Origin of the sequence: Bradyrhizobium sp. CCGB01 (assembly GCF_024199795.1) — a bacterium.
Classification (GTDB): domain Bacteria; phylum Pseudomonadota; class Alphaproteobacteria; order Rhizobiales; family Xanthobacteraceae; genus Bradyrhizobium.
The window spans coordinates 8597466-8652129 of the sequence record NZ_JANADK010000001.1 but is presented as its reverse complement, the minus strand read 5'-3'; the positions used below and the strand labels follow the sequence as shown (position 1 = coordinate 8652129).

Annotated in this window: 59 protein-coding genes (2 of these 59 only partly in view); 40 read left to right on the top strand and 19 right to left on the bottom strand. The window is 64.9% G+C overall.

The annotated features are described in order from the left end of the window. A protein-coding gene (locus NLM25_RS40740; protein WP_254140662.1) for a sigma-70 family RNA polymerase sigma factor crosses the window boundary here: on the bottom strand, window positions 1-108 show its 5' end (the start). The gene continues 762 nt to the left of window position 1, outside the view; the window shows 108 of its 870 coding nt (coding positions 1-108); its start codon is at window positions 106-108; its stop codon lies off the left edge, out of view. Window positions 109-207: 99 nt separating this feature from the next. Here NLM25_RS40740 and NLM25_RS40735 point away from each other — a divergent pair, with 99 nt between their 5' ends. Continuing rightward, complete coding sequence (locus tag NLM25_RS40735) at window positions 208-663, top strand: carboxymuconolactone decarboxylase family protein (protein WP_254141351.1); 456 nt, start codon at window positions 208-210, stop codon at window positions 661-663. Between the two features lie 60 nt (window positions 664-723). On the opposite strand, the gene NLM25_RS40730 is transcribed toward NLM25_RS40735, so the two are convergent. Continuing rightward, on the bottom strand, window positions 724-1536 hold the full coding sequence (locus NLM25_RS40730; RefSeq protein WP_254140661.1) for an alpha/beta fold hydrolase: 813 nt from the start codon (window positions 1534-1536) through the stop codon (window positions 724-726). 2 nt (window positions 1537-1538) lie between these two features. Beyond that, a complete protein-coding gene (locus NLM25_RS40725; RefSeq protein WP_254140660.1) occupies window positions 1539-2357 on the bottom strand; it encodes an alpha/beta fold hydrolase in 819 nt (272 codons plus the stop codon). A 136-nt stretch (window positions 2358-2493) separates the two neighbouring features. On the opposite strand from NLM25_RS40725, the gene NLM25_RS40720 reads away from it, so the two are divergent. Then, window positions 2494-3036, top strand: coding sequence for a methylated-DNA--[protein]-cysteine S-methyltransferase (locus tag NLM25_RS40720; protein WP_254140659.1), 543 nt, complete (start codon window positions 2494-2496; stop codon window positions 3034-3036). A 130-nt stretch (window positions 3037-3166) separates the two neighbouring features. Here NLM25_RS40720 and NLM25_RS40715 read toward each other — a convergent pair whose 3' ends face one another. Together NLM25_RS40715 and NLM25_RS40710 are read right to left on the bottom strand one after the other, a co-directional pair. Further along, window positions 3167-4711 (bottom strand): acyl-CoA synthetase, encoded by a 1545-nt coding sequence (locus NLM25_RS40715; RefSeq protein ID WP_254140658.1) that lies wholly within the window; start codon window positions 4709-4711, stop codon window positions 3167-3169. Between the two features lie 174 nt (window positions 4712-4885). Beyond that, complete coding sequence (locus NLM25_RS40710; protein WP_254140657.1) at window positions 4886-6058, bottom strand: acetyl-CoA C-acetyltransferase; 1173 nt, start codon at window positions 6056-6058, stop codon at window positions 4886-4888. 232 nt (window positions 6059-6290) lie between these two features. On the opposite strand from NLM25_RS40710, the gene NLM25_RS40705 reads away from it, so the two are divergent. The 8 genes from NLM25_RS40705 (at window position 6291) to NLM25_RS40670 (ending at window position 15318) form a co-directional block, all read left to right on the top strand. Then, the gene (locus NLM25_RS40705; protein WP_254123505.1) at window positions 6291-6869 is read left to right on the top strand and encodes a TetR family transcriptional regulator; all 579 of its coding nucleotides are present in this window, start codon (window positions 6291-6293) and stop codon (window positions 6867-6869) included. A 54-nt stretch (window positions 6870-6923) separates the two neighbouring features. Next, window positions 6924-7682 carry an SDR family NAD(P)-dependent oxidoreductase gene (locus NLM25_RS40700; protein ID WP_254140656.1) on the top strand — a complete coding sequence of 253 codons (759 nt, stop codon included), beginning with the start codon at window positions 6924-6926 and terminating at the stop codon, window positions 7680-7682. Window positions 7683-7866: 184 nt separating this feature from the next. Then, on the top strand, window positions 7867-8673 hold the full coding sequence (locus NLM25_RS40695) for an enoyl-CoA hydratase/isomerase family protein (protein WP_254140655.1): 807 nt from the start codon (window positions 7867-7869) through the stop codon (window positions 8671-8673). 43 nt (window positions 8674-8716) lie between these two features. Then, window positions 8717-10588: an AMP-binding protein gene (locus NLM25_RS40690; protein ID WP_254140654.1), complete on the top strand. Its 1872-nt coding sequence runs from the start codon at window positions 8717-8719 to the stop codon at window positions 10586-10588. A gap of 27 nt (window positions 10589-10615) precedes the next feature. Next, a complete protein-coding gene (locus tag NLM25_RS40685) occupies window positions 10616-11743 on the top strand; it encodes an acyl-CoA dehydrogenase family protein (RefSeq protein WP_254140653.1) in 1128 nt (375 codons plus the stop codon). 115 nt (window positions 11744-11858) lie between these two features. Continuing rightward, window positions 11859-13106, top strand: a complete 1248-nt coding sequence (locus tag NLM25_RS40680) for an acyl-CoA dehydrogenase (protein ID WP_254140652.1) — start codon at window positions 11859-11861, stop codon at window positions 13104-13106. Window positions 13107-13243: 137 nt separating this feature from the next. Next, the gene (locus tag NLM25_RS40675) at window positions 13244-14488 is read left to right on the top strand and encodes an acyl-CoA dehydrogenase (RefSeq protein WP_254140651.1); all 1245 of its coding nucleotides are present in this window, start codon (window positions 13244-13246) and stop codon (window positions 14486-14488) included. Window positions 14489-14619: 131 nt separating this feature from the next. Next, window positions 14620-15318 carry a nitroreductase gene (locus NLM25_RS40670; protein WP_254140650.1) on the top strand — a complete coding sequence of 233 codons (699 nt, stop codon included), beginning with the start codon at window positions 14620-14622 and terminating at the stop codon, window positions 15316-15318. A 100-nt stretch (window positions 15319-15418) separates the two neighbouring features. Here the strand turns inward: NLM25_RS40670 and NLM25_RS40665 are convergent, their stop codons facing one another. Together NLM25_RS40665 and NLM25_RS40660 are read right to left on the bottom strand one after the other, a co-directional pair. Next, window positions 15419-15967, bottom strand: coding sequence for a sigma-70 family RNA polymerase sigma factor (locus tag NLM25_RS40665; protein WP_014491704.1), 549 nt, complete (start codon window positions 15965-15967; stop codon window positions 15419-15421). Next, window positions 15967-16200: a NepR family anti-sigma factor gene (locus NLM25_RS40660; protein ID WP_254123496.1), complete on the bottom strand. Its 234-nt coding sequence runs from the start codon at window positions 16198-16200 to the stop codon at window positions 15967-15969. Before NLM25_RS40660 ends, NLM25_RS40665 begins: the two co-directional genes overlap by 1 nt. 232 nt (window positions 16201-16432) lie before the next feature. Here NLM25_RS40660 and NLM25_RS40655 point away from each other — a divergent pair, with 232 nt between their 5' ends. The 4 genes from NLM25_RS40655 to htpG all read left to right on the top strand — a co-directional run bounded on the left by NLM25_RS40655 (window position 16433) and on the right by htpG (window position 20682). Next, window positions 16433-17239: a response regulator gene (locus NLM25_RS40655; protein WP_254123495.1), complete on the top strand. Its 807-nt coding sequence runs from the start codon at window positions 16433-16435 to the stop codon at window positions 17237-17239. A 138-nt stretch (window positions 17240-17377) separates the two neighbouring features. Then, on the top strand, window positions 17378-17977 hold the full coding sequence (locus NLM25_RS40650; RefSeq protein ID WP_254140649.1) for a nuclear transport factor 2 family protein: 600 nt from the start codon (window positions 17378-17380) through the stop codon (window positions 17975-17977). Between the two features lie 251 nt (window positions 17978-18228). Continuing rightward, on the top strand, window positions 18229-18672 hold the full coding sequence (locus tag NLM25_RS40645; protein WP_254140648.1) for a hypothetical protein: 444 nt from the start codon (window positions 18229-18231) through the stop codon (window positions 18670-18672). 135 nt (window positions 18673-18807) lie between these two features. Beyond that, on the top strand, window positions 18808-20682 hold the full coding sequence (gene htpG, locus NLM25_RS40640) for a molecular chaperone HtpG (RefSeq protein ID WP_254140647.1): 1875 nt from the start codon (window positions 18808-18810) through the stop codon (window positions 20680-20682). Between the two features lie 170 nt (window positions 20683-20852). Here the strand turns inward: htpG and NLM25_RS40635 are convergent, their stop codons facing one another. Further along, window positions 20853-23987 (bottom strand): multidrug efflux RND transporter permease subunit, encoded by a 3135-nt coding sequence (locus NLM25_RS40635; RefSeq protein ID WP_254140646.1) that lies wholly within the window; start codon window positions 23985-23987, stop codon window positions 20853-20855. Between the two features lie 426 nt (window positions 23988-24413). On the opposite strand from NLM25_RS40635, the gene NLM25_RS40630 reads away from it, so the two are divergent. Then, entirely contained in the window at window positions 24414-24692 is a 279-nt protein-coding gene (locus NLM25_RS40630; RefSeq protein WP_254140645.1) for a DUF3551 domain-containing protein, read from the top strand. Window positions 24693-24725: 33 nt separating this feature from the next. After that, window positions 24726-24995 carry a DUF3551 domain-containing protein gene (locus NLM25_RS40625; protein ID WP_254140644.1) on the top strand — a complete coding sequence of 90 codons (270 nt, stop codon included), beginning with the start codon at window positions 24726-24728 and terminating at the stop codon, window positions 24993-24995. 33 nt (window positions 24996-25028) lie between these two features. Here NLM25_RS40625 and NLM25_RS40620 read toward each other — a convergent pair whose 3' ends face one another. Then, on the bottom strand, window positions 25029-25733 hold the full coding sequence (locus NLM25_RS40620; RefSeq protein WP_254140643.1) for a GDSL-type esterase/lipase family protein: 705 nt from the start codon (window positions 25731-25733) through the stop codon (window positions 25029-25031). 300 nt (window positions 25734-26033) lie between these two features. On the opposite strand from NLM25_RS40620, the gene NLM25_RS40615 reads away from it, so the two are divergent. The 5 genes from NLM25_RS40615 to NLM25_RS40595 all read left to right on the top strand — a co-directional run bounded on the left by NLM25_RS40615 (window position 26034) and on the right by NLM25_RS40595 (window position 30659). Continuing rightward, window positions 26034-27848, top strand: coding sequence for a long-chain-acyl-CoA synthetase (locus NLM25_RS40615; protein ID WP_254140642.1), 1815 nt, complete (start codon window positions 26034-26036; stop codon window positions 27846-27848). 145 nt (window positions 27849-27993) lie between these two features. Then, window positions 27994-28239: an acyl carrier protein gene (locus tag NLM25_RS40610; protein ID WP_007597226.1), complete on the top strand. Its 246-nt coding sequence runs from the start codon at window positions 27994-27996 to the stop codon at window positions 28237-28239. Then, complete coding sequence (locus NLM25_RS40605) at window positions 28226-29608, top strand: class I adenylate-forming enzyme family protein (protein ID WP_254140641.1); 1383 nt, start codon at window positions 28226-28228, stop codon at window positions 29606-29608. Before NLM25_RS40610 ends, NLM25_RS40605 begins: the two co-directional genes overlap by 14 nt. Next, the gene (locus tag NLM25_RS40600) at window positions 29601-30323 is read left to right on the top strand and encodes an SDR family NAD(P)-dependent oxidoreductase (RefSeq protein WP_254140640.1); all 723 of its coding nucleotides are present in this window, start codon (window positions 29601-29603) and stop codon (window positions 30321-30323) included. Before NLM25_RS40605 ends, NLM25_RS40600 begins: the two co-directional genes overlap by 8 nt. 126 nt (window positions 30324-30449) lie before the next feature. Beyond that, window positions 30450-30659: a hypothetical protein gene (locus tag NLM25_RS40595; RefSeq protein WP_254140639.1), complete on the top strand. Its 210-nt coding sequence runs from the start codon at window positions 30450-30452 to the stop codon at window positions 30657-30659. A 4-nt stretch (window positions 30660-30663) separates the two neighbouring features. Here the strand turns inward: NLM25_RS40595 and NLM25_RS40590 are convergent, their stop codons facing one another. Continuing rightward, the gene (locus NLM25_RS40590; protein ID WP_254140638.1) at window positions 30664-31086 is read right to left on the bottom strand and encodes a hypothetical protein; all 423 of its coding nucleotides are present in this window, start codon (window positions 31084-31086) and stop codon (window positions 30664-30666) included. Between the two features lie 220 nt (window positions 31087-31306). Between NLM25_RS40590 and NLM25_RS40585 the strand changes: the two genes are divergently transcribed. Further along, window positions 31307-32452, top strand: a complete 1146-nt coding sequence (locus NLM25_RS40585) for a DUF3095 domain-containing protein (RefSeq protein WP_254140637.1) — start codon at window positions 31307-31309, stop codon at window positions 32450-32452. A 4-nt stretch (window positions 32453-32456) separates the two neighbouring features. On the opposite strand, the gene NLM25_RS40580 is transcribed toward NLM25_RS40585, so the two are convergent. From NLM25_RS40580 to NLM25_RS40570, 3 genes are all read right to left on the bottom strand, one after another. Further along, window positions 32457-32891, bottom strand: coding sequence for a DUF2147 domain-containing protein (locus tag NLM25_RS40580; RefSeq protein WP_254123481.1), 435 nt, complete (start codon window positions 32889-32891; stop codon window positions 32457-32459). Between the two features lie 109 nt (window positions 32892-33000). After that, entirely contained in the window at window positions 33001-34383 is a 1383-nt protein-coding gene (locus tag NLM25_RS40575) for an MATE family efflux transporter (protein ID WP_254140636.1), read from the bottom strand. A gap of 82 nt (window positions 34384-34465) precedes the next feature. After that, entirely contained in the window at window positions 34466-34993 is a 528-nt protein-coding gene (locus NLM25_RS40570) for a GNAT family N-acetyltransferase (protein WP_254123479.1), read from the bottom strand. A 234-nt stretch (window positions 34994-35227) separates the two neighbouring features. Between NLM25_RS40570 and NLM25_RS40565 the strand changes: the two genes are divergently transcribed. The 12 genes from NLM25_RS40565 (at window position 35228) to NLM25_RS40510 (ending at window position 44057) form a co-directional block, all read left to right on the top strand. Beyond that, the gene (locus NLM25_RS40565) at window positions 35228-35824 is read left to right on the top strand and encodes a superoxide dismutase (protein ID WP_254140635.1); all 597 of its coding nucleotides are present in this window, start codon (window positions 35228-35230) and stop codon (window positions 35822-35824) included. A 173-nt stretch (window positions 35825-35997) separates the two neighbouring features. Next, on the top strand, window positions 35998-36609 hold the full coding sequence (locus tag NLM25_RS40560) for a permease (RefSeq protein WP_254140634.1): 612 nt from the start codon (window positions 35998-36000) through the stop codon (window positions 36607-36609). Then, window positions 36606-37106, top strand: a complete 501-nt coding sequence (locus NLM25_RS40555; RefSeq protein WP_254140633.1) for a hypothetical protein — start codon at window positions 36606-36608, stop codon at window positions 37104-37106. Before NLM25_RS40560 ends, NLM25_RS40555 begins: the two co-directional genes overlap by 4 nt. Window positions 37107-37150: 44 nt before the next feature. Beyond that, the gene (locus NLM25_RS40550) at window positions 37151-37399 is read left to right on the top strand and encodes a hypothetical protein (RefSeq protein WP_254124667.1); all 249 of its coding nucleotides are present in this window, start codon (window positions 37151-37153) and stop codon (window positions 37397-37399) included. Between the two features lie 2 nt (window positions 37400-37401). Beyond that, complete coding sequence (locus NLM25_RS40545; RefSeq protein WP_254123476.1) at window positions 37402-38160, top strand: metal ABC transporter ATP-binding protein; 759 nt, start codon at window positions 37402-37404, stop codon at window positions 38158-38160. A 6-nt stretch (window positions 38161-38166) separates the two neighbouring features. After that, window positions 38167-39036 (top strand): metal ABC transporter permease, encoded by an 870-nt coding sequence (locus tag NLM25_RS40540; RefSeq protein WP_254140632.1) that lies wholly within the window; start codon window positions 38167-38169, stop codon window positions 39034-39036. 2 nt (window positions 39037-39038) lie between these two features. Beyond that, on the top strand, window positions 39039-39902 hold the full coding sequence (locus NLM25_RS40535) for a metal ABC transporter solute-binding protein, Zn/Mn family (protein ID WP_254140631.1): 864 nt from the start codon (window positions 39039-39041) through the stop codon (window positions 39900-39902). Window positions 39903-39957: 55 nt separating this feature from the next. Further along, the gene (locus NLM25_RS40530; RefSeq protein WP_254140630.1) at window positions 39958-41019 is read left to right on the top strand and encodes a GTP-binding protein; all 1062 of its coding nucleotides are present in this window, start codon (window positions 39958-39960) and stop codon (window positions 41017-41019) included. Further along, a complete protein-coding gene (locus NLM25_RS40525; RefSeq protein ID WP_254140629.1) occupies window positions 41019-42038 on the top strand; it encodes a WD40 repeat domain-containing protein in 1020 nt (339 codons plus the stop codon). Before NLM25_RS40530 ends, NLM25_RS40525 begins: the two co-directional genes overlap by 1 nt. Window positions 42039-42068: 30 nt before the next feature. After that, window positions 42069-42785, top strand: a complete 717-nt coding sequence (locus NLM25_RS40520) for an MgtC/SapB family protein (RefSeq protein ID WP_254140628.1) — start codon at window positions 42069-42071, stop codon at window positions 42783-42785. Window positions 42786-42886: 101 nt separating this feature from the next. Beyond that, window positions 42887-43222: a hypothetical protein gene (locus NLM25_RS40515; RefSeq protein WP_254140627.1), complete on the top strand. Its 336-nt coding sequence runs from the start codon at window positions 42887-42889 to the stop codon at window positions 43220-43222. Between the two features lie 94 nt (window positions 43223-43316). Continuing rightward, entirely contained in the window at window positions 43317-44057 is a 741-nt protein-coding gene (locus tag NLM25_RS40510) for an acetoacetate decarboxylase (RefSeq protein WP_254123470.1), read from the top strand. 64 nt (window positions 44058-44121) lie between these two features. On the opposite strand, the gene NLM25_RS40505 is transcribed toward NLM25_RS40510, so the two are convergent. The 4 genes from NLM25_RS40505 to NLM25_RS40490 all read right to left on the bottom strand — a co-directional run bounded on the left by NLM25_RS40505 (window position 44122) and on the right by NLM25_RS40490 (window position 48013). Further along, on the bottom strand, window positions 44122-45564 hold the full coding sequence (locus NLM25_RS40505; protein ID WP_254140626.1) for a homospermidine synthase: 1443 nt from the start codon (window positions 45562-45564) through the stop codon (window positions 44122-44124). A 48-nt stretch (window positions 45565-45612) separates the two neighbouring features. After that, the gene (locus NLM25_RS40500; RefSeq protein ID WP_254140625.1) at window positions 45613-46002 is read right to left on the bottom strand and encodes a RidA family protein; all 390 of its coding nucleotides are present in this window, start codon (window positions 46000-46002) and stop codon (window positions 45613-45615) included. Window positions 46003-46150: 148 nt separating this feature from the next. Then, on the bottom strand, window positions 46151-46738 hold the full coding sequence (locus NLM25_RS40495) for a GNAT family N-acetyltransferase (protein ID WP_254140624.1): 588 nt from the start codon (window positions 46736-46738) through the stop codon (window positions 46151-46153). A 132-nt stretch (window positions 46739-46870) separates the two neighbouring features. Further along, window positions 46871-48013 (bottom strand): type III PLP-dependent enzyme, encoded by a 1143-nt coding sequence (locus tag NLM25_RS40490; protein ID WP_254123466.1) that lies wholly within the window; start codon window positions 48011-48013, stop codon window positions 46871-46873. Between NLM25_RS40490 and NLM25_RS40485 the strand changes: the two genes are divergently transcribed. Beyond that, window positions 48000-48200, top strand: a complete 201-nt coding sequence (locus tag NLM25_RS40485) for a hypothetical protein (protein WP_254140623.1) — start codon at window positions 48000-48002, stop codon at window positions 48198-48200. The two genes, NLM25_RS40490 and NLM25_RS40485, sit on opposite strands and share 14 nt — an antisense overlap. A gap of 484 nt (window positions 48201-48684) precedes the next feature. On the opposite strand, the gene NLM25_RS40480 is transcribed toward NLM25_RS40485, so the two are convergent. Then, window positions 48685-48939, bottom strand: coding sequence for a hypothetical protein (locus NLM25_RS40480; RefSeq protein ID WP_254123465.1), 255 nt, complete (start codon window positions 48937-48939; stop codon window positions 48685-48687). A gap of 137 nt (window positions 48940-49076) precedes the next feature. Between NLM25_RS40480 and NLM25_RS40475 the strand changes: the two genes are divergently transcribed. The 3 genes from NLM25_RS40475 to NLM25_RS40465 are packed head-to-tail and all read left to right on the top strand — an operon-like array spanning window position 49077 to window position 52923. After that, complete coding sequence (locus tag NLM25_RS40475; protein WP_254140622.1) at window positions 49077-51158, top strand: M3 family metallopeptidase; 2082 nt, start codon at window positions 49077-49079, stop codon at window positions 51156-51158. After that, window positions 51158-51796: a DUF1007 family protein gene (locus tag NLM25_RS40470; protein WP_254140621.1), complete on the top strand. Its 639-nt coding sequence runs from the start codon at window positions 51158-51160 to the stop codon at window positions 51794-51796. Before NLM25_RS40475 ends, NLM25_RS40470 begins: the two co-directional genes overlap by 1 nt. Beyond that, on the top strand, window positions 51793-52923 hold the full coding sequence (locus NLM25_RS40465; RefSeq protein ID WP_254140620.1) for a nickel/cobalt transporter: 1131 nt from the start codon (window positions 51793-51795) through the stop codon (window positions 52921-52923). Before NLM25_RS40470 ends, NLM25_RS40465 begins: the two co-directional genes overlap by 4 nt. Before the next feature lie 58 nt (window positions 52924-52981). On the opposite strand, the gene NLM25_RS40460 is transcribed toward NLM25_RS40465, so the two are convergent. Then, complete coding sequence (locus tag NLM25_RS40460; protein WP_254140619.1) at window positions 52982-53380, bottom strand: MAPEG family protein; 399 nt, start codon at window positions 53378-53380, stop codon at window positions 52982-52984. Window positions 53381-53463: 83 nt separating this feature from the next. Here NLM25_RS40460 and hemH point away from each other — a divergent pair, with 83 nt between their 5' ends. Further along, complete coding sequence (gene hemH / locus NLM25_RS40455) at window positions 53464-54501, top strand: ferrochelatase (protein ID WP_254140618.1); 1038 nt, start codon at window positions 53464-53466, stop codon at window positions 54499-54501. 11 nt (window positions 54502-54512) lie between these two features. Continuing rightward, window positions 54513-54664: the beginning of an ABC transporter substrate-binding protein gene (locus NLM25_RS40450; RefSeq protein WP_254140617.1), read on the top strand. It continues 826 nt past the right edge of the window; 152 of the gene's 978 nt are visible here — the first part of the coding sequence; the start codon lies at window positions 54513-54515; its stop codon lies off the right edge, out of view.

Below are 54664 nucleotides of genomic sequence, written 5' to 3'. Positions count from 1 at the left end.
GACCTCAGCGCCGGAACCCAGCATCCGGTAGGCGACGGCGCGCAAATGGTCGCGGCTGGCCTCGAACTGTTGGCTGAGAAAATTTTCTTCGAAGCTTTTTTGGCTCATCGGTCACATTCCCTCGTCGCGATCCGTCATGCCCTTGACGAAGCCAATCCGGCCGATGTGACCGGAACCGTCGAAATTTTCAAACGGAGACGCAAGATGATGCACGCCCGCATGAATCACCCGGTCATGGTCCTGCCCGAGGCCATGAACCACCTTCAATCCCTCGGCAATCTGACCAAGCAGGGCCTGCCGGAGAAGCTCCTGGAACTGGTGCACCTGCGCGCCAGCCAGATCAATGGTTGCAGCGTCTGCGTCGACATGCATCCGAAGATCGCCCGCAAGGCTGGTGAGACCGACGAGCGGCTGTTCGCCGTGTCCGCCTGGCGCGATGCTCCGTATTTCACCGACGCCGAGCGCGCCGCGCTGGCACTGACCGAAGCCGTCACGCGCGTTGCCGATCGCGAAGACCCGGTGCCGGATGCGGTCTGGAACGAGGCCGCCAAGCATTTCGACGAGCGCGAGCTCGCAACCCTGATCCTTTCGATCGCGACGATCAACGTCTGGAACCGGCTCAACGCCACGATCAAGATGCCGGTCGGCGTGTGGAAGGTGTGAGGCGGGCAGCGGCCGTGCGATCCCTCTCCCCGCACGCGGGGAGAGGCGAAGGAAGCGCATCTACTCCGCCAGAAACCTGTTCACCACCTCGCCGAATTCCAGCGGGGCCTGCTCGAACATCCAGTGGCCGGCATTGGGGATCACCGCCGTCTTGGCTCCTGCGATATGCTCGGCCAGCACGCGCCACATCACCGACAGGCTGCCGGTAGTCGCGCCGCCGCCGATCAGCAGCGTCGGTGTGCTGATCGCCTGCGCGTCCGCGAGCGTGTAGGGCCTGCGCTGCTCGTTGATCTGGCCGAGGAAGGTGAGCGTGTTGTCGCGCAGCTGCTGCTTCGCCGCCGCCGGCACGCGCCGCCAGGAACCGTCGCCTTCGATGCCTTCGTAGAAATTCTGCAACGCGCCATCGAGATCGCCGGCGCGGATCATCTCGACCGAGCGTATCGTCTTCGCGGCGAGCGGCGGATGCGCGGGCGTTCCTTCAGGCACCGGCAGGCTGGCGTCGAGATCGCCGCCGGGCTCGGCCAGCACCAGTTTGCGCAAGAGATCAGGCCGCGCCTGCGCGACGCGAAAGGCGATGTGACCGCCGCGCGAATGGCCCATCAGGTCGACCGGCCCGGGCTTGACCTGCTCGATGAAGGCGATCGTGTCCGCGACGTGCTGGGCCATCTTGTAGTCGTCGCCGACGGCGTCCCAATGCTCCGGAAAGAAGTGCCGCAGGCTCACCGAGATCACGCGATGGGACTTCGATAGGGGACCGAGCACCGAATACCAGGTGCGGAAATCCCCGAGCGTGCCGTGCACGCAGACCAGCGGCGGGCCGTCTCCGACTTCGAGATAGGCCATGTCGTAACCATTGACGTGAAAGCTCTGCATGATCAGCTCGCCAGGAAATCCAGAACCACTTCGGAGTATTTTTGCGGCGCCTGCTCGAACATCGGATGCGTCGCGTTCGGGATGATCGCCGTCTTGGAGTAGGGCACATGGGCGGCCAGCGCATGCAGCACCTTTGGCAGCAGGCCCTTGGTCCGCGCGCCCAAAATGAAGAGCGTCGGCATCTGAATCGATTCCGCATCCGCCTTCGAGAACGGTGGGCGGTTGTCGCGGACCTGGCCGATCAGCGTCATGGCGTTGTCGCGAAGGTTCTGCTTCACCATCGCCGGCAGCCGCGGCCAGGTGCCGGCGCCCTCCAGCGTGTCGACGAAGACGGCGAGGCCGCCGTCGACGTCGCCGTCCCTGATCTTCTCGGCCGAGGCCGTGAACCTCGCCAGCAGCGGCGAGGGGCCGCCGATGTAATCGGGGTCGAGGCTCGCATCGAGCTCGCCGCCGGGTTCGGCGAGGACGAGCCGTCGCAGCAGATCCGGCCGCGCTTGCGCCACGCGAAAACAGATGTGCCCGCCGCGGGAATGGCCCATCAGATCGACCGGCCCAAGATCGAGCCTCTCGATGAACGCGATGACGTCCAGGACATGCTGGGCGATCGAATAGGTATCGCTGAGGCCATCCCAGCGCTCCGGGAAGAAGTGCCTCAAGCTGACAGCGATGACCCGGTGCCGCTGCGTCAGCGGCCCGAGCACGCAGCTCCAGACGCGGAAGTCGTTGAGCGAGCCGTGGACGCAGACCAGCGGTGGGCGGCCCCGGTCTTCGCCCACGTCGAGATAGGGCATGTCGTATCCGTTGACGTGGAGGCTTTGCATCAGGGACTCGCGATAGGGGGCGGAACTCCTGTGCAAGATTCCCGGAAACCGGGTGGATCGCAACTATTTCCAAGCCTAGATTGAGGCCGAGATCACAATGGGGGCATGCGACAAGGACGCAAGCAGGAACCTAGCCATGACCGACCAGCATTTTGCCCTGTTCGACACCAGGATCGGCCTCTGCGCCATCGCCTGGGGCCCGCGCGGCATCAACGGCACCCAGCTGCCGATGGGCGGCGAGGAGAAGATCCGCACCCGCATCAGCCAGCGACATGCCGACGCCAGCGAGACCGAGCCGACCGCCGAGGTGCAGCAGGCGATCGACCGCATCGTGAAATTGCTCGCGGGCGAGCCTGACGATCTCACCGACATCCCGCTCGATCTCGACGGCGTGCCCGAGTTCAACCGTGGCGTCTACGAGATCGCCCGCGCCATCCCGCCGGGCAAGACCGTCACCTATGGCGACATCGCCAAGCAGCTCGGCGGCGTCCAGCTGTCGCGCGATGTCGGCCAGGCGCTCGGCCGCAACCCGTGCCCGATCGTCGTGCCCTGCCATCGCGTGCTCGCGGCCGGCAACAAGCCCGGCGGCTTCTCGGCGAATGGCGGCGTGGTGACGAAGCTGAAGATGCTCGAGATCGAGGGCGCGCTGGTGAACCACACGCCGAGCTTGTTTGATTGAGAATCTCGTAGGGTGGATTAGCCGAAGGCGTAATCCACCACTTTTGGCGCGGCGCGAGAAGAGGTGGATTACGCCAAGCGGTTTGCGCTTTGCGCAATCTGCAGGGCTAATCCACCCTACGATTCTCGCGCTAAATCTTCGCTGCCGTCTTCGGCCAATATTTGTCGCGCAGATGCCGCTTCACCAGCTTGCCGGTCGGCGTGCGCGGCAGCTCGGCCTCGAAATCGATCGAGCGCGGGCACTTGATCGCGGAGAGGCGCGTCTTGCAGTAGGCGATGAGGTCGGCCTCGAGCTCCTTGCCGGCGCGCTTCATGTCGTGCGGCTGCACCACGGCCTTCACCTCTTCGCCCATCTCCTCGTTCGGCACGCCGAACACGGCGACGTCGGCGATATCAGGGTGGGTGATCAGCACGTCCTCGGTTTCCTGCGGGTAGATGTTCACCCCGCCGGAGATGATCATGTAGGACTTGCGGTCGGTGAGGAACAGGAAGCCGTCCTTGTCGAGATAGCCGACGTCGCCGAGCGTCGACCAGCCCTTGGCGTTGTAGGCCTTCTTCGTCTTCTCGGGATCGTTGTGATAGGTGAAAACCGGCGCATCGGCGAAATAGACCGTGCCGATCTCGCCCACCGGCTGCTCCTCGTCGTTCTCGTCCAGAATCTTGATTTTGCCGACCACGGCGCGGCCGACGCTGCCGCGATGCTCAAGCCATTGCTGCGAGTTGCAGACGGTGACGCCGTTGCCTTCCGAGCCGGCGTAATACTCGATCAGGATCGGTCCCCACCAATCGATCATCTTTGCCTTGACGTCGACCGGGCAGGGCGCCGCGGCGTGGATCGCGCCTTTCAGCGTCGAGACGTTGTATTTCGCGCGGATCTCGTCCGGCAGCTTCAGCATGCGCACGAACATGGTAGGCACCAGCTGCGACTGCGTGACCTTGTAGTTCTCGACGAGCTTGAGGAAATCCTCGGCGTCGAAATGCTCCATGATGATGGAGGTGCCGCCGAGCACGATCGCCATCATGTTGAAGCGCAGCGGAGCTGCGTGATAGAGCGGCGCCGGCGACAGATAGGTGCTGTCGGCATTCATGCCGCACATGTCGGCGCAGAGCACGCGCAGGAACGCGTTCGGCACGTCGATGGCGTTGCCCTCGAACGCCTTCTTGATGCCCTTCGGCCGGCCGGTCGTGCCCGATGAATACAGCATGTCGTAGCCGGCGACCTCGCCAGCGATCGGCGTTGTCGGCTGCGCAGATGCTTCCTTGTCGTAGGAGCGGAAGCCGGCTTGCGGCTCGTCGACCATGTAGAAGATCGGCTCGCCTGCCGTGCCCTTGATCAGGGCCTTGATCTGGTCGGCGCATTTCGGCGTGGTGATCACGACCTTGGCGCCGCAATCGCCGATGATGTAGTCGATCTCGTCCTGCTTCAGATAGCGGCTGATCGCGGTGTAGTAGAGCCCGCTGCGCTGTGCGGCCCAGCAGATTTCCATGAACGCGAGGCGATTCTCCATCAAGAGCGCGATATGGTCGCCGGCTTTCAGGCCGAGCGAGCGGAACAGGTTTGCGCCCTGGTTTGAGAGCTCGTCGAGCTCGCGATAGGTGATCGCCTTGCCGGTCCCGGCCATCTGGTAGGCGATCTTGTCTGGCGTGGTCTTTGCGTAAATGGAAGGATGAGTCATCAGCGTAGGTCCCAAAGCACACGAGATGTCGTCCCCGCGCACGCGGGGACCCATAACCACAGGGCGCAGTTTGGCGAAGGATCGTCGTTCGGTACTACGACCAACCACTAGGGATGGACTTCGCGGTATGGGTCCCGGCTTTCGCCGGGACGACACCGTTAGTGTGGCCGCAGCTTACAGTCGTTCCACGATCGTCACGTTGGCCATGCCGCCGCCTTCGCACATGGTCTGCAGGCCGTAGCGCTTGCCGCGCTGGTGCAGGGCGTGGACCAGCGTGGTCATCAGCTTGGTGCCGGAGCCACCGAGCGGATGGCCAAGCGCGATCGCGCCGCCGTTGACGTTGAGCCTGCTTGGATCAGCGCCGGTGGTCTTCAGCCAGCCGGTCGGCACCGAGGCGAAGGCCTCGTTGACCTCGAACAGGTCGATGTCGTCGATCTTCATGCCGGCCTTCTCCAGCGCGCGCTTGGTGGCGTGCAGGGGAGCGTCGAGCATGATGACGGGATCGCCGCCGGTCATGGTCATGTGGTGGATGCGCGCGAGCGGCTTGACGCCGAGCTGCTTGAGGCCGCGCTCGTTCACGACCATGACGCCGGAGGCGCCGTCACAGATCTGGCTGGCGCTGGCCGCGGTCAGCTTGCCGTTCTCCGCGATCAGCTTGACGCCCTTGATGCCGTCGAGGGTGGCATCGAATCGGATGCCTTCGTCGATGTGGTGGGTGTCCTTGGAGCCGTCGGCGCGGGTGATCTCGAGCGGCACGATCTCCTTCTTGAAGTGACCGGCCTGCGTCGCCGCGATCGCGCGCTGATGGCTGTTGTAGGAGTATTCGTCGAGATCATCCTTCGACAGGCCGTACTTCTCGGCCATCATCTCGGCGCCGGTGAACTGGCTGAAGACGATGTTCGGATACTTCGCCTCGATGCCCGGGCTCTTGTAATGGCCAAAGCCATTCTTGGCGGCGAGCTGCGAGGACAGGCCCATCGGCACGCGCGTCATCGATTCCACGCCGGCGGCGATCACGACGTCCATCGCGCCGGACATCACGGCCTGCGCGGCAAAGTGCAGCGCCTGCTGCGAGGAGCCGCATTGCCGGTCGATCGAGGTGCCCGGCACGCTCTCCGGCAGTTTTGACGCCATGATCGCGTTGCGCGCGACGTTGTTGGACTGCTCGCCGACTTGCATCACGCAGCCCATGATCACGTCCTCGACCAAAGCGGGATCGACCTTGGTGCGATCTACCAGCTCGTCCAGCACCTTCGCCGCGAGATCGGCCGGATGCCAGCCGGCGAGGCGGCCCCCCTTGCGCCCGCCCGCGGTACGCGCAGCGGCGACGATGTAAGCCTCGGCCATTTCGGTCTCTCCCGTGATTGTTCTGAATTGGGTTGTCGGGGGCGGATTTAAGGGGCGAGATATCGTTTAGTCAATCGATCAATTAACTCTTGTGATGAGGCGCTGCTTCGGCTTATCTGCGCCCGCTCGTGCGGCCAAAACAGGGATCTCCGTGACTACCAGCGTACCGAACAGGCTCCCCAGCGGGAAGAATTCCACGGCAGAGAAATTGCTCGTGGCCGCGAGCGAGCTGATGATCGAACGCTCCTCGATCGAGATTTCGCTGAGCGACATCGCCCAGAAGTCGGGCGCGAACGCCGCGCTGGTCAAATATCATTTCGGCAACAAGGACGGCCTGCTGCTGGCGCTGCTCGCGCGGGATGCCGCGACCGAGATGTCCAATCTCGAATATCTGCTGGCGCAGCCGATCACGTCGACCGCGAAGCTGAAGCTGCATATCGCCGGCATCATCCGCGCCTATCACCGGTTCCCCTACATGAACCGGCTGATCCATTATCTGCTGCATGAGAGTGTTGCGGGCTCTGCCGACGAAGTCTCAAAGTTCTTCGTCGCGCCGCTGCTCGACTTTCATCGCCGCCTGCTCGCGGAGGGCGTGAGCCGCGGCGAGTTCCGCGCCACTGATCCCGTGCTGTTCTACACCAGCCTGATCGGCGCCTGCGATCACCTGTTCTTCGGCCGGCACGCGATGTCTCGCGCGACCGGCGTCGGTCCGGTCACCGATGATGTCTGCCGGCAATACATCAAGCACATGGAAACGCTGATCTGCGGCGGCATCCTCACGCAAGCCGAGGAAGCCGCTGCGGCCGGATAATCCGGCCAGAACTTTAAAGTCTAGAGAAGAAACGCCCAAGGAAAGGTACAAGCGATGGAATTGAAAGACGTAGCCGTTCTCATCACTGGCGGTGGTTCGGGTCTCGGCGAAGCGACCGCCCGCGCCATGGCCGCCAAGGGCGCCAAGATAGGCGTGATCGATCAGAACAAGGACAACGCCGAGAAGGTCGCCGCCGAGGTGAAGGGCGTCGCGCTGCATGCCGACGTCACCAGCGAGGAGCAGATCAAGGCGGCGATCGCGAAGGCGGAAGCCGCGCACGGCGTTGCCCGCGTGCTCATGAACTGCGCCGGCATCGGCGGCTCGCAGCGTATCGTCGGTCGCGACGGCGTCTATCCGCTCGAGAAATTCGCGCGCATCATCAACGTCAATCTGATCGGCACCTTCAACTGCCTGCGGTTGTTCGCCGAGCGCCTCGTCACCATCGAGCCGGTCGGTGAAGAGCGCGGCGTCATCATCAACACCGCTTCGGTCGCCGCTTACGAAGGCCAGATCGGCCAGATCGCCTATTCGGCGTCGAAGGGCGGCGTCGTCGGTTTGACCCTGCCGGCCGCGCGCGACCTCTCCAGCCAGAAGATCCGCGTCAACACCATCGCGCCCGGCCTGTTCTTCACGCCGCTGCTGATGGGGCTGAACGAAGAAGCGCGGAAGAGCCTGGGCGCCCAGGTTCCGCATCCGTCGCGCCTCGGCGATGCCAAGGAATACGGTTCGCTCGCCGTGCACATCGTCGAGAACCCGATGCTCAACGGCGAGACCATCCGCCTCGACGGCGCCATCCGCATGGCGCCGCGGTAGGCTCTTCTTCCCTTCTCCCCCTGTGGGAGAAGGTGCCTTGCCGAAGGCAAGGCGGATGAGGGGTATGCATCCGCGGAGACAGACCCCTCACCCAAGTGAGTATGTTGCAACGATGAACATGCCCTCTCCCGCAAGGGGAGAGGGCACAATAACAGCCATCTCACGCGCGATGTGCGAGGCCCCCATGTCCCAACCGCTGCTGATCGAGCACGACGACGGCGTCGACCGGGTGACGCTCAATCGGCCCGAAAACCTCAACGCGCTCGATCCGGCGCTGATCGATGCGCTCAACGTTTATTTCCAGGGCCTCCAGCGCAATCGCGACACGCGCGTCGTGGTGCTGAAAGGCGCCGGCAAGAACTTCTGTGCAGGCCTCGACCTCAAAGCCGCAATGGCGCGTCGTGCCGGGCAGCAGGAGCCACCCGGCGTCACCGAGTCGCTGGACTCGCAGCGCCGCATCGCCGACATCGTGATGCTGATGCGGCGTTGCCCGCAGCCGATCATCTCTCTGGTGCAGGGCGCGGCGGCCGGTGGTGGCTTTGCGCTGGCGCTCGCCTCCGACATCCGCATCGCGACGAGGTCGGCGCGCATGAACTGTGCCTTCATCAAGCTCGGCCTTGGCGGCTGCGATATCGGCACCAGCTATTTCCTGCCGCGTCTCGTCGGCGTTTCCGTCGCGTCCGAGCTGATCCTCACTGGACGCTTCATCGGCGCCGAGCGTGCGCTCGCGGTCGGGCTGGTGTCGGAGGTCGTCGATGAAGACAAGCTCGATGATGCCGCCGCGCCCTATGTCGATGCGATGATGACGGCCTCGCCCGTGGGGCTTCGGCTGTCAAAGGAATGTCTCAACATGAGCGTCGATGCGGGATCGCTGGAAGCCGTTATCGCGATGGAGGATCGCAACCAGGTCCTTTGCAGCCGCTCCGAGGAATTTTCGGAAGGCATCAGGGCCTTCCTTGAGAAGCGAAAGCCTGTCTATATCAGGCGCTGAACGAGAACGATCCGCAAAGGACGATAATTCCGGGAGACGCAAAATGAGTGGAAGCGCGGCGGCAGTGATGACGAAGCCCGCCTTTCGCAAGGTCGAGTGGCTCGCGCGCGACATCGACGTCGAGCGCCGCGACGACGGCACGGTGGTGCTGAAGTCGCGCATTCCGCTGCAAGCTTACGAGACGCATCTTCCGGCCTCGCTGGCGAAATGGGCGAAGGAAGCACCCGAACGCATCTGGCTCGCGCAGCGTGGCGGTCCGAGCCGCGAATGGCGCAAGGTCTCCTATGGCGAAGCCAAGCGCACCGTGGATGCGCTGACGCAGGCCTTGCTCAATCTCAAGCTCGACGGACGCCCGGTCACGATCCTCTCAGGCAACTCGATCGAGCACGCACTGATGACACAGGCCGCGATGCAGGCGCGCTCGCCGGCGGCTCCCGTGTCGCCGGCCTACTCATTGATGAGCCATGATCACGTCAAGCTGAAATACCTGTTCGACCTGATCAAGCCGGCCGTGGTGATGGTGCAGGACGGCCCGACCTTCGAGAAGGCGCTGAAGGCGCTCGACCTCACCGGCGTCACCGTCGTGCACGTCGCGCGTCCCTGCGACGGCATCACGAGCGTCAGCTTCGCCGAACTGGCGGCGACGCCGGCAACTGCCGATGTCGCAGCGTCGATCGCAAAAATCACGGCGCAGACCGTCGGCAAGCTGTTGTTCACCTCCGGCTCGACCGGCATGCCCAAGGCCGTCATCAACACGCAAGAGATGATGTGCGCCAATGCGGCGATGATGATGCAGGTGCGGCCGCGCGATCCCGGCGGTCCGATCGCGACCATGCTGGACTGGATGCCGTGGAACCACACCATGGGCGGCAATGCCGCGTTTCATCCCGTGCTCGTCGACGGCGGCACCCTCTATATCGACGACGGCCGGCCGATGCCGGGCCAGTTCGAGGAGACGCTGCGGAATCTGCGCGAGATCTCGCCGACCTATTACGCCAACGTGCCGGCCGGTTATGCCGCACTCGCAGCGGCCATGGAGAAGGACGACGCGCTGTGCCGCTCCTTCTTCAAGAACCTGTCGATCATGGCCTATGGCGGCGCGCGACTGCCTGACGATCTCTACGATCGCATGCAGGCCCTCGCCGTAAAAACCACCGGCGAGCGCATCGTGTTCTACACCGGCTGGGGCTCGACCGAGACCGCGCCGACCTCGACCGGGACCTATTGGGACACCGAGCGTGTCGGCCTGATCGGCCTGCCATTCCCCGGCGTCGAATTGAAGATGGTGCCGTGCGGCTCGAAATACGAGCTGCGCCTGCGCGGCGTCAATGTCACGCCCGGCTATTTCGGCCAGCCTGATCTGACCAGGAAGATGTTCGACGAGGAAGGCTTTTACTGCATCGGCGACGCCGGCATTTTTGTCGACGACACCGATCCGGTGAAGGGCATCATCTTTGCGGGTCGGGTGGTCGAGGACTTCAAGCTCACCACCGGCACCTTCGTGCATGTCGGCTCGCTCCGCACCGATACGATCGCGGCCGCAACCCCTGTCGTGCATGACGCGCTGGTCGCGGGGCAGGATCGCGGCTTCATCGGCCTGCTCGCCTGGCCCAATTTGCATGCCTGCCGGCAGCTCGTCGGCAATCTTGATCTGAGCTTCGAGGATGCGGTGAAGCATCCAGAGGTGATCGCCTGCTTCAAGCGCGGCCTCGAAACGCACAACCGGGAATGCGAAGGCGCCAGCAGCCGCATCATCGCCCGCGCGATGCTGATGGCCGAGCCGCCCTCGATCGACGGCAACGAGCTCACCGACAAGGGCTACATCAACCAGCGCGCCGGCCTCGAGCGCCGCGCCGCACTGGTGGAGCGGCTCTATGCCGACAAGCCGGATCAAGACGTCATCATTCTCAAGTAATCGACATCATCAACACGGGTACGCGCCATGAACTTCGATTTCTCCGACGACCAGAAACAGCTCCGCGATCAAGCGCGCAAGTTCCTCGCCGAGAAGTGCTCGCCGAAGGCAGTTCGCGTCGTGCTCGACGGCAAGGCGCCGTATGACAAGGAGCTGTGGAAGGGCCTCGCCGAGATGGGCTTTCTCGGCGTCGCCATCCCCGAAGAGTTCGGCGGCGCGGGCGCGGGTCATCTCGAGCTCTGCGTGATCGCGGAGGAGATGGGCCGTGCCAATGCACCGGTGCCGTTCTCCTCGACCGTCTATCTTGCGGCCGAAGCGCTTCTGATCGCGGGCAGCGACGCGCAGAAGAAGAAGTGGCTGCCGGCGATTGCCTCGGGCGAGGCCATCGGCACGCTGGCGCTGTTCGAGGGCAAGGGCAATCCGGCGCCGAAGAACGTCAAGCTGACCGCTGCGAATGGCGTGCTCAACGGCGTCAAGAAACCGGTCGCCGATGGTGCGGTCGCCGACTTTGCCGTGGTTGCCGCGCGCACGGGATCGAGCGGACGCGACGGTGACATCTCGCTGTTCCTGGTCGACCTGAAGGCCGGCGGCGTCGAGGTGAAGAGCCTCACCAATCTCGATCCGACCCGCGGGCAGGCCGAGATCGCTTTCAAGGACTGCAAGGCCGAACCGCTCGGCGCGGCCGGCGAAGGCTGGAGCATTTTGACTCAAGTGCTCGACCGCGCCGCGGTGCTGTGCGCCTTCGAGCAGGTCGGCGGCTCCGACCGCGCGCTGGAGATGGGTCGCGACTACGCGCTCGATCGTATTGCCTTCGGCCGCCAGATCGGCTCGTTTCAGGCGGTCAAGCATATGCTCGCCGACATGTATGTGTCGGCGACGCTGGCGCGCTCGAACAGCTATTACGGCGCCTGGGCGCTCTCGACCAACGCGGCCGAATTGCCGGAGGCGGCAGCCGCCGCGCGCATCAGCGCGACGCAGGCGTTCCAGCACTGCGCCAAGAACAACATCCAGGTCCATGGCGGCATGGGATTCACCTGGGAGTTCGACTGCCACATGTACTACCGCCGCGCCAACGCCATGGCGCTCGGGCTAGGCAGCCTCACCTATTGGGAAGACCAGCTGATCGATCGCATGCGCAAGAAGAACGCGGCCTGATGTCATTCCGGGGCGCGCGACGCGCGAACCCGGAATCTCGATTTGAGTCGGTAACCTCTAGATTCCGGGTTCGATGCTCCGCATCGCCCCGGAATGACGGAAGAAGAGAAAGACCATGAACTTCGACGACACCCCGCAGGAAGCCGAGTTCCGCGCCACTGCGCGCGCCTGGATCGGTGCGAATGCACCCAAACAATACGAAGAGGAGCTGCGCAAATCCTCGCTCGGGCGCACGGCGCTCAAGAACGCCAACATCCTTGAAGTGGCAAAAGCCTGGCAGAAGAAGAAGGCCGACGCCGGCTGGGCCTGCCTGCACTGGCCGAAGGAATATGGCGGTCGCGGCTCGTCGCCGATCGAGCGCGTGATCTGGCAGCAGGAAGAAGGGCCGTTCGGCCAGCTGTCCCGCATGTTCATCATCGGCCACGGCATGTGCGGACCGACCATGATGGCGTTCGCGCGCGAGGAGCATAAGCGCACGTACCTCCCGCCGCTCGCCTCCGGTGAGAAGGTCTGGTGCCAGCTGTTCTCCGAGCCTGCGGGCGGCTCCGACGTCGCGGGCCTGCGGACGCGCGCCGAGAAGGACGGTGACGACTGGGTCATCAACGGCCAGAAGATCTGGACCTCGGGCGCGCATTATTCCGACTACGGCATTTTGCTCACCCGCACGGATCCGACCGTACCCAAGCACAAGGGCCTCACCATGTTCTTCCTGGACATGAAGAGCCCCGGCGTCGAGGTGCGGCCGATCAAGCAGGCGAGCGGTGCCTCCGACTTCAACGAGGTCTATTTCACCAACGTCCGCATTCCCGACCATCAGCGTCTCGGCGAGGTCGGTGACGGCTGGAACGTCTCGCTGACCACGCTGATGAACGAGCGCAGCGCGATCGGCGCGGCCGTCTCGACCGGTTTCCCGGAGCTGTTCGAATATTGCTCCAGCCTGATGCTCGATGACGGCCCGGCGATCGAGGATCGCGCGGTGCGCTCGAAGCTGGCCAACTGGGCGGTAAAGGCGAGCGGGCTGAAATACACCAGCATGCGCGCGATCTCCGCGCTGTCGAAGGGCGAGCGGCCCGGTCCGGAAAATTCCATCGGCAAGCTGGTCGCGGGCTCGATGATCCAGGACGTCGCGACCTACGCGCTGGACTTGCAGGGCGCGAGCGGCGTGATCAGCAGCGCTGAGGATGCCGAACTCGCCGGCCGTTTCCAGGCGATGCTGCTGCGCGCGCCGGGCACCCGCGTCGAAGGCGGCACCGACGAGATCATGCGCAACATCATCGCCGAGCGGGTGCTGGGCCTGCCCGGCGACATCCGGGTCGACAAGGACGTGCCGTTCAACAAGATCCCGACCAAGGGAAGAGGCTGATGATCCTCATCCTGAGGAGCCGCGGAACGCGGCGTCTCGAAGGATGCAGGCCCGACTGGGGCCTCGTGGTTCGAGACGGCGCTACGCGCCTCCTCACCATGAGGGACTGACATAGAGCAAGGATTGAGAGGTCCGCCATGAATTTCGACGACACCCCGCAGGAAGCCGCATTCCGCCAGACCGCGCGCAAATGGGTCGAGGCGAATGCGCCGAAGGAATTGCACGCCGAGCTGTCGAAATCCTCGCTCGGCCGCATCCGGCTCGCCAAGCACGACATCGTCGATGTCGGTAAGGCCTGGCAGAAGAAGAAGTTCGAAGGCAATTGGGCCTGCCTGCACTGGCCGAAGGAATATGGTGGCCGTGGTGCGACCCCGATCGAGCGCGTGATCTGGCAGCAGGAGGAGGGCGTCTACGGCAAGCTGACGCAGCCGTTCCAGATCGGCGAGGGCATGTGCGGCCCGACCGTGATGGCTTTTGGCAGCGAGGATGCCAAGCGCCGCCATCTGCCGAAGCTCGCCTCCGGTGAGGAGATCTGGTGCCAGCTGTTCTCCGAACCGTCCGCCGGCTCTGACGTCGCGGGCCTGCGCACGCGCGCGGAGAAGAAGGGCGACAACTGGGTCGTCAACGGCCAGAAGATCTGGACCTCGGGCGCGCATTACTCCGACTTCGGTCTCTTGATCGCGCGCACCGATCCGAACGTGCCCAAGCACAAGGGCCTCACCATGTTCTTCCTGGACATGAAGAGCCCGGGCGTCGAGGTCCGCCCGATCAGGCAGGCCAACGGCATGCAGGAGTTCAACGAGGTCTATTTCACCGACGTCGTAATCCCCGACAGCCAGCGGTTAGGGGCCGTCGGCGAGGGCTGGAGCGTGTCGCTGACCACGCTGATGAACGAGCGCATGTCGATCGGTTCGCGGCTGGCGACCGGCGTCCCTGAATTGTTCGAGTTCTGCTCCAACCTGATGCTGGAGGACGGGCTCGCCATCGACGATCCCGCGGTGCGTTCGAAGCTTGCGAGCTGGGCCGTGAAGTCGAGCGGGCTGAAATACACCAGCTACCGCGCGATCTCGGCGCTCTCGAAGGGGGATCGGCCGGGCCCGGAGAATTCGATCGGCAAGCTGGTCTCGGGCATGATGCTCCAGGACATCGCCACCTACGCCATGGACCTTCAGGGCGCGGCCGGTGCTCTCACCGGCACGGACGAGGAGACGGTGCAGGGCCAGTTCCAGCAGATGCTGCTGTCCTCGCCCTCGATGCGCATCGCCGGCGGTACCGACGAGATCCTGCGCAACATCATCGCCGAGCGCGTGCTGGGATTGCCGGGCGACATCCGCGTCGACAAGGACGTGCCGTACAACAAGATCCCGACCAAGGGGCGGTGACGCTCGCTGCATCTTGTAGGGTGGGCAAAGCGAAGCGTGCCCACCATATGCAGATGCGCCGGGGTAGGTCTGTCGGTGGGCACGGCGCTATGCGCCTTTGCCCACCCTACGAGAAGAGTGCGAGCTGATCCATGGACGCTAAAGTTACACAGAACGATCGCATCGACGTGCTCGAAGAGCTCCTCAACGAGCGCTACTCCGTCCGCGCCTTCCTGGCCAAGGAGGTCGACCGCGCGACCATCGAGCATGTGCTGACCACCGCGCAGCGCACGGCGTCCTGGTGCAACAGCCAGCCTTGGCAGGTCATCATCGCCAGCGGCGCCGCCAAGGAGCGCTTCCGCCAAGCAATCTACACGGAAGCGTCGGGTGGATTGGGCGACGATTACGACTTCACCCCGCCGCGCGAATATGTCGGCGTCTATCTCGAGCGCCGCCGTGAGAGCGGCTTCCAGCTGTACAACACGCTGGGCATCGCCCGCGGCGACCGAAGCGCCTACGCCAGGCAGGCGCTGGAGAATTACAATTTCTTCGGTGCACCGCATGTGGCCATCATCCACACCAACGAGCCGCTCGGCATCTACGGCGCGATCGATTGCGGTGCGTATGTTTCCAATTTCATGCTGGCCGCGCAGGCGCTCGGGCTCGGCACCATTCCGCAGGCGGCGCTCGCACGTCACTCTGGCCTGATCCGCCGCCATTTCAACCTGCCCGACGACCGCCGCGTCGTCTGTGGCATCTCGTTCGGCTATGCCGACGACGCCCACAAGGTCAACAGCTACCGCACTTCGCGCGCGAGCGTGGCTGACACCGCCACCTTCGTGGACGAGTGATCCGGGCTTCCCTAGCGTCAGCGCTAACCTGCAAACGCGCAAAGGCGGCCGCGAAAAACGGCCGCCTTCACGTCTCGTCTCGATCGATTGACGCCGGCTGCTATCCGCCGCTGCCGCCGATCACGGCACGCACGGTCTCGTCAGGGCCAAAATCCTCGGCACCGTCGACATAGAGCAGCGCAGCGAGCTTCGAGCGCGCGCGGTTGACGCGGCTCTTGATCGTGCCGACCGCGCAGCCGCAGATCGACGCTGCGTCCTCATAGGAGAAGCCGGAGGCGCCGACCAGGATCAAGGCCTCGCGCTGGTCCTGCGGAAGCTTCTCGAGCGCGCCGCGGAATTCCTCGAACTCGAGATGTGCGTTCTGCGAGGGCTGCGTCTTCAGCGTCTTGGCATAGTTGCCTTCGGCATCCTCGACCTCCCGCCGCCGCTTGCGATAGTCGGAGCGGAACAGGTTGCGAAGGATCGTGAACAGCCACGCAGGCAGGTTGGAGCCAGGCTGGAACGAGTCGATGTTGGCGAGTGCGCGCAACAGCGTTTCCTGCACCAGATCGTCGGCGCGGTCCGCATTGCCGCTCAGCGAAATCGCGAACGCGCGCAGACTTGGCACGGCCGCAAGGATGTCGTCACGCAGGGAGTCCGTGAGAGGCATTAATCCCTCCCATTGTTGTTGTCGTTGGAGCCCCCGTCCGCTTCCACTTGGGCTGCGCCTCCCGGCGCATCAAGCTTCTTGATCAGTTCCGCGAACCGGTCCGGAACCCCCTGCCGCACCACGTCGTCGTACATGGCACGCAGCTGATGGCCGATCCGGGACTGAATCTCCGGAGTGAGGCCTCCCTTGCCGGGGGTCGTGCTTTTGCTGGCTTGAGACTTGAGATCTTTCATGACCTGTTCCACGTTTCCCCGAGTTAAGTGACTGTAAATTCGAGAAGTTTTCTCAACCGGGAGCCGTTCCCTGGATAGGCACAATTCCAGGTTCGACAAAAAGTTCCCAGATAAGCGGAACTTTTCTTGGAACTTTTTCTGGCCTGAGGCGTAGTCAGCCCAGCAGGGGAACCCGGGCCTCCCCTCGTGTTGCCTGTTCTTCAAGGTCGGCCCGAAGATGAATGGAGTGGGGATGTCCCGTTCACAGCTCGTTGCTGAACACTTGCCGTTGTTGCGCCGGTATGCGCGCGCCCTGACGGGCAGCCAGGCCTCCGGCGACGCCTATGTCGCAGCCATGTTGGAAGCCATGCTGGGCGATCCGTCCGTGCTCGACGAGACCCATGGTCCGCGCGCCGGCTTGTTCAGGCTGTTCACCCAGATCTGGAATTCGGTCTCCGTCAACGATGATGCCGAGGTGACCACCTTGCCGATGCCGCCGGAGCGGCGGCTGTCGAACATCACGCCGCTGCCGCGGCAGGCGTTCCTGCTGCTGTCGCTCGAAGGATTCTCGGAAGAGGAAGTCGGTTACATCCTCGGCACTGATGTTGCCGAGACACGCCGGCTTGCCGACGCGGCGGGACGCGAGATGGCGGCCGAGATCGCCACCGACGTGCTGATCATCGAGGACGAGACATTCATCGCCATGGACCTCGAGAGCCTGGTGAAGAATCTCGGCCACAACGTCGTCGGCGTCGCGCGCACCCATGCCGATGCCGTGGCGCTGGCCAAGAACAAGCGCCCGGGCCTGATCCTCGCCGACATCCAGCTCGCCGACGGCTCGTCGGGCCTCGATGCCGTGAACGAGCTGCTGCGCACCTTCGAGGTGCCGGTGGTGTTCATCACCGCGTATCCGGAGCGCTTCCTGACCGGCGAGCGCCCCGAGCCGGCGTTCCTGATCTCAAAGCCGTTCCAGCCCGCGATGGTGTCGGCGGTGGCGAGCCAGGCGCTGTTCTTCCAGCGCAACTCGCGCAACCGCGCCCCGAAGGCGCCCGCGGCGTAAGAAGGCGCCGTTTGGCGCAGTGATTTGATCCGGCGTGCTGCAAGGCACGCCGGATTTTTCGTGCCCGCCTGTTGCGCTTGACGGCCATCGAATTCGCCGCTCATACCTGATGCATAAATCCCCAGCGGAGATGTGCTCATGGACCAAGTGCTCCTCGATCGTCTCGCCATCCGTGACCTCGTCGAGAACTGGGCGGTGTGGCGCGATGCCGGCGACTGGGAGCGCTTTGCCACGGTCTGGCACGAAGAAGGCTGGATGTCGGCCACCTGGTTTCAGGGGCCAGCGCGGGATTTCATGCGCGTCAGCCAGGAGGGCTTTGCCAAGGGCGTGCGCATCCTGCATTTCCTCGGCGGCACCAGCATCGACCTTTCGGGCGAGCGGGCCATCGCGCAGACCAAGATGACGATCTCGCAGCGCGCCCCGGTGCATGACGTGGTCTGTGACGTCGTCTGCACCGGGCGCTTCTATGATTTCCTGGAGAAGAGGCGGGGCAAGTGGGGCATCGTCCGCCGCCAGCCGATCTACGAGAAGGACCGGATCGATCCCGTCGATCCCGCCGCGACAGTTCGCCTCGACCAGCAGGCGCTCGCCGCGCTGCCCGAAGGTTACCGCCATCTCGCCTACATGCAGGAGCTGATCGGCTACAAGGTCAAGCGCGACATGCCGGGCCTCACCGGGCCCGAGGTCGAGAAGCTCTATGGCGAAGGGCGGGACTGGCTGGCGGGGAAGCCGAAGTGAGGCCCAGAAAAAAGTAAGGCGCGACTGGCATCACCACAGTCGCGCCCTACGTCGCCGGCTTATGGGGCAGGGGGGAATAGCCGGCTGTTGAGACGACTCGCTGGCGCTGGAGTCGTTCCAAACGGCTACAAATTTTTTTGTGCAGCCTGCGGTGATTTTCGCACACGGTTAAGTGATCTTAACGGCTGAGAACTCCCGGTCCTCCCATCGCGTTGTTCCCGCGATCGCCATGGGGCGAGGGATCGACAGTCATGTCACAGATTCAAAAGGTATTTTTGGGTGCAATCGCGATTGCCGCGACGCTTGGTGCCGTCCAAGTGGGCGCCGTGCAGCTGGCCTCCGGCCACGATCTGGCCGACCGCTGGCAGGCGGTCGCCGTCCGGCCCAGCCAGGATGCCAGGCAGGATGTAGGTCACAACGTCAACCGTTCCGGCAAGGCCGACCGCTTCGCCGAGATCAAGCAGGCCCCGGTTCCCACCCGCACCGTATCGATGCGGCTGAACGATCTGGCCGAGACGTCGGTGCTGCTGCGGGTCCCCGCGGTTATCGAGACCGGCAACGCCAAGCCGCCGATGCTGCTCCAGAACCGGAGCCAGAAGCTGGACCGCAAAAAGCCGACGGTTGCCTGCGAGCCGATGGTCAGCTCCCTGACCGAGGTCGCAAAACTGCTCCAGCCCGGCCGCTGCGTCACCTGATCCGCCTCGCCGCCCCCTTGGCCAGCATGGACAAATCGCCTTCCCGCCGGGAGGGCGATTTCACGTCCACTTGATCCCGCATCCCCTCGCGTTATATCCCGGGTTTCTTCCCCCTTTGATTGACCGGGTAAACGCATGACGACGTCAGACACGGCCGCGCATACGCAGCCTTTCCAGGCCGAGGTTTCCGAGCTTCTGCACCTGATGGTGCACTCCGTCTATTCCGAGACCGACATCTTCCTGCGCGAGCTCGTCTCCAACGCATCGGACGCCTGCGACAAGTTGCGCTACGAGGCGATCGCCAATCCGGCGCTGCTGGGCGAGGGCGACGCGCTCAAGATCCGGATCATCCCGAACAAGACGGCCGGAACGCTTGTCATCGCCGACAACGGCATCGGCATGGAGCGCCAGGAGCTGATCGACCATCTCGGCACCATTGCCCGCTCCGGCACCAAGGCGTTCGTCTCGAAGCTGAAGGAGGCCAAGGACGGCCTCGGCCTGATCGGCCAGTTCGGCGTCGGCTTCTATTCCGCCTTCATGGTCGCCGAGAAGATCGTCGTCGTCAGCCGCCGCGCCGGCGAGAGCGATGTGTGGACCTGGACGTCCTCCGGCGGCTCCGGCTTCGAGATTGCGCGCGCAAGCGAGGAGGAAGCGGCGCGGGTGGCACGCGGCACCGAGATCGTCCTGCACCTGAAGGACGACGCCAAGAAGTATCTCGAGACTTACGAGATCGAGCGCATCATCAGTGCCTATTCCGACAACATCCTGTTCCCCATCGAGCTGGTGCCGGAAGAGGGCGAGCCGCGCCAGATCAACTCGGCGAGCGCGCTGTGGCAGCGCTCGAAATCCGAGCTGACGCCCGAGGACTACAAGAAGGCCTATCAGCAGATCGCATCCGCCTTCGACGATCCCGCGATGACGCTGCATTACCGCGCCGAGGGCCGCTATTCCTACGCCGTGCTGCTGTTCTCGCCGTCGACGAAACCGTTCGACCTGTTCGAGCCGAACCGCAAGGGGCGGGTGAAGCTTTACGTCCGCCGCGTCTTCATCACGGACGATGCCGATCTGTTGCCGGGCTATCTCCGCTTCATACGCGGCGTGATCGACAGCGAGGATCTCCCGCTCAACATCTCGCGCGAGATGCTCCAGAACAATCCGCAGCTCGTGCAGATCCGAAAAGCCGTGGCGACCCGTGTCGTGTCCGAGCTCGAAAGCCTCGCCGACAAGGACCCGGAGAACTTTGCCAAAATCTGGGACGCCTTCGGCGCCGTGCTGAAGGAAGGCATCTACGAGGATTTCGAGCGGCGCGAAAAGCTGCTGTCCTTGTCGCGCTTCACCACCACCTCGGGCGAGAAGCGTTCGCTGAAGGAGGTCATCGCCGATTTCAAGCCGAACCAGACCGAGATCTACTATCTCGTCGGCGACAGCATCGAGCGGCTGAAATCCAATCCGCGGCTGGAAGCCGCGACCGCGCGCGGCATCGAGGTGTTGCTGCTGTCGGATCCGGTCGACGCCTTTTGGACCTCGATGCCGTCGGAGTTCGACGGCAAGCCGCTGAAATCGCTGAGCCAGGGCGACCTCAATCTCGACCTGATCCCGCGCGTCGACGAGAATGATGAGGCAAAGAAGGACGAGCCGGAAGCCGACGAGGCCGCCACCATCGCGGTGATCAAGGCCGCGCTCGGCGAGCGCGTCAGCGACGTCAAGGCCTCGACGCGCCTGACCAGCTCGGCCTCCTGCCTCGTCGCCGACAGCCAGGGCCCGAGCCGCGAGCTCGAGCGCATCCTGGCGCAGCAGAACCGCGGCATGCGTGCCAAGCCGATCCTGGAGATCAACCTGCGCCATGCGCTGGTGAGCGCGATCACGAGGGCTCAGGCCGGCTCCAAGGTGGTCGACGATCTCAGCCTGCTCCTGCTCGAACAGGCGCAGATCCTGGACGGCGAGCTGCCGGAGGATCCGGCTGCGTTTGCGGCGAGGCTGAACCGGCTGGTGTTGCAGGGGCTGGGCTGACGTCGGCTCGCGATCAGAAAGCTACGTGCCACGCACGCAGATCTCGTAGGGTGGGCAAAGCGCAGCGTGCCCACCACGTGCGCTCCGTGACAGGATTGGTGGGCACGGCGCTTTGCGCCTTTGCCCACCCTACAGCATTTTCGGAGGGGCTGGGCTGACGCGACTCCAGCCTACTCCGCCGCATCCTTCTGCTTGTCGCTCTCTGCCTCCGCCTCCGGCTTCTCCTCCATCCAGCGCGACAGCAGGTTGGAGAAGCGGTCGAGGTAGAGATAGACGATGGGGGTCGTGAACAGCGTCAGCGCCTGGCTCACCAGAAGGCCGCCGACCATGGCATAGCCGAGCGGCTGGCGGATCTCGGCGCCGGTGCCAGTCCCGAGCATTAGCGGGACGCCGCCGAGCAGCGCCGCCATCGTCGTCATCATGATCGGACGGAAACGCAGCAGCGCGGCCTGGCGGATCGACTGTTCCGGTGTCAGATGCTGCTCGCGCTCGGCGGCGATGGCAAAGTCGACCATCATGATGCCGTTCTTCTTGACGATGCCGATCAGCAGGATGACCCCGATCAGGGCGATGAGGCTGAAGTCGAAGCCGAAGATCATCAGGATCGCGATCGCGCCGACGCCGGCCGACGGCAGCGTGGACAGGATGGTCAGCGGGTGGATGTAGCTCTCGTAGAGCACGCCCAGCACGAGGTAGACCACGACAAGCGCGGCAAGGATCAGCATCGGCACGGTGCCGAGCGATTGCTGGAACGCCTGCGCGGTGCCCTGGAAGCTGGTCGACAGCGTCGGCGGCGCGCCCATCGCGCCGACCGCGCGCAGCACGGCATCGGTGGCCTGTCCCAGCGCCACGCCCTCGGCCAGATTGAAGCTGATCGTGACCGCCGGAAACTGGCCCTGATGCGCGATCGCGAGCGGCCGCACCGGCACATTGGTCCAGTTGCAGATCACCGAGAGCGGCACCTGATCCCCGGTCAGCGGCGACTTGATGTAGAGTTTCTCGAGCGTCTCGAGCTGGCCTTGCAGCTCCGGGGTGATCTCGAGCACCACGTGATAGCTGTTGGTTTGGGTGAAGTACTGCGCGACCTGGCGCTGGCCGAAGGCGTCGTAGAGCGTGTCGTCGATCAATTGCGGCTGGATGCCGTAGCGTGCGGCGGTGTCGCGATTGATCTTGAGCTGCAGCGTCGTGCCCTCGGTCTGCTGGTCGGTGGCGACGTCGCGGAGCTGCGGCAGGCCTCTCATGGCTGCCAAAATCTTCGGCGCCCACTCGTTCAGCTCGGCGAGATTGGCGTCCTGGAGGGTGAACTCGAATTGGGTGCGGGTGGCGCGCCCGCCGAGCCGCACGTCCTGCGATGCCTGCATATAGAGGCGTGCGCCCTCGACCTCGGCGAGCTTCGGCCGCAGCCGCGCAATGATCGCTTGCGCACTGGCGTCGCGCTCCCCGATCGGCTTCAGCGTGACATACATGCGCCCCGAATTCAGCGCCGTGCCTCCGCCGCCGATGAACATCGCGATGGAATCGACGGCGGGGTCGGCCTGCACGATGGCGTTGAGCTCCTCCTGCCGGCGCTTCATCTCGGTGAAGGAGATGTCCTGGGGCATCTCGGACACCGCGGTGAGGAATCCGTTGTCCTGCTGGGGGAAGAAGCCCTTGGGGATCAGGATGAACAGCAGCGCCGAGAGAGCGACGGTGCCGAAGAAGACGCACAGCGTGACGAAGCTGTGCTTGAGCGCGAGGTCCAGCCCGCGCTCGTAAGCGCCGAGCAGGCGCTCGAACATCCGCTCGCTCCACTGGTAGAAGCGGCCGCGCCGCGCCTCGTGGTCGGCGCGCAGGAAGCGCGAGGCCATCATCGGCGTCAGGGTGAGAGACACCACCAGGGAGACGAAGATCGCCATTGACAGCGTCACCGCGAACTCGCGGAACAGCCGGCCGATGATGCCGCCCATCAGCAGCAGCGGGATCAGCACGGCGACCAGCGAGATGCTGATCGAGACGATGGTGAAGCCGATCTCGGCCGCGCCCTTGTACGCCGCGGTGAGCGGGCTCTCGCCCCGCTCGACATAGCGGGTGATGTTCTCCAGCATCACGATGGCGTCGTCGACCACGAATCCGACCGCAATCGTCAGCGCCATCAGCGAGAGATTGTCCAGCGAATAGCCGAACACCCACATCAGCGAGCAGGCCCCCAGCAGCGCCAGCGGCACCGTGATGCTCGGGATGATCGTGGCCCAGAAGCTGCGCAGGAAGATGAAGATCACCATGACCACGAGTGCAATGGTGATCAGGAGCGTGATCTGCACGTCGTCGACCGCGGCACGGATGGTGATGGTGCGGTCGCTGATGATCTTGATCTTGATCGCGGGCGGGATCGCCGCGATCAGCCGTGGCAGCTTCTCCTTGATGCGGTCGACCGTCTCGATAACGTTGGCGCCGGGTTGCTTGAAGATGACCAGGAATACGCCGCGCTTGCCGTCGGCCCAGGCCGCGGTCTTCATGTCCTCCGGTCCCGACACGGCCTCGCCGATGTCGCGGATCCGCAAAGGTGCGCCGCCGCGGTAGGCGACAATAATGTCCTTCCAGTGCGCGGCCTCGAGCAGCTGGTCGTTGGCGTAGATGGTGTAGGAGCGCCGCGGGCCGTCGATGTTGCCCTTCGGGCTGTCCGCGGTCGCGATCGCGATCTGGCTGCGCACATCCTCCAGCGACAGTCCCTTGGCGACGAGCTTGGCCGGATCGATCTGGATGCGTACCGAGGGCTTCTGTTGTCCGCCCACGAACACCTGCGCAACGCCGGGGATCTGGCTGATCTGCTGGGCGAGCTGGGCATCCGTGCGGTCGCTGACCGTGGTCAGCGGCAGCGTGTCGGAGGTCGCCGACAGGATCATGATCGGCGAGTCCGCCGGGTTGACCTTGCGATAGGTCGGCGGCGAGGGCAGGTTCTTCGGCAACTGTCCGCTCGCCGCGTTGATCGCGGCCTGGACGTCGTTGGCGGCGGCATCGATCAGGCGGTTGAGATCGAACTGGATGGTGATCGACGCCGAGCCCAGTGAACTCGTGGAGGTCATCTGCGTAATGCCGGGGATCTGCGCGAGCTGGCGCTCGAGCGGCTGCGCCACGGAGGAGGCCATGGTTTCGGGGCTGCCGCCCGGAAGCGATGCGGAGACCTGGATGGTCGGAAAGTCGACCTGGGGTAGCGGTGCAACCGGCAGCAGAGGATAGGCCACGAGGCCTACGAACAGGATGCCCGCCATCAGCAGTGAGGTGCCGATCGGATAGCGGATGAACGGAGACGAGAAGCTCTCTTGCATGCCCTGAGACCACCGACTGGCCAGCGCATCTTCTCCCCGCGCACGGCGGAGTCGCGCCCGAGAGCCCGGGCGCGAATGTGCGTTTCCTTCAGCCCATTTGTTTGTTGAGTGCCCTGGAACGTCGTCGGTCCGGGGCCGGCGTTGTGATCGAAAGACTAGTCCGTTCGTTCCGGCCTGCGAACGGATTCCTGCGCCGGATGCTTGCGACCTTTGTCGAAGGAGCGCTGCAGCAAGTTATGCGTTCTGCGCAAGCCGGAAACGGGGTGCTTTCCCGCTTTCGCATCGTTGCGGCGCCTTGCCTCATCCGTTTCGCCGCGTGTCACAAGCGGGAGAGGTATGAATAGGAACAATCGCTTCTTCCGCGCGGTTGTGCCATAGCGAAATGACATAACGCGTGCCGTTGCCACCGATTCGAGGAAATGTCCGATGCGCCTGCCTCTCCTGACCCTCACCGCGATTGCCACGCTGTTCGTCGCGGCAGATGCCAGCGCCCAGACCTATGATCCGCGCTATCCGGTGTGCATGCATGTTTACACGCTCGGTGGCCGGGGCGGCGGCGGTGATTATTACGACTGCTCCTTCACCTCGATCCCGCAGTGCCGCGCCACGGCGTCGGGCCGCGCGGCGAGCTGCGACGTCAATCCCTATTATGCTTTCGATGAACCTCCGCCGCCGCCGCGCAAGCGTCACAAGAAGCCGCACTAGCGGTCGGCGATTGCGATTTCAGGGACATTTTTCATGATTCGCTCATTCGGCCTGATCGCGTTCATCGGTGTATCGCTCATGGCCGCGCCGTCGCATGCGCAGACCTTCGATCCGCGCTATCCCATCTGCATGCACGTCTATTCCGGCGCGAATGGCGGTGGCGGGGAGTGGTACGATTGCTCCTTCATCTCGCTGCCGCAGTGCCGCGCCACGGCTTCAGGCCGCGCCGCGACCTGCGATCTCAATCCGTATTATCCGTTCAACGCAGCGCCGCCGCGCCCACGCCACTGGCGAAGCGGCTAGCGTTCACCACTCGCTCCGACGCCGCATGCGAAGTTAGGCGCCGTGAGGCGCCTTGTTGACTGCGGCGAAGATTGCGTCCGTCAATTGCCAGGTCATCTTGTCCGTGGTCCAGTCGCTCGCGTGCAGCCTGGTATCATCGCCGGGGTCGACCATGCGGTCGAACGAGATCCTTGCGACCTCGTGCCACCGCTTCATCAGCTCGAAGCGACGGAAGACGTTGACGCGCTTCTTATGCGCGATCTGGCTGATCGCCTCGACCATTGCGTTCGCCTTTTTGCGCTTGGCCGGTGTCAGCACCGCAGGCACATATTGAAGGTCCATCAGGATCACGTCGATCCGCTTGGCGCCGAGCAGTCGGTCAACACCTTTGCGGATGGCTTTCGTGGTGTCCGCGAACGAGGGACCGTCGGATTGCCACACCGAATTGGTGCCGACCTGCCAGATGACGAGATCGGGATTCAGATCGAAGACGTCGTAGTCGAACCGCTTCAGCTCCAAGGGAGCGTCTTCGCCGCCGACGCCCCGATTGATCACATCGATTGCGACATTTGGAAATTTGATCCGAAGGTCCGCCAGCAGCCGCTGCGGATAGGGAGCGATGCCGCCTTCGCCCGCCGTGGTCGACGAGCCGATCGCGACCACCTTGCCCTGTCCGTCCTTCAGGCGGCTGGCAAAATTGGTCAGCGGTTGCTTGAGCGGCATGGCCTGGACAGGAATCTGTGATGGATCGAGAGCCAAGGGTCGCCTCCCTTTCATAGCCCGGACGACGCAGTGTACAAAAGCTTAGCCCGATGACCCGTGGGTGCCTAGCCTCGCGAGGCTGGATGGCTCGTCGGCCAGATCGCTGCTCCTTTGATGACCGACAACGTCAGCTTTCGCATGTGGTGAGAGATTGCAAAGACCTTGCGGCTGCGCACGCCGGCCTTGTCGAGGATAACTAGAGTTAATCGCGTCCTAACCGGGTTTTACCTTGTCTCTTAACACCTGGGCAGGGCGTGCGAGCTAAGCTGCCGGAACCAGCAGACACGCTCCGAAAGAATGGACGGCATGACCACCGGCGTCATCGAGCAACCAAAAGCCGCGCGCGCGCCCTCGGCGTCAAAGATCTGGCTGAAGGCGATCGAGCTCACCGCGCGCATCGAGACGCTGCCGGGCCGGCTGTTTGCCGACGTGGTCGACGATTGGGCGCGGCGTCAACCCGATCGTGCTGCGCTGATCGTGGATGACGCGAGCCTCGACTACGATGGCCTCTCGAGGCGCATCAACCGCTATGCACGCTGGGCGCGCTCGGTCGGTGTGGCAAAGGGCGATACCGTCGCGCTGATCATGCCGAACGGCATCGATTATGTTGCCGCGTGGCTCGGCATCAGCCGCGTCGGCGGCGTGGTCGCGCTGATCAACACCAAGCTTGTAGGCCAGTCGCTGGCGCATTGCATCGATGTCGCCAGGCCGTCGCACGTCATCGTCGCGCACGAGCTCATGGAGGCTTTGGATGGCGCGTCGCCGCACCTGAAGACAGAAGCAAAAGTCTGGACCCATGGCGATGCCCGCAGCGAACGGGCGATCGACGTCGCGCTTGCCGCCCTTGACGATGCGCCGCTTTCGCCGGACGAGCATGGCGACGTCACGATCAACGACCGTGCCCTGCTGATCTACACCTCGGGCACGACAGGCCTGCCGAAGGCCGCCAGCATCAGCCACCGACGCATCCTGAACTGGGGCTTCTGGTTCGCCGGCCTCACCGGCGCCACCCCGCAGGACCGGCTTTATGATTGCCTGCCGCTGTTCCACTCGGTCGGCGGCATCGTCGCGCCCTGCAGCATGCTCGCCGCCGGCGGCTCGGTGGTGATCGCGGAAAAATTCTCGGCCTCGAACTTCTGGCCCGACATCGTGCGCCACGACTGCACGCTGTTCCAGTATATCGGCGAGCTCTGCCGCTACCTTCTGAAGGCGGCGCCGTCCGAATACGAGAACCGTCACCGCCTGCGGCTCGTCTGCGGCAACGGGCTTCGCGGCGACATCTGGGAAGATTTTCAGGCCCGTTTCGCCATTCCGCGCATCCTCGAATTCTACGCGGCGACGGAAGGCAATTTCTCGCTGTTCAACGTCGAGGGCCAGCCGGGTGCGATCGGCCGCATCCCGCCGCTGCTCGCGCATCGTTTTCCTGCGAGTCTCGTCAAGCTCGACGCTGACAGCGGCGTGCCGCTGCGCAATGACGAGGGCTTTTGTCTCGCCTGCGCCCGCGGCGAGGCCGGGGAGGCGATCGGCCGCATCGGCACCGCGGACGAGGGTGGCGGCCGGTTCGAGGGCTACACCGACGCCGGCGAGACCGAAAAGAAAATCCTGCGCGATGTCTTCGCCAAGGGCGATGCCTGGTTCCGCACCGGCGATCTGATGCGGCTCGACGACAAGGGTTTCTTCCACTTCGTCGACCGCATCGGCGACACCTTTCGCTGGAAGGGCGAGAACGTCGCGACGTCGGAGGTCAACGACGCGGTGCGCGACTTCACCGGCGTGGTCGACGCCACCACCTACGGCGTCAGCATTGTGGGCGCCGACGGCCGTGCCGGCATGAGCGCGATCGTCGTCAATGAGGGCTTTGACATCGCGGGGCTGCCCGCCCATCTCGCGCAACGCCTGCCGGCCTATGCCCGACCCGTCTTCATCCGCATCTCCCGCGAGCTCGATGCGACCGAGACGTTCAAGCAGAAGAAGGGTGAGCTGGCGCGGGAAGGCTTCGATCCGGCCGCGATCTCCGATCCGCTGTTCATGCTCGACCCGAAATCGGGCGCCTATGCCGCGCTCGATTCCGAGGCCCATGAGCAAATCCTCAACGGCACGATCAGGCTATAGCCGCGCGAAAATGCAGAGATAGGTCCAATTTTATCTGAATTGTCCAAGAAGCCATTTACTTCTGTCGGGTAAACAAGCGGCCATGGGGAGGCGGTCATCAAGAGCCGCCGCAACACGAACCGTCAATAACAAGAGCGAGCCAGCCATGTCGGTAAGGTCTAAGGTCATTGAAGCGATCCAGCAGATCGCCAAAGAGCAGCACGTCGCGCTTCCCGCCCTTTCCGACGATCTGTCCCTGCACGAGACGGGTTTCGATTCGCTCGCGTTCGCGATCCTGGTGGCGCGCCTCGAGGACGAGACCGGCGTCGACCCCTTCACCATTTCCGAGGACGCTGCGTTCCCTGCCACGGTGGGTGATTTCGTGCGGGCCTACGAAAATGTCCCCGCGTGAGATCTTTGCGCTCCGCGACCATCTCGGCGCGGAGCTGACCGGCCGCACCCTGTCGGATGCGCACCATGTCGTGTCGCTGACGGACATCCTGTCGCAGACGGTCCTCGGCGGCCGCCTGCGCGAATTGTCCGGCCGCGCGGTGTTGCTGAAATTGTCCGACCAGCTTCGGTCGGGCCTTGCCATGATCGAGCTCGACGGCATCGCCCGTCGCATGCTGCTGTGCCCGCCTGATCTCAACCCGGCATATCTCGAAGCCCTGATCGCTGATGCGGGCATCGATGCGGTCGTCACGGATGAGCCCGAGCGCTGGGGCGCGTCCGATGTATCGCTCGTGATCACCGCGCAATTGCCGCTTCAAGCCACCGCGCCGGCCAGATCCGAGCGCGCGACCGAATGGCTGATGCTCACGTCGGGCACCTCGGGCGTGCCGAAAATCGTCGGCCATACGCTGGAAGCACTCACCGGCGCGATCGTCGCCGAAGGCCCCGCGCGCGGACCTGCGCCGGTGTGGGCGACGTTCTACGACATTCGCCGTTATGGCGGCCTGCAGATCTTCCTGCGCGCCATCCTCTCCGGCGGCTCGATGGTGCTGTCGGATCCGCATGAGGCGCTCGGCGATCACGTCGCGCGGCTGAACGCGCGCGGCGTCTCCCATATCTCGGGCACGCCCTCGCACTGGCGCAAGCTCCTGATGAGCGGCTCGGCCGCGCAGTTCGCCCCGCGTTATGTCCGCCTCTCGGGCGAGATCGCCGACCAGGCCGTGCTCGACGGCCTGAAGGCCGCGTTCCCCGATTCCTCCGTCGGTCACGCCTATGCCTCGACCGAGGCGGGCGTCGGCTTCGCCGTCAATGACGGGCTCGAGGGCTTTCCGGCCGATTATCTCGGCAACCGCAACGGCGTCGAGATGAAGGTCGTGGATGGCTCGCTGCGCATCCGCTCGACGCGCACGGCGCATGCCTATATCGGCCGCAATGCGGCCGCGTTGACCGATGGAGACGGGTTCGTCGACAGCGGCGACATCGTCGAACTGCGCGGTGACCGCTATTATTTCGTCGGCCGCCGCGGCGGCATCATCAACATCGGCGGGCTGAAGGTTCACCCCGAGGAGATCGAGGTGGTGATCAACCGTCATGCCGACGTGCGGATGTCGCGCGCGAAATCGCGCCGCAGCCCGATTACCGGCGGCATCGTCGTGGCCGACGTGATCCTCGCCGACGGCACCGATCAGGCGCGGGCGAAGGAGATCCGCGACCAGATCCTGGATCAGTGCCGCGCGCAGCTCGCATCCCACAAGGTGCCGGCGGTGATCCGCTTCGTCGAGTCCCTCGACGTCACCCCGGCCGGCAAACTGGCGCGTACCGATGCATAATGTTCTCGTCACCGGCGGCAGCCGCGGTATTGGGCTGGCGATCGGCAGGCGCCTCGTTGGCGCCGGCTACAACGTGATCGCGGCGGCGCGGCGCGAGAGCGACGAGCTCAAGGCGGCGATCGCCGTCTCCGAAGGGCGCCTGCATTTCCGCGCTTGCGATCTCGCCGTGATCGATGCGATCCCGGCTTTCGCCAAGCTCGTCCGCGACGAGTTCGGTCCGATCTACGGCCTCGTCAACAATGCCGGCCTCGGCACCGAAGGCCTGCTCGCCACCATGCACAATTCCGAGATCGAGGCGCTGGTGCAGCTCAACGTGCTGTCGCCGATCATCCTCACCAAATATGTTGCGAGGCAGATGATGGCCGATGGCGCCGGCCGCATCATCAACATCTCCTCGATCATCGCGACCACGGGCTATAACGGCCTCTCCGTCTACGGCGCCACCAAGGCCGCCGCCACCGGCTTCACCCGTTCGCTCGCGCGGGAGGTCGGCAAGCTCGGCATCACCGTGAACGCGATCGCGCCCGGTTTCATCGACACTGAGCTGACGCACAATCTCTCCGACGAGGCGCGCAAGCGCATCGCCGGACGCAGCGCGCTACGCCGTCTGCCCGAGACGGATGACGTCGCGCACATGGTGGACTATCTGCTGGGCGAGGGCGGACGCAACGTCACCGGCACCGTGTTTACGATCGATGCGGGGAATACGGCGTAACTGGAACTCCGCCGCGACAATTGGGTTGATCCGGCACAATGACATCAAGCCGGATTTGGTCGTAAGATGCCCCGCAATCGATTGGGTTACGTCAATCGATCTGCCCTAACCGACAGGGAGCAGTCCATGACCACGCCAGACATGACCGCTTCAACTCAGGGCCGGACCGAGCAAGCCAGCGCAAAGCCGGACGACGTGCATTGCCCGCCGATGACGCATCAGAATTCGGGCAGTCACGGCCATGAAATGCATCCGCAGCAATTCGTGCGCCTGGTCGGTTGCCATGACGCGTCACTCGATGCCTTACGCAAGCGTCAGGACGAGAAGCTGCACTAGCCGCTCACGTCCGGTGCTTCGGCAAGTCCTTGGGCAAGTCCTTCGACACGTCCTTGGGCAAGTCGATCCGTTCGCGTGAGAATTCCGGCGGCCCTTCGGTAAGGCGGCGGATGCGGCGCTCGCGTTCGCCCACCGGCAATGCCGGATCGAGCAGCGCCTCGATCTCGTGCACCGCAAGTTCTTCGATCCTGGTGGCGTCCGATGCAATCGGGCGCGATGAGGTGCGTGCCGGGGGCGCGATCTTCAGGCCCAGTTCGACCAGCCTGCAGATCGCAGCCGAGCGCGACAGGTGATGAGCTTCGGCCCAGGCGTCGACGGCCGCGGTCAGTTCCTCCGGCATCTTCACCGCACTGATCGGGTCGAGCCCCGTGCGCCGCCGCACCGGAGGGGGCGAGTCCTTGTCGCCGAAGTCGGGCACTTCGATCATCCCTTGCAATCTCTGCAGATGCCTCAACATAGCCGCTCGCCCGGTCGACTATTTGACGCCGATCAATGACGGGCCGCGGCATTGCAGCGCGGCGCGATCTTGTTGTCAGGGTGCATTTCGGCCAATGATCGGGAATCGAAAGGGCGCCGGCCGGCGAACCCGGATCGATCCTGCCTCGTATCTTCCTCGCAACGCGTTCCCAACCATCCGGCATCACCCGATGACATCAGGCCAATCCTTCTACGGCGGCATTCGCGTCTTCCGAGGCTTCACCAGCCTGATGGACCCCGCGCTCTATGCGCCGCTGCCGGACGATTGGAGCATCGGCGTCGCCGATATCGTCGATTCCACCAAGGCGATCGCGGCGCAGCGCTACAAGGCGGTCAACATGGCCGGCGCCGCCGTCATCGCGGCGGTGACGAACGCGTTGGAGGGGCGCGAATTCCCCTTCGTGTTCGGCGGCGACGGCGCGAGCTTCGCGGTCGCGCCTTCCGATCTCGAACGTGCGCGCGAGGCGCTCGCCGCGACCGCGACCTGGGTGCGGGACGATCTCGATCTGAAGATGCGTATCGCGCTGGTGCCGGTGAGTGCGATCCGGGCGCAAGGGCTCGACGTGCGCGTCGCACGCTTCGGTCCGTCGGCCAATTTGTCCTATGCGATGTTTTCCGGCGGCGGGCTCGCCTGGGCCGATGCTGCCATGAAGCGCGGCGAGTTCGCGGTCGCTGAGGCGCCCGCCGGCACGCAGCCCGATCTCTCGGGCCTGTCCTGCCGGTTCGAGGTGATGCCGGCTGCGCGAGGCCTGATCCTGTCGGTGCTGGTGATGCCGGCGCGGGGTGCCGATCCCGCGGCTTTCCGCAAGGTGATCGAGGACATCATTCATCTCGTCGAGCGCAGCCCGGATGGTGGCCGCCCGGTGCCACCGCAGGGACCGCCGCTGAAATGGCCGCCGCAGGGGCTCGACTTTGAAGCTCGCACCAGGCGAGGCGGCCCGCTGTTCGTACGCCGGGCTGGCGTGCTGGCCTACACGCTGTTCGCCTATCTGATCATGCGCTTCGACCTCAACGTCGGCGGCTTCGTGCCAAACGTCTACAAGCGCCAGGTGGTCGAGAACTCGGACTTCCGCAAATATGATGATGGCCTGCGCATGATCCTCGACTGCACGCCGCAGCTCGAGCGCGCGTTGAGCGACCGTCTCGCGGCGGCGGCCCGCGACGGCATTGTGCGCTACGGCCTCTACCAGCAGGACGCCGCGATGATGACCTGCTTCACGCCGTCGGCGCTGCGCAGCGATCACGTCCATTTCATCGACGGTGCGCGCGGCGGCTACGCCTCGGCGGCAACGGCGTTGAAGGCGATGATGGCGTGAGTTGCTAGCGCCCCGCGCGCGTCCAGGTCTCGCCGCCGCAGAGTGCGCCGACGCAGCCTTCGACCCGTAGCGCGTCCGCGCCTGTCACAGTGACGCTGCTCGCATAGGTGCCGCCGTCGTCGGCATTGTAGATCTGGCCCGACCATTTGTTCGGAGCCGTCGGCTGCATGCCGCTGAACAATGGCAAGCCGATCATCGGGCGCCTGGTGAGCGCGGGATTGGGGTTCTTGCTGTCGGTGGCGGGCTGGCCGGTCGCGGTGTCCATGGGCTCGCGCAGCCATACGATGTGGCCGCAGATGCCGCCGCCGCATTTGCTGATCTTGACGCGAGCATCGCCGGCCTGGGTGAGCCAGGTCCCGTCGGCGCTCTGCGCTTGGGCGGAAGCCGTGCCGAACAGTGCAGCCAGAATGATGATGAGAGCGGCGAATCTGAATGTCATGGAGAGAGTCCCGGAATGGAGGCGCCTCCATAGCAGCAAATCGGGCGAGTGCAACGCCTGATGGAATCACATTTCTGAGCTTATTCGCCTGCCCGTATTTTGCCTGCGTTCATTTGCCCCAGCGCGCGAAGGCGACCGAGGCTGCGGTCGAAAGCCCGAACACGACCATGGCGCCGCCGACCAGCGCGAACAACGTCCAGGCCGGCGCCTGCGCCGTCATCAGGCCGACGCCGCCGATCGCGACGATCAGCAGCCGCGCGGTAGAGGCGAGCACCGGACCGCCGACGCGCGCCGCGCCTTGCGAGGAGAAATAAAGCGACACGCCGATGCCGAAGAACATGAAGGCCGGGCCTGCCCAGTGGAAATAGCTGTGCGCCGCCGCGGTGACGCCGGGGTCTCCAGTGAAGAGCGACACCCACAGCGCGGGATCGAGCGCGACGACGAGCCCGATCAGGCCAACGGTAAGTCCCGACGCCGCAGCGGCGGTCCAGGCCACGCGCCGCGCGCGTTTCACATGTCCGGCGCCCATTGCCATGCCGACCATCGGCACCGAGGCGATGCCGAAGGCGAAGGTGATCGGGATCAGCAGAAATTCCAGCCGCGAGCCGATGCCGTAGCCGGCGAGCATCTCGGTGCCGAAGGTCGCGAGGATCTTCGTGAAGATCAAGATGGTGAGCACGGTCTGGAGCGGCGACAGGCAGGCGACCGCGCCGACCTTGAGGATATCCAGGAACATCGCGCGCTCGAAATGAAAGGCGCGGACCTGCAGCGGGAGCCGGCTGCGGCCGGACAGAAGATACCAGAGGAAGAAGATCGCGGCGCAGGTGAACGCGATCAACTGGCCGGCGGCGACGCCGGGCATGCCGAACTGCTTCACGCCGAACAGGCCGAGCCCCAGCGTGCCGCCAAGCACGATCTGGAGCGCGCTTGCCCCGATCAGCGTCATCGAAGGCAGGCGCATGTCGCCGGTGCCGCGAATCACCGAGGCCAGCGTGTTGACGAGCCAGATCGCGACCGCGCCGGAGAACAGCACTTGCGAATAGCCGGAGGCCTCCTCGAGCACGCGCTCGCGGCCGCCGAGCAGCGTGAAGAACGAGCGGCCGAAGGCGAGCATCATCACCGTGAAGAACAGTCCGCCGCAGAGACCGATGATGGCGGCATGCAGCGCCAGCGTCGCCGCCCGCTCACGATCTCCTGCGCCGAGCGCGCGGCTGATCGCGGACGAAACGCCGCCGCCCATCGCGCCCGCGCTCATCATCTGCGTCAGCATCGCGAACGGAAACACCAGCGCGATCGCCGCGAGCGGGATGGTGCCGAGCCGGCCGATATAGGAGGTCTCGGCAATCGCAACCAGCGTGCTTCCGACCATCGCGATCATGTTGGGGATCGCGAGCCGCAGCAGCGTCGGCAGGATCGGCGCCGTCAGCAGGCTGGCGATGGGGGAGGCGACCGGGGCACGCGGCGCGGCGTCTGCGGAGGCGTCGATCGTCATGTTCACCGGGCGGAATATTGGATGATGATCGACATTTTATAGGGCGCAGCACCTTCGCGCCAGTCCTTCGCTCACGCAGGGCTCACCAGGGCAGGCCGCATAGGTCGATGGTGCCCAGCGTCGGCGCGCGGACGATGTTGAAGACGTAGGGCGCCATGTGGGTGAAGCGGATCCGCCCCTCCGGCTGCTCGCAATAGACCTCGCCTTGGAAGGGCAGCCAGCTTCGGGTCTGGTAGAATGCAAAATTGTGTGGTTCGCAGAACAGCAGCGCGAAGCGAACGGCCTCGTTGGCGCGCATGGTATGCACGGCCGCGTCGATCGCCACCGTCGCATAACCGCGGCCGCGCCGGTCCTCGCGCGTGCAGACCCCGCCGATGCCGCCGATATGCACCTTCTGCCCGTTCCAGGTGATGGTGCGGAAGTAGATGCCGACATGGCAGACGAGGCCGTCCTCGGGCGTCTCGATCAGCACACGCAAATCGGCATTGGCCCATTTGACATTGGCCCAGGGCTTGTCTGCGACCATCTGCGGTCCCCAGACCGCCTGATGCAGCGGCTCCGCGATGCGCCAGGAAGCATCGCCGTTCAAAATGTCGATCTCGATGCTCATCGTGCTCTCTTTCGCATCTCCGCGCCGTGGTGCGTTCGTTCTGCCATAAGCGCCTCAAAGGCAATGATATTTTACGGACGGGTTGAAGCGCCCCTCAGGCTCGCGATGTTTTTATGCAATCCGGCCAAACCGCCGCATCTGGCATTTTCGCAAATTGGCGGTATTTAACGGCCCTGGAACCTTCTATAAGAGTCGCCGTTAAGCCAGTTCCCCATCAGTCGCGGACAACAACCCATGACCTTTACGCTGCCCCCCCTCCCTTACGCCTATGACGCCCTCGGCCAGTTCATGTCGAAGGAGACGCTGGAATTCCACCACGACAAGCATCATCAGGCCTACGTCACCAACGGCAATAACGCGCTCAAGGGGACCGAATGGGAAGGCAAGTCCCTTGAGGAGATCGTCAAGGGCTCGTTCGGCAAGAACCCCGCCGTGTTCAACAATGCCGGTCAGCACTACAACCACATCCACTTCTGGAGCTGGATGAAGCCCAACGGTGGCGGCACCAAGCTGCCCGGCAAGCTCGAGAAGAAGATCAACGAGGACCTCGGCGGCTTCGAGAAGTTCAAGACCGACTTCCAGGCGGCCGGCGTCGGCCAGTTCGGCTCCGGCTGGTGCTGGCTCCAGGTCAAGAACGGCAAGCTCGAAATCTCCAAGACCCCGAACGGCGAGAATCCGCTGGTGCACGGCGCCACGCCGATCCTCGGCTGCGACGTCTGGGAGCACTCCTACTACATCGACTATCGCAACCGCCGTCCGGACTATCTGAAGGCGTTCGTCGAGAACCTCGTGAACTGGGAATACGTCGAGTCCCTGTTCAACAAGGCGTAAGTCGTCGCCTCGGACTGACGACATCGAGAAAGGCGGTCGCTCACGCGGCCGCCTTTTTGCTGTGCGGAATTGCCCTGCGCGGTGCGCGCACAGGTCTGTCATCGTACCGTTTGCATCACCTCGGCGGCACCCTTAATCAGGATGGGCATCACCCTCGAGCCGCCCCACACCCGTTGTCAGAACCTTCCCCGAACAATCCGGCGCCTGCCGAGGACGCGGAGTCCGAGCCGCGGCCGGGGCGTGTGCGCAAGCCGATCGGCTGGTCGACCATCATCATCGCGGCGCTGGTGGCGGTGAGCGCGGGCCTGGTCTGGCGCCGTGACGGCACCGACGGTGTCCTTGAGATTCTCACGCACGACCTCTCGCTGTTCGGCGGCATCCTGCCGCGCGTGCTGGCGGGCTGCCTGCTCGGGGCCTTCATCTCCGAAATCCTGCCGCACGAAAAAGTCTCGCGCTCGCTCGGGCCGAAATCCGGCCTGATGGGTCTTCTGATCGGCACGGCCTTCGGCGCAATTCTCCCGGGCGGACCCTTCACCGCCTATCCGGTGGCGAGCGCGCTGCTCGCGGTCGGCGCCGATTTCGGCGCCACCATCGCCATGGTCGTGAGCTGGACCCTGATCGGCTACGGCCGGGCGGTGGCCTGGGAAATCCCGATCATGGGCACCGACTTCACGCTGTGGCGGATCCTGATCTCGCTGCCGCTGCCGGTGCTCGCCGGCGCGCTCGGCCGCTTCGTCTATGTCCGGGTCTATCCGCAGCCGGCCGCGAAGGATGACGAGACTTGAGCGCCGCGCTTCTCATCGACATCCTGTTGTGGGGCTCGGTGTTCGGCGTCGGCCTGATCGCCTTCCGCCGCGGCCCTCCGGTGTTCAAGGCCTCGCTGCGCGAAGGCTCGATGGACTTCATCAACATCGTGCCGCGGATTGCGCTGGGCGTGATCGGCTCCGGCTACATCGCCGCCATCATCCCGCAGGAGGTGATCACCGGCTGGCTCGGGCCGGACAGCGGCTGGCTCGGGGTTGCGAGCGCCGTGGTCGCCGGCGCCGCCACGCCGGGCGGGCCTGTGATCGGCTTCTCCATCGGCACTGTGGCGCTGAAATCCGGGGGCGGCGTGCCCCAGGTGGTCGCCTATGTCGTCGCCTGGGCCCTGTTCGCCTTCCAGCGGGTGATCTTGTGGGAAATTCCGTTCATGCCGGCCCGCTTCGTCTGGTTCCGCTGCGCCGTCTCGGTGCCGTTCCCCTTCGTCGCCGCCGCCATCGCGATGGTGATCGGCAAGCCCTGAGCCGGCCGTGGACAGGCGTAATGTTATAATATAACGTCTTCGGCATGGTTCCCGCCGCGTCCCACGCCCATCATCACGACCATGCTCATGGCCACTCCCACGGCCATACCCACGACCACGGGCATTCGCACGGGCACGACCACACCCACGCCCATGTCCACGATGCGGCCTCGCCGCATCCGGCCCAGGACGCGCCCTGGTCGATCCTGCGCATGACCTTGGCGGGCCGCCTCGCGGCCGCACTTGCCGTCTGCGCCGTGCTCTGGGGCGTGGTCTTCCTGGCGATGAGGTGACCATGGCGGCGGCGCTGCACTTTCACAATGTCACGCTCGGCTATGACCGCCATCCGGCCGTGCATCATCTCAACGGCGAGGTCGCCGCCGGTGCGCTGGTTGCCGTGATCGGCCCGAACGGCGCCGGCAAATCGACGCTGCTGCGCGGCATCGTCGGCATTGTCCGGCCGCTCGACGGCAGCATCCATCTTGGCGGGCTCGACAGCAGGGACATCGCCTATCTGCCGCAGAGCGCGGAGATCGACCGCAGCTTCCCGATCTCGGTGTTCGATTTCGTCGGCACCGGGCTGTGGCGCGGCACCGGCCTGTTCGGCGGCATCGGCAAGGCCGCCCGCGGGAAGATCTTGCGCGCGATCGCAGCCGTCGGCCTCAATGGCTTCGAGAACCGCCCCATTGGCACGCTCTCGGGCGGGCAGATGCAGCGCGTGCTGTTCGCGCGCGTGCTGCTCCAGGATGCACGCCTGATCGTGCTCGACGAGCCCTTCAACGCCATCGACAGCAAGACCACGACCGACCTGCTCGCGCTGGTGAAGCACTGGCACGGCGAGGGCCGCACCGTGCTCGCCGCGCTGCACGACATGGAGATGGTGCGCAACCATTTCACCGAGACCCTGGTGCTGGCGCGCGGTCCCGTGGCGTGGGGCCCGACGGCGGAGGTGCTGACGCCCGAAAATCTGATGGTTGCGATGCGGATGTGCGAGGCCTTTGACGACAGTGCCGCTGCGTGCGCGGCTGACGAAGTCGGTTCGCGGGCGGCGTGATCACAGATGGTCTATGACGCGCTGATCGGCCCGTTCACCGAATTCGAGTTCATGCGGCGGGCGCTCGCCGCCGTGATAGCGCTGTCGCTGGCGGGTGCGCCGATAGGCGTGTTCCTGATGCTGCGGCGGATGAGCCTCGTCGGCGATGCCATGGCGCATGCGATCCTGCCCGGCGCGGCCGTAGGCTTCCTGCTCTCCGGCCTCAATCTGTTCGCGATGACGGCCGGCGGCCTGATCGCCGGCTTTGCCGTCGCGATCCTCGCCGGCGTCGTCGCGCGTTCGACCGGGCTGAAGGAGGACGCCTCGCTCGCGACCTTCTATCTGGCCTCGCTGGCGCTCGGCGTCACCATCGTCTCGATCAAGGGCACCAACATCGACCTGTTGCACGTGCTGTTCGGCAACATCCTCGCGATGGACGACCAGACATTGCTGGTGGTCGCCTTCAACGCCACGGTGACGCTGCTGGTGCTCGCGGTGATCTATCGGCCGCTGGTGATCGAGAGCGTCGATCCGCTGTTTCTGCGCACGGTCAGCCGCGCCGGTGGGCCGGCGCATCTCGCCTTTCTCGCGCTGGTCGTGATCAACCTCGTCAACGGCTTTCAGGCGCTCGGCACGCTGCTGGCGGTGGGATTGATGATTTTGCCGGCGGGCATTGCGCGGTTCTGGTCGCGCGACCTCACCGTCATGATCTGCATCGCGGTCGTCGCCGCCGCTGTCTCGGGCTATGCCGGCCTCGTGCTGTCGTTCCAGACCCGCGTGCCTTCAGGCCCCGCGATCATCCTGGTCGCGACGGGGATCTACATCGTCTCCGTGCTGTTCGGCCGCGTCGGCGGCGTCGTCAGGCAGATGTTTCCCGGCCGGCATCTGGAGGCGTGAGGATGCGCTTCCTTCTCGTCTTTGCCCTGCTGCTGATCGCCGCGCCGCTGCATGCCGCCGAGCGGCTCAACGTCGTCGCGAGCTTCTCGATCCTTGCCGACTTCGTCCGCAATGTCGGCGGCGACCGGATCAACCTGACCACGCTGGTCGGCGCCGACAGCGACGTCCACGTCTACACGCCGGCGCCTGGTGATGCGAAGCGAATCGCGGACGCGAAGCTCGTCATCGTCAACGGGCTCGGCCTCGAAGGCTGGCTGCCGCGTCTCGTGCAGTCGTCCGGCGCCAAGGCGCAAGTCGTCACCGCAAGCGCCGGCATCGCGCCGCTAAAACTCGGCTCGGCCGCCGATCCCCACGCCTGGCAGTCCGTGCCGAATGCCAAGATCTACGTGACCGACATCGCCAACGCGCTGGCTGCGGCCGACCCTGACGACGCGGAGTTCTTCCGCACTCAGGCCAAGGCCTATCTGGACAAGCTCGAGGCGCTCGACCGTGAGGTCCGCGAGGCCGTGGCCAAGATCCCGCCCGAGCGGCGCAAGGTGATCTCGACCCACGATGCCTTTGGCTATTTCGCCGCCGAATATGGCGTCCAGTTCGTGGCCCCCCTGGGCGTCTCGACCGAAACCGAGCCCAGCGCCCGGGACATCGCGGCCATCATTGGCCAGATCAAGGCCGCGAGGATTCCGGCGGTATTTCTGGAAAATATCAGCGACGACCGCCTGATCCGGCGGATCGCGGCCGAGACCGGCGCAAAGGTCGGCGGGACCCTGATTTCGGACGGTTTGACCGGCGAAAAGGGGCCTGCACCCACTTACATTGACATGGTCAGGCACAATATAAAGGCGCTGACCAGCGCGCTTGACCATTAGGGCAGGGGCCACCCCGCCTGGCGTCGCGCGAAAAAGCCCGAAGTCCGGAGTTGTTATGTCTGAAGTGACCTCCCAGAAAATTCCCGTGACCGTCCTCACCGGCTATCTCGGTGCCGGCAAGACCACGCTCCTGAACCGCATCCTGTCGGAAAACCACGGCAAGAAATACGCCGTCATCGTCAACGAATTCGGCGAGATCGGCATCGACAACGACCTCATCATCGGCGCCGATGAGGAAGTGTTCGAGATGAACAACGGCTGCATCTGCTGCACCGTGCGCGGCGACCTCGTCCGCATCATGGACGGCCTGATGAAGCGCAAGGGCAAGTTCGACGCCATCATCGTCGAGACCACCGGCCTTGCCGATCCCGCGCCCGTCGCCCAGACCTTCTTCGTCGACGAGGACGTCCAGAAGAACGCCCGGCTCGACGCCGTCGTCACCGTCGCCGACGCCAAATGGCTGTCCGACCGGCTCAAGGACGCGCCGGAGGCCAAGAACCAGATCGCGTTTGCCGACGTCATCGTGCTGAACAAGACCGATCTCGTCACCAAGCCCGAGCTTGCCGAGGTCGAGGCCCGCATCCGCGGCATCAACCCCTATGCCAAGCTGCATCGTACCGAGCGCTGCTCGGTGGCGCTGGCGGACGTGCTCGACCGCGGCGCGTTCGACCTCGACCGTATCCTCGACATCGAGCCTGATTTCCTGGAGGCCGACGATCATGACCACGACCATGATCATCACCACCATCACGGCCACGACCACCATCACCATGATCACGGCCACGGTCATGGTCACGGCCTGAAGCACTATCACGACGAGGACATGCAGTCGTTGTCGCTCAAGACCGACAAACCGCTCGATCCCAACGTGTTCATGCCCTGGCTCCAGAACCTGGTGCAGGTCGAAGGCGGCAAGATCCTGCGCTCCAAGGGCATCCTCGCCTTCCACGACGATGACGACCGCTACGTCTTCCAGGGTGTCCACATGATGCTGGAGGGCAACCACCAGCGGAAGTGGAAGGAGGGCGAGCCGCGTGAGAGCCGTCTCGTCTTCATCGGTCGCGAATTGCCGGAAAAGGCCATTCGCGAGGGTTTTGAGAGCTGCATCGTCTCGTGATGAAAGAGTTTACGCCCGCGCCCGATTCCGCCTCGATCGTCTCCGTCACCGACCGCGTCAAGCCGGTTGCGCTCGGCATGGGCGTGACCTCCGTGCATTTCCTCGGCCCCCGCGCCGCCTTCGTCGGCGGCGAAGAGAATGTCGCGTTCGTTGATAGCAAGGGCGAAGTCACCACGGTTGCCGCGCACAGCGGCGGCATTCTCTCGGCCGCCTCCGACGGCAAGCGCCTCGTCATGGGCGGTGACGACGGCAAGGTCGTCGCGCTCGACGCCAAGGGCGAGGTGACGCTGCTGGCCACCGATCCGAAGCGGCGCTGGATCGACGCGGTGGCGCTGCATCCCGACGGTGCCTTCGCCTGGTCGGCCGGCAAGACGGCAACCGTGAAGAGCGGCAAGGCCGAGGAGAAGTCGCTCGAGGTGCCCTCGACCGTCGGCGGGCTCGCGTTCGCGCCGAAGGGCCTGCGGCTCGCGATCGCCCACTACAACGGCGCGACGCTGTGGTTTCCGAACATGGAGGGATCAGCCGAATTCCTGCCCTGGGCGGGCTCGCATCTCGGCGTCACCTTCAGCCCTGACAACAAATTCCTCGTCACCACCATGCATGAGGCGGCGCTGCACGGCTGGCGGCTCGCCGACAACCGGCACATGCGCATGACCGGCTATCCCGGCCGCGTCCGCTCGATGTCCTGGAGCGCGGGCGGCAAGGGGCTGGCGACCTCGGGTGCCGACACCGTCATCATATGGCCGTTCGCCAGCAAGGACGGCCCGATGGGCAAGGAGCCCGCGATGCTGGCGCCGCTGCAGGCGCGCGTGTCGGTGGTCGCCTGCCATCCAAAGAACGACATCCTCGCCGCCGGCTACAGCGACGGCACCGTGCTGATGGTGCGTCTGGAAGACGGCGCCGAGATCCTGGTCCGCCGCAACGGCACGCCGCCAGTGGCCGCGCTCGCCTGGAACGCCAAGGGCACGCTGCTGGCGTTCGCCGACGAAAGTGGGGACGGCGGCCTGCTGGAGCTTTAATCTGTCATGGTTCTGACCGTATAGGGGACCATGCGGTTTTTGACGACCTTCCAGCTTGCCGACTTCGCGGACACGCTGGTCAGCCTGACCACGGCCTTCGTGCTGGGCACGCTGATCGGCGCCGAGCGGCAGTATCGCCAGCGTACCGCCGGCCTGCGCACCAATGTGCTGGTCGCCGTCGGCGCCGCCGCCTTCGTCGATCTCGCCATGCATCTGGACGGTGCGGACGGCGCGGTGCGGGTGATCGCCTATGTCGTCTCAGGCATCGGCTTCCTCGGCGCCGGCGTCATCATGAAGCAGGGCATGGACGTGCGCGGGCTCAACACCGCCGCGACGCTGTGGGCCTCGGCCGCGGTCGGCTCCTGCGCCGGGGCCGACATGGTCGCCCAGGCCGCGGCGCTCACCGTGTTCGTCATCGCCGGCAACACCATGCTGCGGCCGCTGGTCAACGCCATCAACCGTATCCCGCTGAACGAGAAGGCGCTGGAGGCGACCTACTACTTCAAGCTCGCAGTCGCGGCCGACGCCCTGCCTGATATGCGCGACCGTCTGGTCGACAGGCTGGAGGCCGCGAAATATCCGGTCGCCGATGTGGACGTGGTCGAGATCGGCGACGACATCCTGGAGATCGTCGCCAAGCTGGTCGCGACCGCGGTCGATCCGAACGAGCTGAATGTCGTGGCGACCGATCTCCAGCATCTGCCGGGCGTTCGCCACGCCACCTGGGAAGTCAGCACGACGGAATAGGCGCAGCGTTTTAGCGTCAGGCGACAGGTTCCGGCCTTGCCGGCGGCGGAACTGTCGTGGGGGCAAGTTCGTTGATCCCGCGAACAGATGCGGTGATCGACATGACCGGCAATGACAAGCGCAGACTGAAACTCGACCTGATGATCGCCTGCTCGCTGTTTGCGGCCGGCATCGTGATATCGGGCGTATCGATCGCGCAAATCCGCGCCGAGAGCCGGATGCAGACGGCGCAGGCGACGCCGCCGCTCCAGGGCACGCCGTCCGACGACCAGAGCAAGACACCCGCCGAATCCAAGCCCGGCGGCGACCGGCCGACCACGCCGGCGCCCGAGCCGGCGCGTCCCGATCCGCAGACGCAGGGCGCGGCGGGTACGGCCAAACCGGCATTGCCGCCGGCCCCTGCCGAGAAGATCGCGCCGCCGATCAAGGAGAAGTAGCCCGCCGGCCGGCGTATTGTGACGCGCATTTGATCTCGCCTCGGCAAACGGCCCGTTCCATAATCCGTCGCGCCAACGACAGATGGGGCCTCCCATGAAGATCGAAGACGTCCGCCGCACCGCTTATTCGATGCCGCTCACCAACCCGTCATTCCCGCCGGGGCCATATCGCTTCTTCGACCGGGAATATTTCATCATCACCTACACGACCGATCCCGAAGCCCTCGCCAGAATCGTGCCGGAGCCGCTGGAGGTGGCGGAGCCGGTGGTGAAATACGAATTCATCCGCATGCCCGATTCGACCGGATTCGGCGACTACACCGAAACCGGGCAGGTCATCCCGGTCCGCTTCAAGGGTGAGTTGGGCGCCTACACCCACGCGATGTACCTCGACGATGAGGGGCCGATCGCCGGCGGCCGCGAGCTGTGGGGCTTTCCGAAGAAGCTGGCGAAGCCGAAGATCGAGGTCGAGAGCGACGTGCTCGTCGGTTCGCTGCACTACGGTTCGGTGCTGTGCGCGTCTGCGACCATGGGCTACAAGCACCGCCCGCTCGATCATGACACCGTGCTGAACTCGATGAAGGCGCCGAACTTCATCCTGAAGATCATTCCGCACGTGGACGGCAGCCCGCGGATCTGCGAGCTGGTACGGTTTCATCTCGAGGACGTCACGCTGAAGGAAGCCTGGACCGGTCCCGCCGCGCTCGGCCTGTTTCCCCATGCGCTCTGCGATGTCGCCCGCCTGCCAGTGCGCGAGGTCGTCTCCGCGCTGCACTTCAAGGCGGATTTGACGCTGGGGCTCGGCAGCGTGGCGTTCGACTACATGGCGAAGTAGGTCGCGAACAAGAAAATGCCCGGCGCGAGGCCGGGCATCATGATCGATCAGGCGTGGTGCGCGATCAACGGACCAGGATATTCCGGAACTGCCAGGGATCGCTCGTGTCGATATCTTCCGGAAACAGTCCCGGGCGATCCGTCAGCGGCGTCCAGTCGGTGTAGAAACCCTTCACCGGGCCGAGATACGGCAGCTGGATTTCAAGCAGGCGATCGAAATCCATCTCGTCGGCTTCGACGATGCCTTCGTTCGGGTTTTCCAGCGCCCAGACCATGCCGCCGAGCACGGCGGAGGTCACTTGCAGGCCGGTGGCGTTCTGATAGGGCGCGAGCCTGCGGGTCTCTTCGATGGAGAGCTGCGAGCCGTACCAGTAGGCATTGTTGTCATGGCCGAACAGCAGCACGCCGAGCTCGTCGATGCCGTCGACGATCTCGTTCTCGTCGAGGATGTGGTGCTTTTCCTGCATCTTCGCGGCGCGGCCGAACATTTCGTGCAGCGACAGCACGGCGTCGTCGGCCGGATGATAGGCATAGTGGCAGGTCGGCCGGTAGACCGCCTTGCCCGATGCGTCGCGCACCGTGAAGTAATCGGAGATCGAGATCGACTCGTTGTGGGTGACGAGGAAGCCATACTGCGCGCCGCGGGTCGGGCACCAGGTGCGCACGCGCGTGTTGGCGCCGGGCTGCATCAGGTAGATGGCCGCGCCGCAGCCGGCTTCGTGGGTGCGCGCATTCTCCGGCATCCATTTCTCGTGGGTGCCCCAGCCGAGCTCGGACGGCTGCACGCCTTCCGACAGAAAACCTTCCACCGACCAGGTGTTGACGAAGACGTCCGGCTCTTTCGGCGACTTGGAGCGCTGGGTGTCGCGTTCGGCGATGTGGATGCCCTTGATGCCCGCCTGCCGCATCAGGTCCGCCCATTCGGCCTTGGTCTTCGGCCGGGGGGCATTGAGCTTCAGATCGGCGGCGACGTTGAGCAGCGCCTGCTTGACGAAGAACGAGACCATGCCGGGATTGGCGCCGCAGCACGAGACGGCCGTGGTCGAGCCCTTAGGCCGCGCCTTCTTGGCGGCCAGCGTCACTTCGCGAAGCGCGTAGTTGGAGCGTGCTTCCGGGCCCTTCGAGGAATCGAAATAGAAGCCGAGCCAGGGCTCGTTGACGGTGTCGATATAGAGAGCGCCGAGCTCGTTGCAGAGCTCCATGATGTCGGTGGAGCCGGTATCGACCGAGAGATTGACGCAAAAGCCCTGGCCGCCGCCTTCGGTCAGCAGCGGGGTCAGCAATTCGCGGTAGTTGTCCTTCGTCACGGCCTTCTGGATGAAGCGCACATTCTGCTTCTCGCAATGCGCCTTGCGGCCCTCGTCCTTGGGATCGATCACGGTGACGCGCGACTTGTCGTAATCGAGATGCCGCTCGATCATCGGCAGCGTGCCTTTGCCGATGGAGCCGAAGCCGACCATGACGATAGGACCGGTGATCTTCGCGTAGATCTGCGAGGCGGGGCTCATGGGATGGTTTCTCCGGGACGTGCTGGCGGACAAAGGGTGAGGGGTGGATCAGGCGCTGCGGCGCTTGGCGGTGACTTCGATCTCGACCTTCATCTCGGGCTTGTAGAGCGCCGAGACGACGAGAAGAGTTGCGGCCGGGCGGATCTCGCCGAGGACTTCGCCGCAAACCGCGAAGTGGGCGTCCGCATCCTTGGCGTCGGTGAGGTAGTAGGTCACGCGGACGATGTCGGCCATCTCGAAACCGCCCTCCTTCAGGGCGGCCTCGATGGTCTTGAAGCAGTTGCGTGACTGGCTCGTGACATCGGCCGGCATCGTCATCGTCGTGTAGTCGTAGCCGGTGGTTCCCGCGACGAAGGCGAACTCGCCGTCGATCACGGCGCGGCTGTAGCCGGCGGTCTTCTCGAACGGGGAGCCGGTGGAAATCAGGCGGCGGGGCATGGGTTCGGCCTCGACTGAAAGAGGGAATTTCGTGGGGTTAAAGGGCGTTTCCGGGGCCCGCGCAACCCCAAAGGAACAGGGTCTAGCGCAGGCGCGGCCGGGCGCTGCCGCGGAACGCGGCTTGGGTCGTCGCCATCATGGCAATCCCTTAGGCCGCTTGCGCGTGGAGGCCGCGAACCGACCTCCGTTTGGGCAAGGCGGCTCCGGTCGGGACGATCATCCCCTCGGCGCCATCGAGAGCGCCGTCGGTAAATTCGATCGCCAGCAGGCGGTCGCGCTCGAACGGGCCGGGCAGCGACAGCTGGCCGGTCTTCTCGCCCGTGAAGCCGAAGCGGGCGTAATAGGGGGCGTCGCCGAGCAGGATCACGGCGGCATGCCCGCGCGCCCGGGCGGTGGCCAGCGCTTGATGCATCAGCGCGGCGCCGATCCCGAGCTCGCGGAACGCAGGGTCCACAGCCAGCGGTCCGAGGACCAGAGCGGGCCTGCCTCCGGCGCTGACGTGCCACAGCCGCACGGTTCCCACGAGCGTCCCCTCGCGCACGGCCGACAGGGCAAGCCCTGCGGCTGGTGCGCGTCCGTCGCGCAGGCGCTGGCAGGTGCGGCCGTGGCGGTTCTCGCCAAAGCAGGCATCGAGCAGCGCTTCACGCACAGCGACGTCGGCAGCACGTTCCGCACGGATCGCGAACGGAGCGGCTTCCGAAGTGAGGGCGACTTGTGGCTTCCGAAAAGCAGTCATGGCGCGTCAGTCCCCGCTTGAACGGACGTGCCCGATAGGCACGCCTGTCCAAGACGTCGTCAGAATTGCAATGTCAGGAAGGGAGCCGGCGGACCGGCTCCCGGGTTCGTCAGGCCTCAAGAAGGAGGCAAATCAGATGTGGTACGTCTTCAGCGGCGGGATACCGTTGAACGCCACCGCCGAGTAGGTCGACGTATAGGCCCCGGTGCCCTCGATCAGCAGCTTGTCGCCGATCTCGAGCGTCACCGGAAGCGGGTACGGGTTCTTCTCGTACAGCACGTCGGCGCTGTCGCAGGTCGGGCCCGCGAGCACGCACGGCGTCATGTCCGCGCCGTCATGCGGGGTGCGGATGGCGTAGCGGATCGACTCGTCCATGGTCTCGGCGAGACCGCCGAACTTGCCGATGTCGAGATAGACCCAGCGCACCTCGTCCTCGTCGCTCTTCTTCGAGATGAGCACGACCTCGGATTCGATGATGCCGGCGTTGCCCACCATGCCGCGACCCGGCTCGATGATGGTCTCCGGAATCTGGTTGCCGAAGTGCTTGCGCAGCGCGCGGAAGATCGAGCGGCCGTAGGTGACGACCGGCGGCACGTCCTTCAGGTACTTGGTCGGGAAGCCGCCGCCCATGTTGACCATGGTCAGGTTGATGCCCCGCTCGGCGCAGTCGCGGAACACCTGCGAGGCCATCGCCAGCGCACGGTCCCACGCCTTCACCTTGCGCTGCTGCGAGCCGACATGGAAGGAGATGCCGCACGGCTCCAGGCCCAGGCGCTTGGCGACGTCGAGCACGTCGACGGCCATTTCCGGGTCGCAGCCGAACTTGCGCGACAGCGGCCACTCGGCGCCGGCGCAGTCATAGAGGATGCGGCAGAACACCTTGGCGCCGGGAGCGGCACGGGCGACCTTCTCGACCTCGGCGGCGCAGTCGACCGCGAACAGGCGAATGCCGAGCGCGAAGGCGCGCGCGATGTCGCGCTCCTTCTTGATCGTGTTGCCGAAGGAGATGCGGTCGGGCGTCGCACCGGCGGCCAGCGCCATCTCGATCTCGGCGACCGTCGCGGTGTCGAAGCAGGAGCCCATGGAGGCCAGCAGCGCCAGCACTTCCGGCGCCGGGTTCGCCTTGACGGCGTAGAACACGCGGCTGTCGGGCAGCGCCTTGGCGAAGGTCTGGTAATTGTCGCGCACGACCTCGAGGTCGACGACGAGGCACGGCTCGGTGTCGAGACCTTCCTTGCGGCGGTTGCGCAGGAATTCCTGGATGCGTTCGGTCATGGCACTCTCCAACGGTCCCAGCGACGGGATCCGCATCAACGTGACGTCGGATAAGAGCGCTTCGGCCACATCGCGCGATGGAGGCGCGCTGAAGCCAAAAGACTCAAACCAGACTGTGCTGCCGTGGATTGGTTGGGAGAGTTTCCCGCCCGCACACCTGGCAATGAAGGACAAGCCTTTTCAGTAGCCCGCGCCGGCGGTGGAATGCCGGTAGAGACCAAAAAAGCCCGATCCGTCGTTGCTTTAAGTCGCGTCCCCCGTTGAGAGCGGGGTGCGCCGGTTCGCCTCCGGCTGCCAGTCACGGTTGCAAAAAGTGAAGTCACCTTCGACATGGCATCTCTTTGAGAGAGATGCTGGACGCTCCGGGTTTGCTTTCGTCTTCCGGCTATGAGCCTTGCGACTTCCGCACTTCCGAAGAGCCCCTCGGCTTCTTCACCCCTTGGCGGCTGTCCGGCCTCTTGTCCGGATACCTACCGACTGACACACGACCACAGGCACGTGCGAAATTGGGCAAGTCCGCACATAAGCGTTTTGACTCTGGTTCGCAAGAATTTTTTTAGGCTGAGAACAGAATTGCCTAACATCCGCTTGCGCTGTGTTGCGCGAGCGACGCGGAAGATGAACGCGCGTTAAGTTTTTTACAGCGCGCGTCTCTCGCGCGCGAGGAAGCGTCAGCCGCGCTTGGTAAAGGGCTCGACGCGCTGAGCCGCGCGGATGAACGCGGTCATCACGAGCACGCCGAGTGCGAACAGCACGGCCTGAAGGATGTGCGCGCCCTGGTCGCCGAGCCCGAACAGGATCGCGAGCGCCCAGCCGCCGGCGAACGCGGCGCCGAACACTTCGGCGCCGATCAGAATGGCAGCGCTGATGACGGTGATGACGCTCGGCCAGACGATCTGACGGGAGGAGGAGGCAGGCGCGTTCATGAGCTCAGGAGTCCCTAGTCTTCGAGGGCCGCAATCTCCCCGAAAAGGCGGCCGGGAGCAAGGGCAAATGGCCCAAAAAAGCCCCATCGCGTGCTATAGCTGACCCCAACAAATCAGCTCAAAAACCGGGACTTGCGATGTCAGAACCCCGCCAAACCACGGACCTCGAGACCAACCCGCTGCTGAAGGCCTGGGTGACGCCGTTTGCGACGCCGCCCTTCGACGAGATCAAGCCCGAGCACTTCCTTCCGGCCTTCGAGCAGGCCTTCGCCGATCACTCCGCCGAGATCGCCGCGATCACCAACGATCCGGCGGCCGCCGACTTCGCCAACACCATCACGGCGCTGGAGCGCTCCGGCAAGCTCCTCAGCAAGGTCGCGGCCGTCTTCTACGACCTCGTCTCGGCGCATTCCAACCCGGCCATCCTGGAGATCGACAAGGAGGTCTCCTTGCGGATGGCGCGGCACTGGAATCCGATCATGATGAACGCCGTGCTGTTTGGTCGCATCGCCCATCTGCACGAGAACCGCACCAGGCTTGGCCTGACGCCTGAGCAGCTCCGCCTGCTGGAGCGCACCTACACCCGCTTCCACCGCTCCGGCGCCGGCCTCTCCGAGGAGGCCAAGACGCGGATGGCGGAGATCAACGAGAAGCTCGCGCAGCTCGGCACCAGCTTCAGCCATCATCTGCTCGGCGATGAGCAGGAGTGGTTCATGGAGCTAGGGGAGGCCGACCGCCAGGGCCTGCCGGAGAGCTTCATCGCCGCCGCCAAGGCTGCGGCAGAAGAGCGCGGCATGCAAGGCAAGGCGATCGTGACGCTGTCGCGCTCCTCGACCGAGCCGTTCCTGAAGAGCTCGGCGAGGCGCGACCTGCGCGAGAAGGTCTACAAGGCCTTCACGGCGCGCGGCGACAACGGCAATGCCAACGACAACAATGGAACGATCGTCGAGATCCTGAAGCTGCGCGAGGAGAGCGCCAAGCTTTTGGGCTATCCGACCTTCGCCGCCTACCGGCTCGAGGATTCCATGGCCAAGACGCCCGACGCGGTGCGGGGCCTGCTCGAACGGGTCTGGAAGCCGGCGCGGGTGCGGGCGCTCGCCGACCGTGACGAGATGCAGGGCCTGATCACGGAAGAGGGCGGCAATTTCAAGCTCGCGCCCTGGGACTGGCGCTTCTATGCCGAGAAGCTCCGCCTCCAGCGCGCCAATTTCGACGATTCCGCGATCAAGCCGTATCTCACGCTCGATCACATGATCGCCGCCGCCTTCGACTGTGCCACGCGCCTGTTCGGCATCACCTTCGAGGAGCGCAAGGATGTGCCGGCCTGGCACCCCGACGTCCGGGTCTGGGAGGTGAAGGGGCCGGACGGCAAGCACAAGGCGCTGTTCTACGGCGACTACTACGCACGGCCATCGAAGCGCTCCGGCGCCTGGATGACCTCGCTGCGCGACCAGCAGAAGCTCGACGGCGATATCGCGCCGCTCGTTATCAATGTCTGCAACTTCGCCAGGGGAGCCGGCGGCGAGCCCTCGCTGCTGTCGCCCGACGATGCCCGCACCCTGTTCCACGAGTTCGGCCACGGCCTGCACGGCATGCTCTCCAACGTGACCTATCCGTCGCTGTCGGGCACCTCCGTGTTCACCGACTTCGTCGAGCTGCCCTCCCAGCTCTACGAGCACTGGCAGGAGCGGCCCGAGGTGCTGCAGCAGTTCGCCCGCCACTACCAGACCGGCGAGCCGCTGCCGGACGACCTGCTCCAGCGCTTCCTGGCCGCGCGAAAATTCAACCAGGGCTTTGCCACGGTCGAGTTCGTCTCCTCCGCGCTGGTCGATTTGGAATTCCATACCCAGCCGGCCGAGGCCGCCAGCGACGTGCGCGCCTTCGAGAAGAAGGAGCTTGAGAAGATCGGCATGCCCGAGGAGATCTCGCTGCGCCACCGGCCCACCCAGTTCGGCCACATCTTCTCCGGCGATCATTACGCCGCCGGCTATTATAGCTACATGTGGTCCGAGGTGATGGACGCCGACGCCTTCGGCGCGTTCGAGGAGGCCGGCAACATCTTCGATCCGGCCGTCGCCAAGCGCCTGCACGACGACATCTATTCGAGCGGTGGATCGGTCGATCCGGAGGCCGCCTACGAGGCGTTCCGCGGCCGTCCGCCGGAGCCGGATGCGCTGCTGCGCCGGCGCGGCCTGCTCGACGACGCCAAGGCGGCCTGATGGGCATGCGCGCCCTGTTCGGCTTGCTGCTCGCCGCCGGCCTGTCGCTCGCGGCGGGGGCGGCACGCGCGCATCCGCATGTCTGGATCACCGCGACCAGCGAATTGCTGTACGCCGCCGACGGCACTGTCACCGGCGTCCGCCATGCCTGGACCTTTGACGACATGTTCTCGGCCTATGCGGTGCAGGGGCTCGAGAGCAAGACCAAGGGCGCCTATACCCGCGAGGAGCTGGGCCCGCTGGCGCAGACCAATGTCGAGTCGCTGAAGGAATACGCCTACTTCACCTTCGCGCGAGCGGACGGCAAGAAGGAGCGATTCCTGGAGCCTACCGACTACTTCCTCGACTACAAGGATACGGTGCTGACCCTGCACTTCACCTTGCCGCTGAAGAACCCGGTCAAGCCCAAGCAACTGGTGCTCGAAGTGTTCGACCGCTCCTTCTTCATCGACTTCCAGATGGCCAAGGACAACCCGGTCAAGCTGGTCGGCGCGCCCGCCGGCTGCCAGATGAAGCTCGATCGTCCCAGCGACGGCTCCGCCACGGCGCAGAAGCTGAACGAGCAGACCTTCCTGAACGGCGAGAACTCGAATTTCGGCATGATGTTCGCCAACAAGATCACGGTGGATTGCCCTTGAAGCCAAAGCTCTCCCCGCTCGTCCGCGGGCTTCTTGCCTGCGGCGCCGTTCTCCTCGTCGTCGGTGTGGCCGATGCCGCGCTTCACGGTGTCCTCGCGCAAAATCCGTTCGGCGCGCCGAAGCCGGCGCAAGCAGCCGAACCTGAGGCCAGCGGGATCATCGGCTGGCTGCTGGCAAAACAGTCGGAATTCTATCGCCAAATGTCGTCGACCATCCGTGCCGCGAAGTCCGACGGCTCGGCGGTGTGGACGCTGCTCTTCATCTCCTTTGCCTACGGCATCTTCCACGCCGCCGGCCCGGGCCATGGCAAGGCGGTGATCGCTTCCTATCTCGTCGCCAACCGCGAGACCGCCCGGCGCGGCATCGCGCTGTCGTTTGCCTCGGCGCTGATGCAGGCGCTGGTCGCGATCATGATCGTCGGCATCTCGGCCTGGGTGCTGAATGCCACTGCGAAAACCATGTGCAAGGCGGAAGGCGCGATCGAGATCGCGAGCTACGGCCTGATCGCGCTGTTCGGCCTGCGCCTGGTCTGGACCAAGGGCCGCACTTTCATCCGCGCGCTGCAGGCGGCGCAGCCGGTGCCGGCGATCGCCGGCGTGCCGCATGACCATGATCACGGTCACGGTCATCATCACCATCATCGGGATGCGCATGATCATCACGACCATGATCACGGGCACCATCACCATGATCACGCTCATGCCCATCACCACCACGGGCACGACCACGTCCATGACGAGCATTGCGGCCATTCCCACGGCCCCACCCCGAGCGAGCTCGCCGGTCCCGGCGGCTGGCGGCGCGGGTTCGCCGCGATCCTGACCGTCGGCATCCGGCCCTGCTCGGGTGCGATCCTGGTGCTGGTGTTCGCGCTGGCCCAGGGCCTGTTCTGGGCCGGCATCGCCGCCACCTTGCTGATGGGGCTCGGCACCGCGATCACGGTCGCGGCCATCGCCGTCGTCGCCGTCTCCGCCAAGGACATCGCGGCCCGCCTCAGCGCCGGGCGCGACGGTGGCGGCGCCCTCTTCATGCGCGGCATCGAGTTCGGCGCCGCCGCCCTCGTGCTGCTGTTCGGCGCGGGCCTATTGCTCGGCTACATCGCCGCCGAACGGACGACGTGTTTTTGAGTGGGAGCTATGTAGCCCGGATTACGCTTCGCTCCATCCGGGCTACGGTCTCATAGGCTCACACCGGCAGAAACCGCTTCAGCGCCGGCATGAAGAAGATCCCGAGATTGATCGCAAAACCGATGCTCCAGAGGATCGAGCGCAGCGTCGGGCGGTTGCCGAGATAGGTCAGCACATAGGCGATCCGCACGATCAGGAACAGCACGGCGAGCTCGTCGATCAGCCGCTGCGGCGAATCCCGGAATTCGGCGAGCAGCACCGCGAAGGCGAAGAACGGAAAGGTCTCGATGCCGTTCTGGTGGGCGCCGAGCGCGCGCTGCGCCAGGGCGTCCTCGTAGAAGGCGGGGTCGCGCGGCCGGGAATTGTCGAACGCGCGAAACCGTGTCCATTTGATCGAGACGATCGTCGCCAGATAAAGCAGCAGCGCTCCAAATACGCAGAATTCCGCGAGTGTCATCAGCCCCTCCCCGCTTGGGGGCGACCCTAGCGAAATCCGCCTCATCTTGACAAGTTCGGAGCAACGCGCGACGCAACGGTGCCATGACGATGTCAGCCCCCATCGAGACAACGAAGCCGACCGTTCAGTCCAGCCCGAAGCGGGTCGGCGTGCTCCTGGTCAATCTCGGCACGCCCGATACGGCCGATGCGCCCGGTGTGCGGGTCTATCTCAAGGAGTTCCTCTCGGACGCCCGCGTCATCGAGGACCAGGGGCTGGTCTGGCAGCTCGTGCTCAACGGCATCATCCTGCGCAGCCGTCCGCGCACCAAGGCGCTCGACTACCGGAAGATCTGGAACAACGAGCGGAACGAGTCGCCGCTGAAGACCATCACGCGCTCGCAAGCCGACAAGCTTGCGGACGCACTGTCTGACCGCGACCATGTCGTGGTGGACTGGGCGATGCGCTACGGCAATCCTTCGATCAAGTCGGGCATCGACGCGCTGATCGCGAAAGGCTGCGACCGCATCCTCGCGGTGCCGCTCTATCCGCAATATTCCGCCCCGACCTCGGCGACCGTCTGCGACGAAGTGTTCCGCGTGCTTGCCCGTTTGCGCAACCAGCCGACGCTGCGGGTGACGCCGCCTTATTATCAGGACGAGGCCTATATCGAGGCGCTCGCGATCTCGATCGAGACCCATCTGGCGACGCTGCCGTTCAAGCCGGAGTTGATCGTCGCCTCCTTCCACGGCATGCCGAAATCCTATGTCGACAAGGGCGATCCCTATCAGGAGCAGTGCGTCGCCACGACCGAGGCGCTGCGCCGCCGGCTCGGCATGGATGAGACAAAGCTGCTGCTGACCTTCCAGTCCCGCTTCGGCAATGACGAGTGGCTGCAGCCCTACACCGACAAGACCATGGAGCGGCTGGCGAAAGAAGGCGTGCGCCGGATCGCGGTGGTGACGCCCGGCTTTTCCGCCGATTGTCTCGAGACGCTCGAGGAGATCGCGCAGGAGAACGCCGAGATCTTCAAGCACAATGGCGGCGAGCAGTTTTCCGCGATCCCCTGTCTCAACGACAGCGATCCCGGCATGGACGTGATCCGCATGCTGGTGCTGCGCGAGCTTCAGGGCTGGATCTGATGGTGTCTCCCATGAACCGCCGCGAATGCCTGGCGCTTCTTGGGACGATCGCCGCGCTGCCGGCCCCGGTGCAGGCGCAGCAGCCGAACGCGACGCGGCGGCTCGGCGTGCTCTCGGTCACCGCTGCGGATGACGCGATCGGGCAGGCCCGCAGCACGATCCT

Excerpts from the sequence above, each read along its gene's own strand:
- NLM25_RS40735 (WP_254141351.1), top strand. The coding sequence starts at position 208 with ATGCACGCCCGCATGAATCACCCGGTCATGGTCCTGCCCGAGGCCATG.
- NLM25_RS40730 (WP_254140661.1), bottom strand. The coding sequence starts at position 1,536 with ATGCAGAGCTTTCACGTCAATGGTTACGACATGGCCTATCTCGAAGTC.
- NLM25_RS40725 (WP_254140660.1), bottom strand. The coding sequence starts at position 2,357 with ATGCAAAGCCTCCACGTCAACGGATACGACATGCCCTATCTCGACGTG.
- NLM25_RS40720 (WP_254140659.1), top strand. The coding sequence starts at position 2,494 with ATGACCGACCAGCATTTTGCCCTGTTCGACACCAGGATCGGCCTCTGC.
- NLM25_RS40715 (WP_254140658.1), bottom strand. The coding sequence starts at position 4,711 with ATGACTCATCCTTCCATTTACGCAAAGACCACGCCAGACAAGATCGCC.
- NLM25_RS40710 (WP_254140657.1), bottom strand. The coding sequence starts at position 6,058 with ATGGCCGAGGCTTACATCGTCGCCGCTGCGCGTACCGCGGGCGGGCGC.
- NLM25_RS40705 (WP_254123505.1), top strand. The coding sequence starts at position 6,291 with ATGATCGAACGCTCCTCGATCGAGATTTCGCTGAGCGACATCGCCCAG.
- NLM25_RS40700 (WP_254140656.1), top strand. The coding sequence starts at position 6,924 with ATGGAATTGAAAGACGTAGCCGTTCTCATCACTGGCGGTGGTTCGGGT.
- NLM25_RS40695 (WP_254140655.1), top strand. The coding sequence starts at position 7,867 with ATGTCCCAACCGCTGCTGATCGAGCACGACGACGGCGTCGACCGGGTG.
- NLM25_RS40690 (WP_254140654.1), top strand. The coding sequence starts at position 8,717 with ATGAGTGGAAGCGCGGCGGCAGTGATGACGAAGCCCGCCTTTCGCAAG.
- NLM25_RS40685 (WP_254140653.1), top strand. The coding sequence starts at position 10,616 with ATGAACTTCGATTTCTCCGACGACCAGAAACAGCTCCGCGATCAAGCG.
- NLM25_RS40680 (WP_254140652.1), top strand. The coding sequence starts at position 11,859 with ATGAACTTCGACGACACCCCGCAGGAAGCCGAGTTCCGCGCCACTGCG.
- NLM25_RS40675 (WP_254140651.1), top strand. The coding sequence starts at position 13,244 with ATGAATTTCGACGACACCCCGCAGGAAGCCGCATTCCGCCAGACCGCG.
- NLM25_RS40670 (WP_254140650.1), top strand. The coding sequence starts at position 14,620 with ATGGACGCTAAAGTTACACAGAACGATCGCATCGACGTGCTCGAAGAG.
- NLM25_RS40665 (WP_014491704.1), bottom strand. The coding sequence starts at position 15,967 with ATGCCTCTCACGGACTCCCTGCGTGACGACATCCTTGCGGCCGTGCCA.
- NLM25_RS40660 (WP_254123496.1), bottom strand. The coding sequence starts at position 16,200 with ATGAAAGATCTCAAGTCTCAAGCCAGCAAAAGCACGACCCCCGGCAAG.
- NLM25_RS40655 (WP_254123495.1), top strand. The coding sequence starts at position 16,433 with ATGTCCCGTTCACAGCTCGTTGCTGAACACTTGCCGTTGTTGCGCCGG.
- NLM25_RS40650 (WP_254140649.1), top strand. The coding sequence starts at position 17,378 with ATGGACCAAGTGCTCCTCGATCGTCTCGCCATCCGTGACCTCGTCGAG.
- NLM25_RS40645 (WP_254140648.1), top strand. The coding sequence starts at position 18,229 with ATGTCACAGATTCAAAAGGTATTTTTGGGTGCAATCGCGATTGCCGCG.
- htpG (WP_254140647.1), top strand. The coding sequence starts at position 18,808 with ATGACGACGTCAGACACGGCCGCGCATACGCAGCCTTTCCAGGCCGAG.
- NLM25_RS40635 (WP_254140646.1), bottom strand. The coding sequence starts at position 23,987 with ATGCAAGAGAGCTTCTCGTCTCCGTTCATCCGCTATCCGATCGGCACC.
- NLM25_RS40630 (WP_254140645.1), top strand. The coding sequence starts at position 24,414 with ATGCGCCTGCCTCTCCTGACCCTCACCGCGATTGCCACGCTGTTCGTC.
- NLM25_RS40625 (WP_254140644.1), top strand. The coding sequence starts at position 24,726 with ATGATTCGCTCATTCGGCCTGATCGCGTTCATCGGTGTATCGCTCATG.
- NLM25_RS40615 (WP_254140642.1), top strand. The coding sequence starts at position 26,034 with ATGGACGGCATGACCACCGGCGTCATCGAGCAACCAAAAGCCGCGCGC.
- NLM25_RS40610 (WP_007597226.1), top strand. The coding sequence starts at position 27,994 with ATGTCGGTAAGGTCTAAGGTCATTGAAGCGATCCAGCAGATCGCCAAA.
- NLM25_RS40605 (WP_254140641.1), top strand. The coding sequence starts at position 28,226 with ATGTCCCCGCGTGAGATCTTTGCGCTCCGCGACCATCTCGGCGCGGAG.
- NLM25_RS40600 (WP_254140640.1), top strand. The coding sequence starts at position 29,601 with ATGCATAATGTTCTCGTCACCGGCGGCAGCCGCGGTATTGGGCTGGCG.
- NLM25_RS40595 (WP_254140639.1), top strand. The coding sequence starts at position 30,450 with ATGACCACGCCAGACATGACCGCTTCAACTCAGGGCCGGACCGAGCAA.
- NLM25_RS40590 (WP_254140638.1), bottom strand. The coding sequence starts at position 31,086 with ATGATCGAAGTGCCCGACTTCGGCGACAAGGACTCGCCCCCTCCGGTG.
- NLM25_RS40585 (WP_254140637.1), top strand. The coding sequence starts at position 31,307 with ATGACATCAGGCCAATCCTTCTACGGCGGCATTCGCGTCTTCCGAGGC.
- NLM25_RS40580 (WP_254123481.1), bottom strand. The coding sequence starts at position 32,891 with ATGACATTCAGATTCGCCGCTCTCATCATCATTCTGGCTGCACTGTTC.
- NLM25_RS40575 (WP_254140636.1), bottom strand. The coding sequence starts at position 34,383 with ATGACGATCGACGCCTCCGCAGACGCCGCGCCGCGTGCCCCGGTCGCC.
- NLM25_RS40570 (WP_254123479.1), bottom strand. The coding sequence starts at position 34,993 with ATGAGCATCGAGATCGACATTTTGAACGGCGATGCTTCCTGGCGCATC.
- NLM25_RS40565 (WP_254140635.1), top strand. The coding sequence starts at position 35,228 with ATGACCTTTACGCTGCCCCCCCTCCCTTACGCCTATGACGCCCTCGGC.
- NLM25_RS40550 (WP_254124667.1), top strand. The coding sequence starts at position 37,151 with ATGGTTCCCGCCGCGTCCCACGCCCATCATCACGACCATGCTCATGGC.
- NLM25_RS40545 (WP_254123476.1), top strand. The coding sequence starts at position 37,402 with ATGGCGGCGGCGCTGCACTTTCACAATGTCACGCTCGGCTATGACCGC.
- NLM25_RS40540 (WP_254140632.1), top strand. The coding sequence starts at position 38,167 with ATGGTCTATGACGCGCTGATCGGCCCGTTCACCGAATTCGAGTTCATG.
- NLM25_RS40535 (WP_254140631.1), top strand. The coding sequence starts at position 39,039 with ATGCGCTTCCTTCTCGTCTTTGCCCTGCTGCTGATCGCCGCGCCGCTG.
- NLM25_RS40530 (WP_254140630.1), top strand. The coding sequence starts at position 39,958 with ATGTCTGAAGTGACCTCCCAGAAAATTCCCGTGACCGTCCTCACCGGC.
- NLM25_RS40525 (WP_254140629.1), top strand. The coding sequence starts at position 41,019 with ATGAAAGAGTTTACGCCCGCGCCCGATTCCGCCTCGATCGTCTCCGTC.
- NLM25_RS40520 (WP_254140628.1), top strand. The coding sequence starts at position 42,069 with ATGCGGTTTTTGACGACCTTCCAGCTTGCCGACTTCGCGGACACGCTG.
- NLM25_RS40515 (WP_254140627.1), top strand. The coding sequence starts at position 42,887 with ATGACCGGCAATGACAAGCGCAGACTGAAACTCGACCTGATGATCGCC.
- NLM25_RS40510 (WP_254123470.1), top strand. The coding sequence starts at position 43,317 with ATGAAGATCGAAGACGTCCGCCGCACCGCTTATTCGATGCCGCTCACC.
- NLM25_RS40505 (WP_254140626.1), bottom strand. The coding sequence starts at position 45,564 with ATGAGCCCCGCCTCGCAGATCTACGCGAAGATCACCGGTCCTATCGTC.
- NLM25_RS40500 (WP_254140625.1), bottom strand. The coding sequence starts at position 46,002 with ATGCCCCGCCGCCTGATTTCCACCGGCTCCCCGTTCGAGAAGACCGCC.
- NLM25_RS40495 (WP_254140624.1), bottom strand. The coding sequence starts at position 46,738 with ATGACTGCTTTTCGGAAGCCACAAGTCGCCCTCACTTCGGAAGCCGCT.
- NLM25_RS40485 (WP_254140623.1), top strand. The coding sequence starts at position 48,000 with ATGCGTTCGGTCATGGCACTCTCCAACGGTCCCAGCGACGGGATCCGC.
- NLM25_RS40490 (WP_254123466.1), bottom strand. The coding sequence starts at position 48,013 with ATGACCGAACGCATCCAGGAATTCCTGCGCAACCGCCGCAAGGAAGGT.
- NLM25_RS40480 (WP_254123465.1), bottom strand. The coding sequence starts at position 48,939 with ATGAACGCGCCTGCCTCCTCCTCCCGTCAGATCGTCTGGCCGAGCGTC.
- NLM25_RS40475 (WP_254140622.1), top strand. The coding sequence starts at position 49,077 with ATGTCAGAACCCCGCCAAACCACGGACCTCGAGACCAACCCGCTGCTG.
- NLM25_RS40470 (WP_254140621.1), top strand. The coding sequence starts at position 51,158 with ATGGGCATGCGCGCCCTGTTCGGCTTGCTGCTCGCCGCCGGCCTGTCG.
- NLM25_RS40460 (WP_254140619.1), bottom strand. The coding sequence starts at position 53,380 with ATGACACTCGCGGAATTCTGCGTATTTGGAGCGCTGCTGCTTTATCTG.
- hemH (WP_254140618.1), top strand. The coding sequence starts at position 53,464 with ATGACGATGTCAGCCCCCATCGAGACAACGAAGCCGACCGTTCAGTCC.